This window comes from Chromatium okenii (genome assembly GCF_016583745.1).
GTDB lineage: Bacteria > Pseudomonadota > Gammaproteobacteria > Chromatiales > Chromatiaceae > Chromatium > Chromatium okenii.
In genome coordinates, this window is sequence record NZ_NRRQ01000007.1 from 1 (window position 1) to 57,671 (window position 57,671).

Here is a 57,671-nt window from a genome sequence, read left to right on the forward strand (position 1 = left end):
CTTCTTTGCTAAAAATTCTACTTGTGCAAAAGAAAATTGTTTCATACTGGCATCATATGTAAATTACGGCTGTGTATATTTTATCATTTAAGCCGCAACGATGCTGGCTATTTAATCAGCGTTTCCTAAACGCTCGTCAACCAAATTCCACTCGCTAATCGTCCTGTCATACCATCGCGGCGATAAGAAAAAAATTGCTCCGGCTGCGTAAAGGTGCAATTGCCACCACCAAAAATGTGCTCAATACCCAGCCGTTGCAACCGTCGCCGCGCCAGCACAAATAAATCCGCCTGCCAGCGCCGCTGCGTGATCGTGCTCGCGGCGCTTGGCACAAAAGCAACACTCGTCGCCGCATCCTCGCGCCAAAATCGCTCGCGCACCTCGTCACCCACTTCAAATGCCGTTGCGCCAATTGCCGGGCCCAGCCACGCCAGCACCCGTTCTGGCGGCAGCGCCAGCGCCGTCACTGCCGCTTCAATCACACCATCCGCCAAGCCGCGCCAGCCGGCGTGAACTGCGGCAACTGCGGTGCCTTGGTCATCGCACAGCAGCAGCGGTAAACAATCCGCCGTCAACACCACGCACACCGCGCCCGCTTCCCGACTCAGCGCCCCGTCTGCTTCACTGCCGCGAGTTGCCGCGCTTGCCGTCACGATCTGGCAACCGTGAACTTGCCGCAGCCAGCATGGTTCAGTCGGCACATCGAGCTGGGCACACAGCCGCGCCCGATTCGTCGCCACCGCTGCGGGCGCATCGCCAACGTGGTCGCCCAAATTCAAACTGGCGAACGCACCGCTGCTCACGCCGCCGCTGCGCGTGGTGGTAAATGCCCGCACCGTCGGCGGCGCTGGCCAATCTGGTGTGATTAATTTCATTCTAATCCACTGATAAAACTCAATTTAACCGCCAACTGCCAACTCATTCGCCCGCCTGAAAGAGCGCCAGCACCGCCGCCATGTCCGCTGCGAGCGGAATCTCCCACTGCATCGCCGCGCCCGTCGTCGGATGCGTCAATCCCAGCCGCAGCGCGTGCAATGCCTGACGCGGAAAGGTTTGCAGCGCCGTGATCAATTCCGGCGTCGCGCCGCGGGGCGGACACGGGCGGCTGCCGTAAACATGATCGCCAACCAGCGGCCAATGACGGTGCGTCAAGTGAACGCGAATTTGATGGGTGCGACCGGTCTCCAATTCCACCGCCAGCAGCGTGTGACCGCTAAAGCGTTCCAACACGCGGTAATGCGTCACCGCCGGGCGTCCGTGCGCCACAACTGCCATGCGCAGGCGCTGCGTGGGATGGCGACCGATGGGCGCATCAATCCGTCCGCCCGCCACCACCTCGCCGCGCACCAGCGCCCGATATTCACGATGCACCGTTCGCGCCTGCAATTGTTCAATCAGCGAACAATGCGCCTCCAGCGTTTTCGCAATCACCAGCAGCCCGCTGGTGTCTTTATCCAAACGATGCACGATGCCCGCTCGCGGCACGCTCGCCAGAGCTGGCGCGTAGTGCAGCAGCGCATTTTGCAACGTGCCATCGGGATTGCCCGCCGCCGGATGCACCACCAACCCCGCCGGTTTATTGATGACCAGCACCTGCGCATCTTCATAAACGATGTCCAGCGCGATGTTCTGCGCCAGACAGGTGCTATCGGTCGTCACCTGCGCTGCGAGCCGGATCGCGTCACCGCTCCACACCTTGTCACGGCAGCGGCGCGGCGCGTTATTCACCAGCACTTGACCGGCATCAATCCACTGCTGGAGGCGACTGCGGGAAAACTCCGGCACCAACACCGCCAACGCCTGATCAAGGCGGACACCAGCCAGCGCGGCGTCAACCACCACCTCACGCTGCACAAGCTCAACCGGGCTGGCGCTCATCGCCACCCCGCACGGAAATGAAAGCCTTTGGTTATACTGTGCGTCATTTCAAACAGGTGCCTTTGGTATTTATGCCACAAATGTTCACACGACTGCTCGTGCTGTTGTTGAGTGTTGCGCTCACCGGCTGCGGGATATTTGGCAAGGAGATTGATCCGACGGAAGGTTGGAGCGCCGCCAAACTGTACGCCGAAGCGGCAGCAGAACTCGACTCCAGCAATTACGCCAAGGCAATTGAACTTTATGAAAAACTGGAATCACGTTATCCCTTTGGGCGTTATGCCATGCAAGCGCAACTCGATGTTGCGTATGCGCATTATCGCGCTGAAGAGCCAGAAGAAGCGATTGCTGCTGCGGAACGGTTTATTAAACTTTATCCGCAAAATCCCTTTGTTGACTATGCCTATTATTTGAAAGGAATCGTCAATTATAATCGCAGCGTCGGCTTTTTAGATCGCTATATTCCGATGGATGCCTCACAACGCGATCCGGGATCAGCATTAGATGCGTTTACTGATTTCTCCGTGTTAGTGGAACGCTTTCCTGACAGTAAATACGCCGAAGATGCGCGGCAACGAATGCTGTATTTACGCAATAATTTAGCGCGGCATGAAGTCAATGTCGCCCAGTATTATATGCGGCGCGGCGCGTATTTAGCCGCCGCCAATCGTGCCAATTATGTGATTGAACGCTTTCAACGCACCAGCGCCGTGACTGATGCGCTCATGGTGTTAATTGACGCCTATCGCGCTTTAGAAAAACCCGAATTAGCTGCCGATGCGCAGCGCGTATTGGATTTGAATCGACAAGCGGGACGTTTAATTACCGAAGAAGCGCAACCACCAAAAGGCGATGTCGCCCGCAAATTGTGGAAATACTTCAAACTGGATGAGAATTAACTGGCGTGGACGCGACGCACCGTCGTCGCCCATCGCCATCAATTCCGCTTAAATCGCCGCCTCATCTTCTTCACCGGTACGAATGCGCACCACGCGAATCACCTCAGAAACGAAAATTTTGCCATCACCAATTTTACCGGTACGCGCAGCCGCAGTAATCGCGCTGATACATTCCTCAACTTGATCGTCCGCCAACACCAATTCAATCTTCACTTTCGGCAAAAAATCCACCACATATTCTGCACCGCGATACAGTTCCGTATGACCTTTTTGCCGCCCAAACCCCTTCACTTCAATCGCAGTCATGCCAGTAATTCCCGCAGCGGAAAGCGCCTCGCGGACATCGTCCAATTTGAACGGTTTAATGATTGCTTCGACTTTTTTCATAACAACTCCAGTATTGGTTGCAGCAACTCAAAGTAGCGTGATTGAACCAGATTGTGAAGAATGGCGCAGCACTAAAAACCGCTGGTCATCGGATAGCGCCGATCGCGCCCAAAAGCGCGAGTTGAAATACGCACCCCGGGCGGGGCTTGTCGCCGTTTATATTCATTGCGATCCACTAATCGCGTCACTCGCCGCACCATGTCTTCGGGATAACCGCGCTTCACAATTGCGGCAACGCTGTGATCGTCTTCAATATACAGTTGTAAAATCACATCCAGTATTTCATACGGCGGCAGACTATCTTGATCGGTTTGATCGGGGCGCAATTCTGCTGACGGCGGGCGCGTCAATACCCGCTCTGGAATGATCGCCGCTTGCGTATTGCGATAATGCGCCAGCCGATATACTAACAATTTTGGCACATCTTTCAATGGCGCAAAACCACCCGCCATATCGCCGTATAACGTAGCGTATCCAACCGCCATTTCACTTTTATTGCCCGTCGTTAATAAAATACGCCCGCTTTTATTACTGAGCGCCATTAAAATCACTCCGCGACAACGGGCTTGGATATTTTCCTCAGTCACATCACTTGCGCAATTGGCAAAACTCGGTGCCAACATCGTTAAAAACGTCTGAAAAGCTGGCTCAATTGGAATGATTTGGGTTGCCACTCCCAATAATTGCGCCTGTTCTAACGCATCAGTATTGCTCATTGCAGCGGTATAGCGCGACGGCATTAACACGGCTTCCACTTGTTTTGCGCCCAACGCATCGACGGCAATTGCCAAAGTTAGCGCCGAATCAACGCCGCCAGATAATCCCAGCACCGCACCTTGAAAACCATTTTTGCGCACATAATCGCGCACGCCGAGCACCAATGCGGCATAAATCGTAGGTAGTTCAAATCCCCCCAACCCCCCTTTTTCAAAGGGGGGCTTGATGGAGTCTTTTTCAAAGGCTGGATTGATCGAATCTTTTTCACAAGAGCTTTCAATTAACCCGTTGGCGGCAATTTCAATCATCAGGGTTGTTTCAATAAAACCCGCAGCGCGAGCAACAACGTCACCAGCGTGATTGACAACAAAAGAAGCGCCATCAAATACTAATTCATCTTGTCCGCCCACTAAATTGGCATAACAAATCGCAATTCCGTGATCGCGGGCGCGACGACCGACAATTGCTTCCCGCTCGGCGCTTTTGCCCGCATGAAATGGCGAGGCATTCAAATTGAGCAACACTTGCGCTCCGGCTGCAACCGCTTGGCGCGTTGGTTCATCTTGCCAAATATCTTCACAGATACTTAATCCAAACTGAATACCGTCGTGCATAAATACCGTTGCGGTGGTGCCCGCTTGAAAATAGCGTTTTTCATCAAAGACGCTATAATTGGGCAATTGCTGTTTGGCGTATTCAGCAAGCACTGCGCCATCGCGCAGCACTCCAGCAACATTAAATACTCCGCCCACCGTTTGCAACGGATAACCCAGCACGATGGTGATGCCGGTGATTTCAGTGCGAATCTGCGTTAATGCCGTTTCAACGCGCTGGAGAAATTCGGGGCGCAATAACAAATCTTCTGGCGGATAACCGGTGAGCGTTAATTCTGGAAACAGTACAATTTGCGCCCCCGCCGCACGCGCTTGTTGCGCCGCAGTCATAATGCGCACGGCGTTGCCAGCAACGTCGCCAACGATAGGATTGATTTGAGCAATTTGAATACGGCAACTCACGCAGGTGCTCCAATGATTCAATAAGGTTGTTAAACTTCAGTGCCATTGTTCATATCATCTTGAGCCGCGTTTTTTGCGGTAAAAGAAGAGAGCGCAATGGCTTGTCATCCGCACATTGTCAATTGAAAGCGCCACCATGAGTGATTTATTTTTGAACATCCCGCACCCCACTGAAGCACATTTAGAATGCCGTCCGCTCCAAGAATTTACCGAGCAGGCGTATTTGGATTATTCAATGGCGGTCATTTTAGACCGCGCTTTGCCGCATGTCGGCGACGGTCTCAAGCCGGTGCAGCGCCGTATTTTATATGCCATGTCGGAGTTGGGGCTGGCGGCGACGGCAAAATTCAAAAAGTCAGCCCGCACCGTCGGCGACGTGCTCGGCAAGTTTCATCCGCATGGCGACAGCGCGTGCTATGAGGCGATGGTGTTGATGGCGCAGCCCTTCAGTTATCGCTATCCGTTGATTGACGGTCAGGGCAATTGGGGTTCGCCAGATGATCCCAAATCATTCGCGGCGATGCGCTACACCGAGTCGCGCTTGACCGCGTATGCCGCGCTGCTGTTGGCGGAGGTCGATCAAGATACCGTCGCGTGGCAAGCCAATTTTGATGGCACCTTGCAAGAGCCGTGTCTGTTGCCCGCGCAGTTGCCCAATCTGTTGCTCAATGGCAGCACCGGTATCGCAGTTGGCATGGCGACGGACATCTTGCCGCACAATTTGCGCGAGGTCGCGGCTGCCTGCTTGCATTTACTTGATGATCCCGCCGCCAGCGTCGCTGATCTCGTGTGTCATGTACCCGCGCCTGATTTCCCCACTGCCGCTGAAATCGTCACCGCGCCCGCTGATCTGCTCAGAATGTACCAAACCGGCGGCGGCAGCGTGCGCCAACGCGCCCGTTATCACCTCGAACGCGGCGAGATTGTCATCACCGCGCTGCCGTATCAGGTCTCCGGCAATCGCGTGTTGGAGCAGATCGCGGCGCAATTCAACGCCAAAAAGCTGCCGATGCTCGAAGATTTTCGTGATGAATCCGATCACGAATATCCCACGCGGCTGGTGCTCGTGCCGCGCTCAAATCGCGTCGACATCGAGCGGCTGATGCTGCACCTGTTTGCGACCACCGATTTGGAGCGCAGCTATCGCGTCAATATGAACGTGATCGGGCGCAACGGTCGCCCGCGAGTGATGACGCTGCACGACATTCTCAGCGAGTGGCTACAGTTTCGCCGTGAGACGGTGCGACGGCGGCTGGCGCAGCGGCTGGCGCAGGTGCAAACGCGCTTACATCTGCTGGCGGGCTGGCGCATCGCGCTCTCCCAGCTCGACGCGGTGATTGCCATCGTGCGCGATGCCGATAACCCTAAAGCGTTGTTAATCGACACGTTGGCGCTGACGGAGGTGCAGGCGGAAGCGGCGCTCAATCTGCGCCTGCGCCAGCTCGCACGTTTGGAAACGACGGCGCTGCAAACGGAACAAACCGCGCTGATCACTGAGCAGGAGGCGTTGCAGCGGCTGCTTGATGAGCGCGAGGCGTTGAATCAATTGCTCCGCACTGAAATCAGCACGGCAGCGGCGCAGATGGGTGATGCGCGGCGCTCGCCGCTGGTGGTGCGGGAAGCGGCGACGGCATTGGATGAGACCGAATTGGTGCCGAGTGAGGCGGTGACGGTGGTGCTGTCGGCAAAAGGTTGGGTCCGCGCTGCCAAAGGGCATGAGGTTGATGCTGCGGGTTTGAGTTATCGCGCCGGTGATGCGCTGTTGGCAACGGCGCGGTTGCGCAGTCATCAGCAAGCGGTGTTTCTGGATTCCACTGGGCGCAGTTATTCGTTATTGGTCAATAGCTTGCCGTCAGCGCGGGGGCAAGGCGAGCCGCTCACCGGTCGCTTTGATCCGCCAGCGGAGGCGCAGTTTATCGCCGTGTTGGAAGCGCCAGCAGCGGCGCGTTATCTGCTGGCGGCGGATACGGGCTATGGCTTTATTGTGCGGCTGGAGGATTTGATCGCCAAGCCGAGGGCGGGAAAGACGGTGCTCAATGTGACTGCCGGAGCGCAGGTGTTGCCGCCGGTGTTGCTGCCGCCGGAGCAGTTGGCGCTGATTCGCGTGGCGGTGGTGAGCAGTGCGGGTTATTTGCTGGTGTTTGCGGCGACGGAATTGCCAGAGCTGGCGCGAGGCAAAGGCAATCGGTTGATGGGTATTCCGGCGCTGAAATTGAGCACGCGGGAGGAAATTGTGCTGGCGCTGACGGCGATTCCGGCGGGTGGCAATTTGACGGTGGTGGCGGGGCAGCGGACGTTGACGCTGAAACCGACCGATTTGGCGGCGTATCACAGCGAGCGCGGGCGGCGCGGGCGGTTGTTGCCACGCGGCTTTCAGCGCGTTGAGGCGCTGCGGGCGGGCGAGTAGCGGGTGGACGCCTGTTTTGGCATTCAATCTGCTAACAGGCGCTCCATCCGATCAATGACAAGCTGAGAGATGTCGCGTGGAACCACAAATAAGCAATGACGTTGTTTTTATTTTAATTGGTGCGGTCATGGTATTGGCGATGCACGCTGGCTTTGCGTTTTTAGAACTCGGCACCGTCCGCGCTAAAAATCAAGTCAATGCGCTCGTTAAAATTATGAGTGATTTTGCAATTTCAACCATCGCCTATTTTTTCGTTGGCTACAGTTTGGCGTATGGGATTGATTTCTTCACTGGCGCAGAAATCCTCAAAGAAAACAACGGTTATGCGTTGGTTAAATTCTTTTTTCTCTTGACTTTTGCGGCAGCGATTCCCGCCATCATTTCAGGTGGAATTGCAGAACGCGCTCGCTTTTATCCACAATTATTTGCCTCATTTTTAATTGTGGGTTTGCTGTATCCATTCTTTGAAGGATTGGTATGGAATGGCAATTTTGGATTGCAAACGTTAATTGAAACGACCTTCGGCGCACCCTTTCACGATTTCGCTGGCTCCGTCGTGGTACACGCCGTTGGCGGCTGGATCGCATTGGCGGCGGTGCTGCTGCTCGGCTCGCGCAGCGGGCGCTATCGTCACGACGGCAGCATGACCGCGCATCCGCCATCGTCGATCCCATTTCTCGCGCTGGGCGCGTGGACGCTGACGGTAGGCTGGTTTGGATTCAATGTGATGTCAGCGCAAACTGTCAACGCAGTCAGTGGCTTAGTCGCCATCAATTCGTTAATGGCGATGGTCGGCGGCATCTTGGCGGCGCTGGTCGTGGGCAAAAACGACCCCGGCTTTTTACACAACGGCCCGCTGGCAGGATTGGTCGCTGTCTGTGCGGGTTCCGATTTAATGCACCCTTTAGGTGCGCTCGTCACCGGAGCCATCGCCGGCGCGTTATTCGTGTACGCCTTCACCCTCACCCAAAACAAATGGAAAATCGACGACGTGCTCGGCGTGTGGCCATTGCATGGACTGTGCGGTTTATGGGGCGGACTGGCGGCAGGCATTTTTGGATTGCCGCTGCTCGGCGGCGTGGGTGGCGTCACTTTTGCCGCGCAAGCAGTCGGCACCTTGGCGGGAGTATTGATTGCGCTGAGTGGCGGTTTTGCGATTTACGGCCTGATTAAAGTCACGCTTGGAATGCGTTTAAGTGAAGAAGAAGAATATCTCGGTGCCGATCTCAGTATTCATCGCATTACCGCGCAACCTGATTATAATCGCGGCGAGGTGTAACGCACCTCATTGCCAATTCACACGATTGAGGAATGGAATAATGCACCAGTCATCATTGCAATTCGCAGCGCGGATTACCCTGTTATCGACTGCTTTGTTTACTGTTGGCGCTTGGCATTCTGCGAATGCAGCGTCGGCCTGCAAAGGTTTAGATGAAACCGCGTGCGCGGCGAATACGGAGTGTCGTTGGCAAGCGGGTTATGCCCGCAAAGATGGGGCGCAAATTGCTGCGCATTGCCGCGCCGTGCCGAAGAAAAAGGAACCGGCAGCGACTCCCGCGCCAGCCGCAGCGCCCACTCCAGCGGATGCGGCTCCGGTCGCACCAGCAGCGGTGGTGCCGAAAACTGCTGTTACTGCGCCGCCGGTCGCAACTCCGGCAGCGCCAGCGCCCAAAACCACGCCATAAGCGCAACCTGAGTTTTTTGCGTGATCTGCCGGTTATTTGAATTAACCGGCATTTTTTTGTCTCGCGTACCACTTGCAGCGCATGAGATGCCACTTATCTTGATTGTGGTGTAGTCTCAAAACCCGGCGCTTGCCGCCCCGCAAGTGCTGTTTCCTGTTTTTTTCAACCTGACGGAACCCACACGATGAGTAATACCGGACGCCCTCACAGCGCACATTCGCTTGACAATCATGGCCTGTACAACCTCAACACGGTGCATTGGAATTTGCCCACTCCGGCGCTGTATGAACAGGCGCTGCGGGCACACGAAGGCGTGTTGTCGCACATGGGACCGCTGGTCGTGCGCACTGGTCATCACACTGGACGCTCGGCCAACGATAAATTCGTCGTCGAAGAGGCGACCAGTAAAGACCATATTTGGTGGGGCGAAATCAATCGCCCGATTGATGAAGAACATTTCGATTTATTGCATCACCGGCTGGCGTCTTATTTACAGATGAAAGACGTGTATGTGCAGGATTGTTTTATTGGCGCAGACCCGAATTATCGGATGCCGGTGCGTATTGTGTCGGAATATGCGTGGCACAGTTTATTTGCACGGAATCTCTGCATTCAACCCAGCCACGATGAATTAACGCAGATCATTCCTGAATTCACCGTGATTGATGTGCCGCGTTTTCATGCCATTCCGTCGGTAGACAATACCCGCAGCGAAACATTCATCATGGTGAATTTCGCTAAAAAATTGGTGTTAATTGGCGGCACCAGTTATGCGGGCGAGATTAAAAAATCACTGTTTACCGTGATGAATTACATGATGCCATTCCGCGATGTATTGCCAATGCACTGCTCGGCGAATATCGGCCCGAATGGTAAAACCGCGCTGTTTTTTGGTTTAAGCGGCACCGGCAAAACCACGCTATCTGCAGATGCAGCCCGCACGTTAATTGGTGACGATGAGCACGGCTGGAGTAATGAAGGCGTTTTCAATTTTGAAGGCGGCTGTTATGCCAAGATGATTCGGTTATCGCCCACTGCCGAGCCAGAAATTTATGCCACCACGATGCGGTTTGGCACCGTGTTGGAGAATGTCACGGTTGAAGCAGAAGATCGCCGTTTGAATTTAGATGATGAATCGCTGACTGAAAATACTCGCGGCGGTTATCACATCAGCGCCATTCCCAATGCAAGTGAGAGCGGAATGGGCGGTCATCCCGACGCTATTTTGTTTTTAACCTGCGATGCGTTTGGTGTTTTACCACCGGTAGCGCGATTAACTCCAGAACAGGCGATGTACCATTTTATTTCTGGTTATACCGCTCGCGTTGCTGGCACTGAAAAAGGCGTTACCGAACCAGCGCCAGTATTTAGCGCCTGTTACGGTGCGCCATTTATGCCGCTGCATCCGCAAAAATATGCCGAATTATTAGGCAAACGTTTGACGGAACACGGCACCAAGGTGTGGCTGATTAACACTGGCTGGAGCGGCGGCGCGTATGGCGTCGGGCAACGGATGCAGATTCCGCACACGCGGGCGATGGTCAACGCGGTATTGGATGGCAAGCTCGACGACGTACCGACGCGCTTGGATCCGATTTTCGGGCTGCAAATCCCCGAAACTTGCCCCGGCGTGCCGGCCGAAGTGCTTGATCCGCGCCAAACGTGGCCGGATGGAGCGGCGTATGACACGCAGGCACGCAAATTGGCAGGAATGTTCCAAAAGAACTTCACCAAATTTGCCGATCAGGTTGATGAACGCATTACCGCCGCCGGGCCGAAAGCAGATTGAACGTTGCGCAAGACTGCTGGTGAAGTGCTAAAACTGTTTAGAGCGTAAGGAGAGGAAACACTGATTAACGTCAGTGTTTCCTAAAACGGCTGAATTGGCAATGTGTACAATAGGATAACCATCAAGTGATTCAGTTGATTATGCGACCGCTGCTAACTCAAAAGGGCATTATTAATATCGTTATATCTTGTTTATGTGTTGCGCTGCCCGCTTGGGCAGTGAGCGCCACGCCGCAATTAGATTCTGTGACATTGCAGCTTAAATGGAAGCATCAATTTCAATTTGCCGGGTATTATGCAGCGCAAGAAAAAGGCTTTTATCGTGACGCTGGTTTAGATGTCACAATTATTGAAGCAGCGCCGGGTATTGATTCAACGCAAGAAGTCGTCGCGGGTCGCGCCCAGTTTGGCGTTGGAACCAGCGAACTTATTTTGAATCGCTATCGCGGCGATCCGGTGATTGTATTAGGCGTGATTTTTCAACATTCTCCGCTCAGTTTGGTGACGCTCGGTGATTCGGGAATTGATCACGTTCACAAGCTCGTCGGTCAGAAAGTGATGATAGAACCAAGTTCAGCAGAATTGATTGCTTATTTGTATCAAGAAGGTTTCACACAAAAAGCATTTGTGATGGAGCATCACAGTTTTGATTTAAGTGATTTGCTCAATGGCAATACCGCTGCCATGTCGGTTTATGCTACAGATGAATTATATGAACTCCAACAATTGGGACGCACCTATAATCAATTTAGCCCACGCATGAGTGGCATTGATTTTTACGGCGACAATTTTTTTACTGTCAACAGCCAGCTAGAACAACATCCTCAGCGAGTTAAAGCCTTTCGAGAAGCAACCCTGCGGGGATGGCGTTATGCCATGCAACACTCGGATGAAATTGTGCAGTTAATTTATCAAAAGTATTCGCAGCGCCACAGTATGGCGCATTTGCAATTTGAAGCAAAAGCGATGCTGGATTTAATGCGCCCAGATTTAATTGATCCCGGTTATATGAATGTCGGACGTTGGCAACACATTGCGCAAACCTATCATTATTTAGGCATATTGCCTGAGCACTTCGACGTCACAAAACTGCTGTATATTCCCAATCCAGATTTAGATTTAGAAAAATTAAGAGTGACGCTTTACTATGCCGCAGCAATTTTGCTGGTGTTTGCGTTAGTTATTTTAGTACTGTTTTATTTTTATCGCCGCGTAACGATCAGCGAAGCAAAATTGAATACGATGTTTCATCATGCGCCGCTAGTATTGATTATCCTAAATGATAAAAATCACATCCTCAACTGGAACTTTGAAGCTGAGAAAACTTTTTTATGGACAGCGGTTGAGGTGATTGGTAAAAATGTATCACTTATTGTTCCCGCCAGCGAACGTGAGTCAGTACAAAACGTCTTTGCGACGGTGCATAGAGAACAGCAAGTGGTGCATCACGAAAACTTCAATGTGAAGAAAGATGGACAAGAGATTTTGTGTGAGTGGATTAACGCCCCGTTCAAAAGTCAGAGCGAGAAATCTAACTTTATTATTTGCATGGCACGTGATGTTACAGAAAAAAGGGCATTAGAAAAAAACCTAGAACAAGCCGCACACTACGATCATTTAACCGGTTTACCCAATCGCGCTTTAATTTTGGAGCAACTGAAAAAAGCACTTGCTTTAGCAGAACGGCATCAGACCAAACTAGCACTGCTGTTTTTTGATTTAGATGGTTTTAAGAAAGTGAATGATATTTTAGGACACAAAGCGGGAGATTTATTGCTCCAGTTTGTTGCCAAGCGGTTATTGCAATCAATTCGAGAAATGGATTATGTGGGGCGATTGGGTGGCGATGAATTTTTGATTATTTTGCAGGATATAGGCTCTTTAGAAAATGCTCAAGAAGTCGGCAATAAGTTATGTCAGTATATTGCGCGACCATGTCAACTCAATGATGAAGAAATCGACGTACATGCCAGCGTGGGCATTGGGATTTATCCCGATGATGCTATTGATTTCGATGCGTTAATTCACCACGCGGATCAGAAAATGTATCAAACTAAACTTCGGAATAAAGTTGTATAACCTGATACGCTCAGATACAACTGTTTAACCCTTTTTGAACAAAGGGAATCGAAACCGCCGCTTTTCCCATTCGGGAACGAGCGGTTTTTTTATGACTGCACTGCGAGTTTTTTATAATGAATCAAATCAATTGCCTCACGATTACCCGTCCCGATGATTGGCATGTTCATCTGCGCGACGGTGCGGCACTGGCGGCGGTCGTCGGTCACACCGCCCGTCAATTCGCCCGCGCCATCATCATGCCCAATCTCAAGCCGCCTGTGGTCACAACGCAACAGGCGCTGGCATATCGAGCGCGGATTCTGGCAGCACTGCCCGCTAACAGTGACTTTCAACCACTAATGACACTGTATCTTACTGACCACACTTCGCCTGCCGACATCGTCACCGCTCACGCCAGCGGCGCGGTATTCGCCTGCAAACTGTATCCAGCCGGCGCGACCACCAATTCTGACAGCGGCGTCACGGCGTTGTCGCATATTTATCCGGCATTGGCGGCGATGCAACAGGTGGGGCTGCCGCTGTTGGTACACGGCGAGGTGACGGCGGCGGAAGTCGATATTTTCGACCGTGAACAACGCTTTATGGAGGAACAACTCGCGCCGCTGGTGCGGGATTTTCCCGCGCTCAAGATCGTGTTTGAGCACGTCACGACCGCTGAGGCGATGGATTTTGTGCGCGAAGGCGCGGACACCTTGGCTGCAACCATTACGCCACATCATTTGTTGCTCAACCGCAACGCGCTGTTGGTGGGCGGCATTCATCCGCATCTGTATTGCCTGCCGGTGTTGAAACGAGAACGGCATCGGCAGGCGCTGCTGACGGCCGCAACCAGCGGACATCCGCGCTTTTTTCTCGGCACTGACAGCGCCCCGCACGCGATGAGCGCCAAAGAAACCAGTTGCGGCTGCGCCGGAATTTACAGCGCCCACGCCGCGCTGGAGGTGTACGCAACGGCATTTGCGCAAGCGGGCGCGTTGGAACGTTTAGAGGGATTTGCCAGCCATTTCGGCGCAGATTTTTACGGTTTGCCGCGCAATACCGGCACGATCACGCTGTGGCAGGAAACGTGGCAGGTGCCAACGCAATATGCGTTTGGTGATGATGCAATTGTGCCACTCAATGCGGGGCTGCCGTTGCAATGGCGGATGAATGAATGACTATAGAAATGACGCAGTTGCATTTGTAGCCACCTGATTTTTTGCATTTATTCTGCATAACACTGAGCGTTATTTTGATAATAAATCAGGTGGCTATCTGCTAATTCAATCTATAACCAACGACCAGCTATACTTCAATGACATCTCGTCCATCATGCGGAAAATTGCCAATGTTTAATCGTTATCAGCTCCTTCGGTCACTAACACGCTGGGCAGGAATTGCTGCCTTACTGTTGACCATTCCAACTCACGCTGCCGGTCTCAACGACACTGGCATTATCACTTGCTCGAATGCCGATATTAACGGCTTTCCGTGTCCGGTCGCCGGTTTTCCCGGTCAAGATGCTGAATTCGGCACCAACACATTTGATTTCACCAAATTGGATGCAGCGGGTAATGATTTGCCAGCAACCGCCACCAATCACACCTGCGTCCGCGATAACGTCACTGGGTTAATTTGGGAAGTGAAAACAAATGATGGCGGTTTGCGCGATCAAAATAAAATCTACACTTTTGACCAAGCCGAGAATTACGTTAAAGACGTCAACGCTACTCATGTATGCGGATTTAAGGATTGGCGAATGCCAGATGTGAAAGAACTGCTCGGGATTACCGATCAAAGTCACACTCATCCTGCAATTGATTTCAACTATTTTTTGAATACGCCAAATAACGGTTTTTGGTCAGTTTCTCCCTATGTCAACGACTTGGACTATCTGTGGAACGTGGATTTTAACGATAGCAGCGCCAGCGTCAGCAATCTGAGCAACGCCAGCCACGTTCGCCTCGTCCGCGGTGGTCAGTTTTTAGACACCTTTGTTGATAATGGTAATGGCACCGTAACTCAAATGAATACTGGGTTAATGTGGGCGAAGTGTAGCGAAGGTCAAACGGACAGCGATTGCACAGGCACGGCAACGGAAATGAATTGGAGCGCCGCTTTAACTGCCGCGAATGAATCCCTTCTAGGCGGCTACAGCGATTGGCGGTTGCCTAATTTGAAAGAGCTACAAACTCTGGTTGATTACAGCCGTTACAGTCCCGCAATTGATAGCAGCTACTTTCCAAATACGCCGGGTGCGTGGTTTTGGTCTGGCTCGCCCTATGCCGACAACTCGGGTGACGCATGGATTGTGGATTTCTACGGTGGATACGCTAAAAACAGCAGCCGGATTAGTGCGCTGTCCGTTCGACTCGTTCGTAGTATTTTTTATTTAACTGTTAATAAAATCGGCAACGGCACGGGAACGGTGACGAGCAGCGATGGCAATATCAAATGTGGAGCCACCTGCATTGCCAGTTTTAATAGCGGCAACAGTGTGATCCTCACCGCCATCGCTGCGAGCGGTTCGATATTCAGTGGCTGGAGCTGCGCATGTACCAATAAAACTGGTGATTGCACGGTGAACATGAACGCAGCGCAAACTGTCGCTGCTAATTTCAGTACTGCGCCAATTCTTAAAAAACTATCCATTAACAAATCTGGCAATGGCACGATCACCAGTTCGCCAGCAGGAATCAGTTGTGGAGCTACCTGTAATAAAGAATTTGCCATCGGAACTGTTGTCACGCTCACTGCAAAACCGGATACTGGTGCGACGTTTATCGACTGGAACAACTGCTCCCCCCTTGATAAAAAACCGCTGCAATGCACGGTCAAACTCGCTACCAATAAAAACGTGACCGCAACGTTTGGAAAAAATGGAGTTGCAGATATTAAAATCACTGAGATCAAACTCACGCCAACGTCACCCGATGCGAATGGCATTTTTAGTGCCACCATCAGCGTTACCAATCAAGGTTCCGCATCTGTCAGCGGTGGTTATTTGGATATATGGGCAAATCAACCAACCGAGCAAAAGTGCGGCGCATTTGGTGAAGAATGGATTGACATTGGTGTATTAGCTGCCGGAGCAACGAAAACCTTTACATTGAACTTGCGTTCAAATGGCGCTGGTGCTAAAAAGCTCCGTGCTTTTGCTGATAGCTGGTGTCAAGCGCCAGAATCAAATGAAGACAACAATCAACTGACTAAAAAATATACGGTAAAATAATCGCCATTGCTGTTTTTAGTGTCACCGCTCTCTTTTTATGAAAGAGAGCTTTTTATCTTGAGGAGTATCCTGATGTCGATTCCAGATGCTATCGTAGCAATCACACATGATGAATATTTAACTGGCGAACAACTGAGTCAGATTCGGCATGAGTATGTCGCCGGACAGGTGTTCGCAATGGCAGGGGCGAGTGAAAAGCACAACCGGATCACGCTTAATCTTGCCTTTCATTTACGCGCCGCAGCTCGCGGCACACCCTGCGGCGTGTTTATGAATGATATGAAGGTGCACATCGCCACGCGGGATATTTTTTATTATCCTGATGTGGTATTGACGTGTGATACCGACGACCGCGAACCATTTTATAAAACCACGCCCTGCTTGATTGCCGAAGTGTTATCACCTTCGACAGAATTAACGGATCGGCGGGAAAAGCTGGTGAATTACCGGACGTTGCCATCATTGCGTTATTATTTACTACTTTCCCAAGATCAGCGGATGGTTGAGTTATATCAGCGCAATGAGAATAAAGCGGGGGAATGGTATTATTTTTGTTATGACGACACGGGCGAATTGTGCTTAAACTGCCCGCCGTTAAAGTTACAATTCACGGTGGCTGATTTATATGAAGATGTCGTTATGCTCTAAACGGCATTTTTTACGCAAAACAGCGATCATTGCCCGCGCAATGTTTGCCTAAATCACAAAAAAACCGCCGCACTTGATGATTAAAGTGCGGCGGTTCTTTGTGTAAAAGCGAACTGGTTTAAGTCGTTACTTCACCGTATAGTTTTTAACCAGTTGGTTGTTGGTTTCATTCGATTCAATGAACGTGCATTCGCTATCCATAAAAGCGCGTAATTTTTTGGCACCAGCACTGCGCACTTCCAAAATGAACGCAATGGTTTTAGATTCACCCGGTTCTAATGGGTCAATTTTTTTCCAATTGTCGCTCTTTGCGTTACAGGTTTGCAGCGTTGCTTGATCCGCCCAAACATCAAGATAACCGTTATTACTTTTAATGTCGCCAGTATTCTCAACCGTAATTACAGCAACAAAATTGCTATTTGCAGTGGGCGATACCGGATTAATGACAATACTCATCACGCGCACATCAGCGGCGGTTGCTGCCGTATCTTTTGTACCAAACGTTGCGGTCACGGTTTTGTTATTGCTCATGGTGACGCTACAAACCAGCGGATTGGTAGTGAATGCCAGGCAACCAGACCAACTCACAAAGGTTGCGCCAGCATCTGGTTTAGCAGTGAGCGTAACGACTTCGTTGCTGGCAAATTTCACCGCACAAGCGGAGACAGTACCGCATGTAATGCCAACTGGATTGCTGGTCACGCTGCCATTGCCGGCTTTACTGATTGAAAGGCTGTATGAAGTCACGGGTGCAACAATAGGTGGAGTAATAAATGTTGCTTTAATCGTTTGCGCCGCGCTCATAGTCACCGAGCAGATGCCAGTGCCCGAACAACTGCCGTCACTCCAGCCGTTAAAGGTATAGCCAGTTGCGGGTTTGGCAGTGAGTTTAACCAGCGTTCCACTATTAAAAGTTCCGGTGCAGATGGTGCTATTGCTATTGCAGGTCATTCCAGTCGGATTGCTAGTGATGGTGCCGTCACCAACTTTGTTAATTAAAAGACTAAAGGTTGATGCAGTCACAAAGGCATCTGTGCCTTCAACTGCGCCGATGTCAACCGTGCTGTATTCAATACGCGGAGCGCCGCGTTGATCGGTAGTGGTGTCTGCTGGGATTAAACTATTGCTGCCAGCATCCAAGGCTTGGCTACGCGCAACGAGAAGATGTGTGTGCGTTAGACCGCCGTTATCGGCTAATGGAGCAATCGCAGTTGTAATGTCACCAACAAGAATAATGTCGTCGTCTGCGGGCGTAGCATTAACCAATCCTGAACTACGGTTTTGACCGAATAAGTTGTAACCCAAAGATGAAAAATTACCTTTCAAACTCATATAAATTTCTGCACCAGAAAGTACGCCATTTCCAACAACCAAACTATTGCCAATTGACACTTTATTACCAGAATAAATCCCGCCATTGTATAATGAGATATTACCGGAAATTGTACTGCTGCTAATTTTTAAACTGCCGGATTTGTTGTAAATTCCACCACCATAAGCAGCGGTTATAGTATTACCGGAAATTGTGCTGTTACTAATTGTTAAAATTCCGGATTCATTGTAAATTCCACCACCATTTTTAGATGATTTATTGTCGGATATCGTGCTGCTATTGATTTCTACGCTACCTGAAACGTTGAAAATCCCTCTATCGTTGTTGTCGGAAATAGTGCTGCCATTAACGATTAAACTTTTTCCATTGCTATAAATACCAGATTTTACATTAGCAGAGATCGTGCAATCGTTGATAGTGAGTTTTCCTTGGTTTTCGATGCTATATAAACTGTTGGCTATTTTCAGGTTAGAAATCGTTACAGTTACAGCTTCGCCAACTTGAAAAACCGTATTTACAATACTGCTAGAAATAGTCATCTGGTCAGCGCCGGGACCAATCAGTTCAAGGTCATCCGTTATTTTTATGGTGTTCACAATTAGCAAACTGCCAGTGACGCCAGACGCAAACTCAATCTTGTTGTCAGCGTCCGGTTGCGCGTTCGCGTCAATAACAGCTTGGCGCAGTGAACCGGGGCCTCTGTCGTCCAGATTGGTGACAATGAAGGTTGCAGCGCCAGCTGAGACGCTGAAAAGGCTGGTCAGCAGGGCGATAATTCCCGCCCGGCGTAGATAGGAACGTGGAAAACGCAGTGAGTCACACATGAAATGCTCCTGAAGAGATGAATTGACATGCAGGGAAAGTATAAACCCATAACGCAAGCGTGTTATTGCGTAAACTCAATTTATTATAAACAGATAACACCATACAAGGTTATGTCGCGCTGTGTGACTGATATGCCGCGTTTTTCTATTCAAAGCGCACAGCCTCCCCCTCTCGCTTGCTAAACTCAACACGACTGCTGACTCAACTTTTCCCAACACAGCTATACTAAGCGCCCGCATTTATTAATTCTGATTGCCGCTGCGCAAGCTGCACCGCTGGAGTTTCCTCAATGAAATTAACGTTTTTATTCAGGCTGGCGGTGAGCGCCACCGTTGCCTTGTGGCTGCTCGGCTGCGAGCAACTGCCCGGCGGAGCCAAACCCGCTGCCGCGCCGCCGCCCATGCCCACGCCCGAAGTCTCCGTCATCACCGCCACCACGCAGACCGCGCCGTTGACGCGGGAATTGGTCGGACGCTTGGCAGCAACACGCATCGCGCAGGTGCGGGCGCGAGTGGCAGGCATCGTGTTGGAACGGGTGTACACCGAGGGCACCGATGTCAGTGCGGGCGCGATCTTGTTCAAAATTGATCCGGCGCAGTTGCAGGCCAAGCTGCGAGCCGAGGAAGCTGCGCTCGCCAAAGCGGAAGCCGATGCCACCAATGCCGCGTTGACGGCGCGGCGTTATAACGAATTGCGCGAAAAAAAAACCATTTCTCAACAAGATGTCGATACCGCGTTGGCGACTGAACGCACGACGGCTGCCGCAGTGATGCAGGCGCGGGCGAATCTCGAAAGCGTCCGCCTTGATCTGAGTTACGCCACCGTCCGCGCTCCCATTGCCGGTCGTGCGGGGCGGGCGTTGGTGACGGAAGGCGCACTGGTGGGGCAGGGCGAGGCGACGTTGATGACGAGCGTCGAACAAATCGACCCGATTTACGTCAACTTCAGCCAATCGGTGCGCGAGCTGGCGGAATTGCAGCACAGCGGCAAATCGACCGCGAAACCGAAAATCGAAGTCGTGCTGGCTGATGGCACGACCTACGCCGCCACCGGCACCCTTGATTTTTCTGATCTCGCCGTTGATCCGGGCACCGGCGCAGTGTCGCTGCGCACCACGCTGGCCAATCCCCAACACGCGCTCTTGCCGGGCATGTTTGTCACGCTGCGCCTGACTACCGGACATTTGCCCAATGCGTTTGTCTTACCGCAAGCCGCCGTGCTGCGCGATGCCAAAGGTGCGGCAGTGCTGGTGTTGGGTGCGGATGGTCTCGTCGCACAGCGGCGGGTGGAGACGCACGGCATGACCCGCAGCGAGTGGATTGTCACTGGTGAACTGCGCGACGGTGAACAGGTGATTATCAGCGGGCTGCAAAAGGTCAAACCCGGCGCTCCCGCCAAACTCGCTGCGCCCAAATCTGCGCCAGCCAACCCCGCGCCAGCGAAAAGTTAGGAGCTTCCGCCATGCCCCGTTTTTTCATTGACCGCCCGATTTTCGCGTGGGTGATTGCGATCCTCATCACCCTCGCTGGCAGCATTTCAATCTTCCTGTTGCCGGTGTCCGCCTATCCGCCGATAGCCCCGCCGCAAGTCAGCATCAACGCCAACTATCCCGGTGCGAGCGCCGAAGTGCTCGAAAAAACCGTCACTTCCGTGATTGAGCAGCAACTCACCGGCGTTGATAACCTGCTGTATTTTGATTCCAGCTCGCGCTCCAACGGCTCGGTGCAAATCACCCTGACTTTTGAGACCGGCACCGATCCCGACATCGCGCAGGTGCAGGTGCAAAACCGCTTGAGCGTGGCGGAGTCGCGCTTGCCAGAAGAGGTGGTGCGCAACGGCATCACCGTCGCCAAAGCCAACGGCGATTTTTTGATGGTCGTCGCGCTCAAATCGAGCGATCCCGCCATCGACAGCAACGCGCTTGATAACCTGATTGCCGCGCAGATTCTTGATCCGATTCGACGCTTGCCCGGCGTCGGCGGCGCAACCCAATTCGGCTCAGGTTATGCGATGCGGATCTGGCTCGATCCCGACAAATTGCGCGGCTACGGTTTAAGCGCCGCGTCCGTCCTCGACGCGGTGCGAGCGCAAAATATCCAAGTCGCAGCCGGTTCAATTGGCGCGGAACCGGCGCTGCCCGGACAAGGCTTCACCGCGTCAGTGAGCGCCGCCAGCCGCTTCACAACGGTGGAGGAATTCGGCGACATCATCCTGCGGGCGAATGCCGACGGCAGCCATGTGCAATTGAAAGATGTGGCGCGGATTGGGCTGGGCGCAGAATCGTTCGGGCGCGAGGTGCATTTGGCGGGTGATCCGGTCGCCGGTTTTGCGATTCAGCTCGCGCCCGAAGCCAACGCGCTGGATGTCGCCAAAGCGGTGAGCGCCAAGATGGACGCATTGGTGCGCTATCTGCCGGACGGCGTCGGCTGGGTGATTCCGTATGACAGCACGCAATTTGTGGAGATTTCGATCCGCGAGGTGGTGAAAACGCTGGCGGAAGCGGTGGTGCTGGTCTTTTTGGTGATGCTGCTGTTTTTGCAGAATTTTCGCGCCACGCTGATTCCGACCTTGGTTGTGCCGGTGGCGATCACCGGCGCATTTGCCGGCATGTACGCGGTCGGTTTTTCCATCAACGTGCTGAGTTTATTCGGATTAGTGCTGGCGATTGGCTTGGTGGTCGATGACGCGATTGTGGTGGTCGAAAACGTTGAGCGGCTGATGCGCGAGGAAAAGCTCTCGCCGCTAGAAGCGTCGCGCAAAGCGATGGATCAAATCACCGGCGCGGTGATTGCGATGACGCTGGTGCTCGCAGCGGTGTTTCTGCCGATGGCGCTGGTCGGCGGCAGCGTGGGCATCATTTATCGCCAATTTGCGCTCACGATTGCGATTTCGATGGGCATTTCGGCGCTGATGGCGCTGAGTTTCACCCCGGCGCTGTGCGCGACGCTGCTGCGCTCCAACCACGACCGCCCGAATTGGTTTCTGCGCGGGTTTAACAGCGGCTACGGCTGGATCGCCAAGACGTATCTCAAGCGCGTCGGCGCGGCGCTGCGCCATGTGCCACGCTGGATGGTGGCGTTTATCGCGCTGGTCACGCTCGCCGGTTATCTGTACGTCAATTTGCCGACCAGTTTTTTGCCAGAAGAAGATCAGGGTTACGCCTTCGCCATCGTGCAATTGCCGCCCGGTGCCAGCAAACAGCGCACTGGTGCGGTGCTGCGCAAAATGGAGGGCATTTTGAAACAACATCCCGCAGTGGATCGCGTCTTACACGTTGCCGGATTTAGTTTTATTGGACAGGGTGAAAACGTCGGAATGGGCTTTATTCGTTTGAAAAAATGGGAACAGCGCATCACTCCCGCCGAACAAATTAAAGCGTTTATTCCCGCTGCCAATGGCATGTTGCAGTCAATTCAAGAAGCCCGCATTTTTGTTGTGAATATGCCGACGGTGCGCGGATTGGGACGTTTTGGCGGTTTTGATTTCCGTTTAGAAGATCGCGCCGGTTTAGGTCATGCGCAATTGAGTCAAGCGCAAAATGTATTACTCGGCGCAGCGGCGCAACAACCGGCATTAGCGGGAGTGCGCCCGAATCAATTAGAAGATGCGCCCGAAGTGCAATTCACCGTTGACCGATTACAAGCGCAATCAATGGGGCTGGCGCTGGGCGATATTTATGGCGCAATTCAATTGATGCTCGCGCCGGTTTACGCCAACGACTTCAATTATCAAGGGCGTGTCTTAAAAGTGTTATTACAAGCAGATGCCGCATTTCGCAGCCGTCCCGAAGACCTTAATCGCTATTACATTCCGAGCAGCAACGGCGGTTTAGATGACATGGTGCCATTAAGTAGCGTCGTCACCGCCACTTGGCACACTGCGCCGCCAGCAATTGATCATTACAACGGCTACGGCGCAATTCAAATCAATGGCGGCGCATCGCCCGGTCACAGTTCAGGGCAAGCAATGGCGGCAATGGCAGGAATTGTCGAAAATGAATTGCCCGCTGGAATTGGTTATGAATGGTCGGGCGCATCATTACAAGAAATCATCTCAGGTAAACAAGCGCCGATTTTATTTGGGCTTTCATTGCTGGTAATTTTCCTAGCATTGGCGGCGTTATATGAAAGTTGGTCAATTCCAGCAGCGGTGTTGTTAGTGGTGCCGCTCGGCGTGTTGGGCGCATTGAGTTTTACTTGGCTGCGCGGATTAGAAAATGACGTGTATTTTAATGTTGGCTTGATTGCGGTGATTGGGTTATCGGCAAAAAACGCGATTTTAATTATTGAATTCGCCAACACGCTGCGCCAAGCAGGACACAGCTTATTAGCCGCAACCTTGGAAGCCAGTCGGCTGCGTTTTCGCCCGATTTTAATGACCTCAATTGCCTTTATTTTGGGTGTTTTACCGCTGGTGATTTCTACTGGTGCAGGCGCAAATAGTCGTCATGCCATTGGCACCGGAGTGATGGGCGGTATGATTGGCGCAACGCTGTTGGGCGTGTTATTTGTGCCCGTTTTTTATGTCATGGTGCGGCGATTATTAGGTGATAAATTAGAATGAACACTGCGCTCAAATTTGCCCAACATTGGAATACGCCATGAGCACAAAGCCAGTGCCGTTGACCGTATTAGCATCCTTTTCTGGCAGCGGTGGCGTTGAACGGATGTTAATCAATTTAATTCATGGTTTTGTCGCTGCCGGACACGCCGTTGATTTGGTATTAATTCGCGCCAATAGCCCGCATTTAACGCAATTGCCCGCCGCAGTGCGTGTCATTCATTTGCATACGCGCCACACCATGACGGCAATTCCTGCTTTAGCGCATTATTTATTCACGCAGCGCCCGCCGGTGCTATTCGCTGTCAAAGAACGCGCCGGTCAAGCGGCGGTGCTGGCGCGAGCGTTGGCGCGGACGGACACGCGGCTGGTGTTGCGGCTGGGCACCAATTTATCGGCCGCGCTGGCGACGCGGACTGCACCGGAACGGTGGCTGCGTTATGCGCCGTTGCGCCTGCTGTATCCGCAACTCCATCATATTATTGCAGTTTCTGAAGGCGTCGCCGCCGACACTGCGCACCTTGCCCGCCTGCCCCGCGACCGCCTCAGCGTGATTCGCAATCCGGTGATCACGCCAGAATTGGCGACGCAGGCCGCCGCGCCCTGTCCGCATCCTTGGCTGGAACCCGGGCAGCCGCCGGTGATCATGGGCGCGGGGCGGCTGCAACGACAAAAGGATTTTCCGACCTTGCTCCGCGCTTTTGCGCAATTGCGGCGCGAGCGCGACTGTCGGCTGATCATTCTCGGCGACGGCGGCGGACGCGCACAATTAACTGAATTGATTGCAGAATTAGGCTTAACTGCCAGCGTCGCGCTGCCCGGTTTTCACGCCAATCCGTATTGTTGGCTGGCGCGAGCGCGGGTGTTTGCGCTGTCTTCCGCGTGGGAAGGTTCGCCGAATGTGTTGACCGAAGCATTGGCGCTCGGCGTGCCAGCGGTGGCGACGAATTGCCCCAGCGGGCCGGCAGAAATTCTCAATCACGGGCAATACGGGCGTTTGGTGGCGGTGGGCGCGGCGGATGAATTGGCGGCGGCGTTGGCGGCAACGTTAATTGCACCGTTACCGGCGGCGGTATTAAAAGCGGCGGTCAGTGAATACGAACAAAGTAATAGCGCGGCACAATATCTGCGCATTTTAACCGCATAAAAAAACCCGCAACCTTGCGGTGCGGGTTGATAAAACATTGCAGCGATTTAATACACAAAAGGGATAAACTTACGCACCCGCTGCGCATATTCAGTATATTGCGGATGGCGCTCAGTGAGCCACACCTCTTCTTTTCGCGCTTTATAATCAAAAAACATAAAGCCAATCACAAATAGCAATAAATGCGACACGCTGAAACTATACAGCACCCAACCGCCAGCAATAATTAACTGGCTGGCATATAACGGATGACGCACCCAGCGATAAATGCCATGCTGCACGAATTGATTGTGATCAACGGGATACGGTAATGGCGTGAGATTGTCGCGTAAACTGATCATGCCCGAACCGACAAATGCGATTGAAATCAATCCCGCAACAAACCAGATGATTTTGCGTGGTATGGCTAAAACATCTAACCATTCTTGCAGCGGAAATGGATGCCAGATGGGAGTGGCAATAAACGCAAATAGCAATACAAATTGCAGCGCGACCAGATATTCGCCGCGTTGACCCTGCAAAAACGAAAAGCGTGACATCAAAATTCTCCCACTTGAATGAAATAAAACGGCAATCCTGTACTCATTCTGCACTGGTTATATCGGTGCTATTGCATTCGGAAACCACCAGCCATTGATCGAGCCAATCTTGTACTGCTTCCACGCCTTGGCGTTCTAATGCCGAAAACAATTGCACAGTGATGCGTCCATCGCTATGTGCTGCGCCGGCGTCACGCTCTACTGCGAGCTTGGTTGCCATGGTTGCGCCGCGTTTTAATTTATCGGCTTTCGTTAATAACAGCAAAATTGCCAATTCAGCGCGTTGTCCCCACGCGAGTAGCTGCCGATCAAATTCAGTTAATGGATGGCGAATATCCATCACAATCACCAAACCCACTAATGATTGACGCTTTTCTAAATAGTGCGCGAGATGCTGTTGCCATTGCAATTTAATGCTCTCAGAAACTTTGGCATAACCATAGCCGGGCAAATCGACTAACCGGCGCTCGGCATCCAATTCAAAAAAGATCAATTGCTGCGTGCGTCCGGGCGTTTTACTGGTACGCGCCAAGGCTTTTTGATGACAGAGCGCGTTAATGGCGCTGGATTTACCCGCATTAGAACGACCCGCAAATGCAATTTCACGTCCGCTATCGTCTGGCGTTTGATGTAATTGCGTGGCCGCAGTGAGAAAATGAGCGCGTTGATAAAAAGAGTTCATTATAATGATGACATCACAGATGGTGAATTGCGGAGCCAATGCCCTGATTGACCGCCACTCTTTTCTAATAGGCGGACGTTGGTGATGGTCATGCCGCGATCAACGGCTTTACACATATCATAAACCGTTAAAAGACTGATTTGCACCGCACATAATGCTTCAATTTCTATTCCGGTTTGTCCAATGGTGGCGACGGTTGCGCGGCAATACACCGCTGCCGCTTCTTTTTGCGTTTCAAAGTCAATTTCAACCTTGCTTAACGCTAATAAATGACACAAAGGAATTAATTCAGAAGTGCGTTTAGCGGCCATAATACCGGCAATTCGCGCCACACCAAGTACATCGCCTTTCGTGTGATTACCATTGGCAATTAACGCGAGCGTCGCAGGTGCCATCGTGATCCAACCTTCGGCGACGGCAAGACGCGCCGTCGCCGGTTTGCCGCCCACGTTCACCATCTGCGCTGCGCCACTAGCAGTGAAGTGGGTGAGGTGTGACATCAGAATGCCGGTTTTTCTGGTGCGTTTTCAAACATTTCGACACTGGCGAGAATTTCCTGACAGGCTTCTTCACGTCCCGACCAGCCGACCACGCGCACCCATTTTCCTTCGTCTAAGTCCTTGTAATGCTCGAAGAAATGCGCGATCTGATCGAGCAAATGTGCCGGCATATCGCGGAAGCTCTCAACGTTGCGATAGCCCTTAAACAGCTTGTCAATCGGCAACGCGAGAATTTTGGCGTCGTCGCCAGATTCGTCGGTCATTTTGAGCACGCCGATGGGACGACATTTGATCACCGAGCCGGAAATCAGCGGATAAGGCGTCACCACAATCACATCCACCGGATCGCCATCAGGCGACAACGTGTGCGGAACGTAGCCATAATTGCAGGGATAGTGCATCGCAGTGGACATAAACCGGTCAACGAACATCGCGCCGGTGGTCTTGTCCATTTCATACTTCACCGGCTCGGCGTGCGAGGGGATTTCGATGATGACATTGATGACATGTGGCACGTTATCGCCGCGAGAAACCTTTGATAAATTCATGAAAAAATCTCAAGATTGGAAATGATGACGCCGAACAGCACCGCATAATTGACGGCTGCTCGGCGTGGGGTTGTGGCGCTAGTGTAAGCGATAAAAAGTGTTAATCATAGATCATTCAAACTGCGACCAGCGATGCCGCTACAATAGCCCATCAATTTTGCCCAATAACCGCGATACTCATGGATATTATTTCACTATTTGCTGGCGCTGGTGGTTTAGATTTCGGTTTTCAACAAGCCGGATGGCGTATTGCGTGGGCAAATGAATATGATCGTCACATCTGGCAAACGTATGAATATAATCACCCCCACACGCTATTAGATCGCCGCAGCATCACTGCGATTGCTGATGCTGAGATTCCCGCCGCGATGGGCTTAATTGGCGGGCCACCGTGTCAAAGCTGGAGCGCGGCTGGTGCATTGCGCGGCATTCACGATCAACGCGGACAATTGTTTTTTGAATTCATTCGGATTTTAAGAGCCAAGCAACCGTTATTCTTTTTAGCAGAAAATGTCGCCGGAATGCTATTGCCGCGTCATCACACTGCGCTACAAAACATCAAATCCCTTTTTGCTGACAGTGGTTATCACCTTGCATTCAAACGCTTAAATGCTGCTGATTATGGCGTACCACAAGAGCGCGAGCGCGTCTTTTTTATCGGTTATCGCCACGATTTAAACCTATCGTTTCATTTCCCAGAACCCAGCACGGCGGCGCGTGATAATACGCTAAAACATGCAATTGCTGATCTCCAAAATAATGCTTTACCGGCATTGTCGCATCAATACAGCAACGGCGATTGTTGCGCCGTTCCAAATCACGAATATCTTACTGGTGGTTTTTCCAGCATTTATTTATCGCGCAATCGGGTGCGAGCATGGGATGAATTGTCGTTTACGATTCAAGCCAGCGGACGTCATGCGCCGCTGCATCCGCAAGCGCCCAAAATGGAATTGATTGCACCAGATGTGCGGCGTTTTGTGCCCGGCAGTGAACAATTATATCGGCGGTTGAGTGTGCGTGAATGCGCCCGTATTCAAACCTTTCCCGATACCTTTATTTTTCATTATCAAAATCTCGCAGCCGGGTATAAGATGGTTGGCAATGCAGTTCCACCGTTGCTGGCATATCATCTCGCTTGCGCTATTCTGGCACAACTCAAACCGTATTTAACGGCGCACGCAAACAGCCCCATTTCTGTATTAAACACCGGAGTCGCCGATGTATCAGCAATTCACAGTAATCATTGAACGCGAAGGTGATGGTTACGTTTCTCTTTGCCCGCAACTTGATGTCGCCAGTCAAGGCTTTTCTATTCAAGAAGCCCGCGATAATTTACGCGAAGCAATCGAGTTATTTTTGGCAACAGCAGCACCAACGGAAATCAATGAACGGCTCAAACAGGAGTTTTATGTGACACAATTAGAGGTTGCGGTTAAGTAGTTTGTTTATGATTCCGGTCTTGCAAGAACTTTATTTGAATCTTAACTCTTAATTAAAATCACCATTTACTCATGCCCACCATTTTACTCATTCGTTTAAGTGCCATTGGTGACATTGTATTTGCCTCACCATTGATCGCTGCATTGCGCCGTACCTATCCACAGGCGCGAATTGTGTGGTTGGTACAAGCAGAATATCGCAGCTTGCTCGATCAACATCCTGATCTTGATGAAGTGATTGCGTGTCCATTACGGCATTGGCAGCATTTATGGCATCAGCGACGTTGGGGCGAATTGATGCGCGGCATTTGGGCGCTGCGTGGTCTATTGCGCAGTTATCAATTTGATTTAGCAATTGACTTGCAAGGTCTATTAAAAAGTGGGCTATTGACGTGGTTTTCTGCTGCGCGTGAGCGTATTGGTTTGGGTTCACGCGAGGGCAGCCAATGGTTAATGACGCGCCGCGTGGAGCGCGGCGGGGTGGCGACGCAGATTGGTTCTGAATATCGCTATCTTGCTGAAATCCTTGGCTTATCAACTGAGCATTGGGCAATGGCGGTGCATTATGGCGCGAGTGAAGCAGAATATGTCGCTGATTTCATGCGTGAAAAACAGTTGCAACACGGTTATGCCGTGCTCTGTCCGTTTACCACGCGCCCGCAAAAACATTGGTTTGACGACCGCTGGCGCACGCTTGCCGAGCGGTTGCAGCGTGATTTGGGCGTGAGTGTGCTGGTGCTCGGTGGTCTTGCCGAACGTCCGGCAGCGCGGAAGTTGCTGGCTGCGAATGATGCGCAACTGATTGATCTGGTGGGAAAAACCAGTTTAACGGAGGCGACGGCGCTGCTTGACCACGCCGCGCTGGTGATTGCGGTGGATACCGGTTTGGGACATATCGGCGTCGCTCTCAACACGCCAACGGTGTTGCTGTTTGGTTCGACGCGCCCGTATCTCGATCCCGGCTGCGCCAGCGCCCAAGTGCTGTATCAGGCGCTGCCGTGCTCGCCGTGCAAACGGCATCCCAGTTGTGAGGGGCGGTTTGATTGCCTGCGGGCGATCAGCGTGGAGGCGGTGCTCGCAACAGCGAAACAGTTGATTAGCAATGAAAATTTTGCACGTTGAGGCGGGGCGACATCTGTACGGCGGCGCGTTGCAAGTGCTGTATTTGCTGCGCGGGCTGGCGGCGCGTGGTCACACCAATCTGCTGGCATGTCCGCGCAATTGTGATCTTGCCCGCGCTGCCGCAGCGGTGGCGGAAGTGCATGAGCTGGCGCTGCACGGCGACGCCGATGTGCTGATGATTGGACGGTTATGGCGCTTGATTCGGGCGACGCGACCAGATTTGGTGCATATCCACAGTCGGCGCGGGGCGGACGTGTTTGGGGGTATGGCGGCGCGATTGGCGGGAGTGCCGGTGGTGTTGACGCGGCGCGTGGATAATCCCGAATCGCGCTGGCAAGTCGCTGTTAAATATCAACTATTTCAGCGCGTGATTGCGATTTCTGACGGCATCGCCGAAGTGTTGCGTACCGAAGGATTGCGGCCGGAGACATTGCGGATGGTGCGCAGCGCCGTTGCTGCGCCCGCTACACCGCAACCGCTTGATCGTGCAGCACTTCGAGCGCGGTTGGGCGTGAGCGCCGACGCGCTGGTGCTTGGCGTGATCGCGCAATTGATCCCACGCAAAGGGCATCGGTTTTTACTCGCCGCGCTGCCGAGCATTCGCGCCGCACATCCCAACGTGCAGGTACGATTTTTTGGACAGGGCGCGTTGGCGACTGAATTGCAGCAGCAAATTGATCGCGCTGGCTGGCGCGACTGCGTGCAATTGATGGGTTTTCGTGATGATTTAATTGCGCTTTTACCGGCGCTGGATGTGGTGGTGCATCCGGTATTGATGGAAGGTTTGGGCGTGTCGCTGCTGCAAGCTGCCAGCGCCGGAGTGCCAACTGTGGCGAGTCGCGTGGGCGGAATTCCCGAAGCGGTGCGCGATGGCGAGACTGGCTTGCTGGTGCCGCCCGGCGATGTTGCGGCATTAAGTACGGCAATTAACGCGCTATTGGTGAATAATGAACTGCGGCAGCGGTTAGGTGCTAATGGTCGAATACGAATGCAGCGGGAATTTGGAATTGATGCGATGGTTGAGGGCAATCTAGCGGTGTATCAAGAAGTGCTGAGTAATAATTGATTATCGACAGTTACGGTGACGTTTGCGCCATGCAACAAACGTCACCATAATCGACGTTATGCAGATGTTGTTAATAACCGCGTTCTGAAGCCAACCATGCCCGCTGCCAATAATAAAAGCGTACCGGGTAGCGGTACATTGCCAGTTAATGTGAACTTATAAGTACTTTTGTTGCCATCAATCACCGCTACTGGACTTTCTGGCAAAATCATCGACAGAACACCGCCATTAGAAAAGGTCACGCTGAATACTGAGTTTGGCGCACTGCCGTTATTGAAGAGAACAGTATTAAATGTATCCCATTGGTCATAGACCGCATCAGAATCAATATCAACTGAAAACAAGTATGATTCTGTGCGATTAAATCCGTTGAATGACAAACTAATGTTGTCAACTCGGTCAGTACTTCCACTGTTCCGCGTTACAGTATAATTGCCGCTAGTTGGATAAACGCTATCTTCGTTATCAAAATGTCGAGTAGTATCCCCAATCGTGAAATCAAAACCAACAATATCAAGACTGGAGCTGGCTAAATTGGATAATGTCCAGCCAGAAACATTTAAAGTGTGACCATAACTACCAACAACAGAGCTACCAGTAATCTCCAGTTGTGCGCCTACCGGATACGCCTGCGCAGTGCCGAAAACTGCAACAGTTAATCCCAATCCAAGCAACGATTTCGTGATGTTATTGAGCATTTGATACCTCATTGAAGTGATGAGCCAAGATGAATAATGAAAGCAAGCGCGAAACTCTAAGCAAAAATAGTTCCAAAGTCGTTTTTAGTATTGAGATCAAAGTGATATAGTTTTAACTATTTGCAACTTCCACAGCACACGCGCTTAGTTGTAAAAAAAGCTGACAGTAATTGTGGTGTTTTTGAGGATATTGCAGGGTTTTTCTATCATTGCACTGTAAAAAAAGCTGACAGCAGCCCTTATCACGTTATTTATGCGGACAATTGTAGTGCCACAAACAGAGTTTATTTCACCGCGCATCGGCTTTATCAGCCTTGGTTGCCCAAAAGCAACCGTTGATTCTGAACACATTTTGACGCAGCTCCACGCCGAAGGGTACGCGCTGCAAGCGACGTATGACGACGCCGAATTGGTGATTATCAACACTTGCGCGTTTATTGAGACGGCAGTAGAGGAATCGTTGGCGGTCATCGCCGAGGCGCTCACCGCCAACGGTCAGGTCATCGTCACTGGCTGCCTCGGTGCCCGCGCCGAGCTGGTGCGCCAGCGGTTTCCAGAAGTATTGGCCGTCACCGGGCCGCACGCGCTCGCCGAGGTGATGACTGCCGTTCACGACTATTTGCCCGCGCCGCACGATCCCTTTCTCAGTTTGCTGCCGCCACAGGGCATCAAGCTCACGCCAGATCATTACGCCTATCTCAAAATTTCCGAAGGCTGCGATCATCGCTGTCAGTTTTGCATCATTCCGCAACTGCGCGGCGGTCTGGTCAGTCGTCCGCTCGGCGCAGTGCTGGATGAAGCGACGCGCTTGGTGGACAGCGGCGTGCGGGAATTGTTGGTGATCGCGCAGGACACCAGCGCCTATGGCGTTGATGTGCGGCATCGCACTGAGATTTGGCAAGGACGCGCCCTGCGCACCGATCTGACCACGCTGGCGCGGACGCTCGGCGAATTACCGGCGTGGATTCGGCTGCATTACGTTTATCCGTATCCGCACGTCGATGAGCTGATTCCGCTGATGCGCGACGGCGTGATCCTGCCGTATTTGGATTTGCCGTTGCAGCACGGCAGTGAGCGGGTGCTGCGGGCGATGCGGCGACCGGCAGCGACGGAACAGATGCTGGCGCGACTGGAGCGTTGGCGCGAGCAATGCCCGGAGTTGGTGGTACGCAGCACATTTATCGTCGGTTTTCCCGGCGAGACCGAGGCAGAATTTACGCAATTGCTGGAGTTTTTACGCGCCGCGCAATTGGATCGCGTCGGCTGTTTTCCTTATTCACCAGTCGCCGGTGCGACCGCCAACGCGCTGCCCGATCCGGTGCCGGAGCCGGTTAAACAGGAGCGGCTGGAGCGATTTATGGCGCTGCAAGCGGACATCAGCCGCGAGAAATTGACGCGGCGCATTGGGCAACGGTTGACGGTGTTGGTGGACGCGGTGGAGGAGGACGCGATCATTGCTCGCAGCTACGGCGACGCGCCGGAAATTGATGGCGAAGTGATTATTCCGGGCGCGTGGGACATCGACGTTGGTGATTTTATTGAAGTTGAGATTACTGACAGCGATGCGCATGATCTGTGGGCGGTGCCGGTGGATGAAGCGCCGTGAGCGTTGGCAACAGCGAATCCGGTTAGGGATCAAAGTGCAATCCGTTTTACAATGTTGTTTTAATGCTTTTAATCGTTCTCTCACTCAAATAGCGCCTGTTTATCATGTCTGATTCTGAAAACTTTGAAGACCTCCTCAAGCAATTCGATCAAGCCCATCCGCAAACGCGTAAAGGTGCGCCCACGATTGGCGACCGCGTGCGCGGCACCATCGTGGTGATTGGCGACACTCATGCGTTTGTCGATCTCGGCGCGAAATCAGAAGGGCGTCTGGAACTGGCGGCCATCACTGATGCGGAAGGACAACTCACGCACGCGCTCGGCGACGTGATCGAAACCAACATCACCGGCAAGGATGAAGAGAGCGGAATGCTGCTGCTCGGCACCCAGCACGGGCAGCGGTTTCACGGGCTGGATGAAGTGGAAAACGCTTATCGGCAAGGGCTGCCAGTTGCCGGTCAGGTTAGCGCCGCCGTCAAAGGTGGCGTCGAAGTGCAGATCGCCGGGTTACGCGCTTTCTGCCCCGCCTCGCAGATGGATGTTCGCTTTGTTGAAGACATGACGGAATTTGTCGGGCAACGCTTCGATTTCCGCATCACCAAATTTGAAGGCGGCCGCCGTCCCAACTTGGTCGTTTCGCGGCGGGCGCTGGTGGAAGAACAGCAGCGGACGCAAGCGGCACAACTCCGAGCGCAACTCACTGAAGGCGCAGTGCTTACCGGCACCGTCACCTCGCTGAAGGATTACGGCGCATTTGTCGATCTCGGCGGTTTGGAAGGCATGATTCACGTCAGCCAGCTTGCGTTTGGGCATATCAAACATCCCAAAGAAGTGCTGCAAATCGGGCAACAGGTGGAAGTCAGCGTGTTGCGGATTGAGCCGCCGAGCGAGAAAAACAAACGTGAAAAGATCGCGCTGTCGATTCGCGCCCTCACCCGCGATCCGTGGCAGGACGCCGTCGCGCAGTTTCCAGTCGGGATGCACGTCACCGGCACCGTTTCGCGTCTGCAACCCTTTGGCGTCTTTATCGAACTCGCGCCGGGCATCGACGGGCTGGCGCACATCAGCGAGCTGGGCGCACCGCGTCGCATCAGTCATCCCAGCGAAGTCGTCACGCTCGGTCAACAAGTGGAAGCCGTCGTGCGCGGAGTGGATTTAGAACGCCGTCGCATCAGCCTGTCACTCAACACCAAGGCGCAGCTCACGGAATCGGCACCGGCTGCTCGCGCCGTCGCGCCAGAAACGCCCGCGCCAGCACCGGAAAAAACCATCGGCAGCTTCGGCGCGTTGCTGCAAGCCACCCTTAATAAAAATCGCTAATTGGCGACTCCAGCTTTGGCGAGCGCCGTTCTGCCGCCGCTCGCGCTGTACATTCATCTGCCGTGGTGTGTCCGCAAGTGCCCGTATTGCGACTTCAATTCTCACGCTCATCCCGCCCCGCCGCTGGAGCGTTATATCCAGCACCTGTTGGCGGATTTGGATGTGGAATTGCAACAGCCCGTCATCACCTCGCGCCAGCTCATCTCCATTTTCATCGGCGGCGGGACGCCAAGCCTGTGTGCGGGCGCGACCATGCAAACGCTGCTTGACGGGATTCGGGCGCGGATGACGCTGGTGCCAGAAGTGGAGATCACGCTTGAAGCCAATCCCGGTGCTGCGGATGCCCGGCGTTTTGCTGCGTATCGCGCCGCCGGTGTCAATCGCCTGTCAATTGGCGTGCAGAGTCTGTCAGCACCGCAGTTGCGGCGCTTGGGGCGCATTCACGATCCCGCCCAAGCGCGTGCCGCAGTTGCTGCGGCTCGTAGCGCCGGGTTCGATAATCTCAATCTTGATCTGATGTTTGCGCTGCCGGAGCAAACGCTGGCAGAGGCGGCTGCTGATATTGAAGCAGTGCTGGCGCTGGAGACCGAGCATGTGTCGTATTACCAGTTGACGCTGGAGCCAGACACGGCATTTGCCACCCGTCCGCCGCTGCTGCCAGATGCGGATGTAGCGGCGGAGATGGCGCAGCACGGGCGGGAATTGCTGGCGCTGGCGGGTTTGGCGCAATACGAAGTCTCTGCGTTTGCGCGTCCGCAGCGGCAGTGTCGCCATAACTGCAATTATTGGCGGTTTGGCGATTATCTCGGTCTGGGCGCTGGCGCTCACGGCAAGGTGACGGAAATCACGGCGAGCGGTTGGCGCAGTTGGCGGACGCTGAAACAGCCGCTGCCGGAGGCATATCTCGCCGCTGCGCCACCTGCGTTGACGGTCAGCCGCAGCGCGTTGAGTGCGGACGAATGCCGGTGCGAATTTGCCTTAAATGCGCTGCGTTTAACGGATGGTTTTGACGCCGCGCTGTTTGCGCAAACAACCGGGCTGCCATTGGCGCTGCTGACGGCGACGGTGACGGAGGCGGTGCGCGATGGACTGCTGACGTGGCATGACAACTGGATTGCGCCGACTGCGCATGGGCGCGATTTTCTTGATGATCTGGTGTGTCGCTTTGCGTGAAATAAGGCGGCAACACCTTGAACCGAAACGCAGCAATTGTGCGCAAGTTAGCGCAAAGTTGCAGCACTTTGAGCGCAATGATAGCCTTGCGCGTTTCCCTACAATTACAACGCCCACTCGTGGCAAGGATTGAATCTCATGAAAACCACCATTCACCCCGAATACGCCGAAGTTAAAGTGATTTGCAGTTGTGGCAATGAGTTTGTCACCCGTTCCACCAAGCGCAAAGATTTGCATATTGAAGTGTGCTCGGCCTGTCATCCGTTTTATACCGGCAAGCAGAAGGTATTGGATACTGCGGGACGGGTGGATAAATTCCGCCGCAAATACGCCCGCTAAATTGCATTGCAGCGCGGAATGTTTTTAGAAAACTTCCGCGTTTTTATTGCGCCATTTCCACGCCCTTTTACCTCGCCGCAGTTTCATCGTTTTATCATCTGCGTTTTTTAGAATTGCTCCCGGTTGATTGCTGGCAAATGCCACAATTCATCGCGGATGATCCGCACTGCGTTGATAACGCAAACTCCCAATTAAAAAGGCAAAGTCTCGTGAAAAAAATCACCATTGTTGGTGCCGGTCGCGTCGGTGAAACGACGGCGCAAATTCTGGCAGAAACTGAATTATGTCGTGAAATCGCACTATTTGATGTGCGCGAAGATGTTCCCGAAGGTGTGGCGCTGGATATTTTGCAAAGCGCACCTTTTTTTAAGTTTGATGGCGTCATTCACGGCAGCAATGATCCGCGCATTTTGCAAGATTCTGATTTAGTGATTATCACCGCCGGTTTTCCGCGCCAACCGGGCATGTCTCGCGCTGACGTGTTGGAAAGCAACGTGCGCATCATTGATCAAGTGACCGATCACATGCTGGCGTATGCCCCCAACGCGCTGGTGCTGGTGGTTTCCAATCCGGTCGATACGCTGACGTATCGCGTCGCGCAGCGCACTGGCTGGGGACGAGCGCGGGTATTTGGTCAAGCTGGCGTGTTGGATGCGTCGCGGATGGCGAGTTTTATCGCGCAGGAAACTGGTTTTTCGACCCGCGACATCACCACGCTGGTGCTCGGCGGACACGGCGACACGATGGTGCCAGTGACGCGCTTTTGTACGATCAATGGCGTACCGATTGCGCACTTTTTATCGGAAGAGCGGATCGCCGCCATCGTCGAACGCACCCGCAAAGGCGGCGCAGAAATTCTCGCTTTGCGTAAAAATTCAAGTGCTTATGACGCTCCCGGCGCGGCAGTGGCCACGATGGTTGACGCCATCGTCAATTATCGCCGCCGCGTGCTGCCCTGCGTCGCCCTGCTCGACGGCGAATACGGCGAGCGCGATTTAGCGATGGGCGTGCCGTGCATTTTAAGCGCACACGGCATTGAATCCATTGTGGAATTAGAGCTGAATGCCGCCGAACACGCCGACTTCGCCCAATCAGCGCAGGCAGTGCGAGCCGACATCGAACGGCTGCGCGACCTGAGTTAATCCAACTGGCGCGGCAGACCACCTTGCCGCGCTTCAGCTCGCAATCCTTTGAAATACAATCGTTTTTTGCAGCGCGGCATCATGTTGTCGCGCCAATTCCCCCGCATTTCAGTTCAAGCAACCTAGCGAAATCACTCAAATTTGTTATCTTTGAGCCACATGCTTGGCGACAACTTTTGACGGCGCTGTCACCGTCTCAGCGAGAACACCATGTTTGGATTTGGGCGCAAAAATAATCCCCTTCTCGGCATCGACATCAGCTCCACCGCAATTAAAGTTATTGAACTTTCTTATAAACCGAATAAAGCCAATTCAACGGCGAGTCAATATCGTTTAGAACATTTTGCGATTGAACCCTTGCCGTTTAATGCGGTTGCTGAAAAAAAGATTGTTGATCCTGAAATTGTCGGGCAATGCGTGCGCAAAGCCGTGATTCAATCTGGCACCAAAACCAAACGTGTCGCCATTGCCGTCACCGGCACCACCGTGATTACTAAAGTCATTTCCCTTTCTGCGAATTTGACCGATGCTGAAATGGAAAGTCAAATTCAAATTGAAGCCGATCAATATATTCCGCACCCGCTTGAAGAAGTCAATTTAGATTTTGATGTCATTGGGCCAACGCCAAATAATCCGGCGCTAGTCGATGTGTTATTAGCAGCCTCGCGCCGTGAAAATGTCGATGATCGGGTGGCGGTGTTAGAAATTGCGGGTTTATTGGCAACGGTTGTTGATATTGAAGCCTACGCGATGGAAAATGCCTGTTCTTTGCTGATTGAGCAAGGTGATCGCGCTATTGTCGCAGTCGTTGATATTGGTGCCGCCAATACCATGCTATATGTCATCAATCAGGGACAGATTATTTATACGCGGGAGCAAAACTTTGGCGGACAGAATTTGAAAGATGATTTACAACGCCGTTTAGGAATTTCGCGTGAAGACGCCACGCAAAAAATTCTGGATGGTGATTTGACGGAACCGCTCGAAAAAGAAGCCTTAGATGCTTTCAAAGAATCACTCTCGCAACAAATTGGTCGCGCTCTCCAATTCTTTTATTCGGGTACCACGTTTAATCATGTTGACCGCGTGATCTTAGCGGGAGGATCAGCGAGTTTGCCGCGAATTGATGTGTTTATGGAAGAACGCTTAAAACTTCCCACCAGTATTGCCAATCCTTTTGCGCAAATGCCATTAGCACCACAGATCAATGCCAAAGAATTATTATTTGAAGCACCCTGTCTGGTAGTTGCTGTTGGTTTAGCATTACGCAGCTTTGATCCACCGCGAGGATAACAGCAAGTGGCACGCATTAATCTTCTTCCTTGGCGTGAAGCGGCGCGACAACAACGCCAGCAAGAGTTTTTAATTGCTGGTGGGATCGCGCTGGGAATCAGTTTAGTTATTGCGCTATTTGTGCATCTATTTATTGAAGGACAAATCAGTAATCAATTGGGGCTGAACGATTATCTCACTGCTGAAATCGCCAAGCTGGATATCCAAATCAAAGAAATTAAAGATTTAGAAAAAACGAAAGAAGACCTCACCTCGCGGATGGAGGTGATTCAGCAACGGCAAAAAAGTCGCCCGGAAATTGTACGGTTGTTTGATGAATTAGTCACCGCACTGCCAGAAGGCGTGTATCTCACGTTATTGCAGCAAACTGGTTATAGTGTGCGCTTAGAAGGACGCGCCCAATCAAATGCGAGGGTGTCAGCGTTTATGCGTAAAATTGAAACGTCACAAGCGATTGGCAAACCGCGCTTATTGTTAATTGAAAACAAAGATAAAACGGACACGGGATTGAGCCATTTTAGCTTAACTTTTAGTCAAATCACTTCCGCCGATGAAGAAGAGAATAAAAAGACTAAAAAGCCTGCTGCTAAAGCCGCTGCAAAATAACGTTACATTCACCATTATTATGGCGTCTCGTCATGGATTTGAATGACATTGATTTTAACGATCTTGATCTCAGCGGTTTTGGTGAGTGGCCAATTCCGGTAAAGGCAGTCACCATTTTGATTGCCTGCATCGCGCTGGGTGGTTTGGCGTACTATTTTGACAGCCAAGAACAACTGCTGCGTTTAGAACAAGCGCAAGAAAAAGAAACGGAATTGCGCTCGCAATTTGAAGCCAAACAAAGCAAAGCTGCCAATCTGGATGCGTATCGCCAACAGCTTGCAGAAATGCAGGAATCTTTTGGGGCGATGTTGCGGCAATTACCTGATAAAACTGAAGTTGCCTCGCTGTTAGTTGATGTCTCACAAACTGGATTGGCAAATGGCTTGAAATTTGAACTCTTTCAGCCGCGTGACGAATTAGTGAAAGAGTTTTATGCCGAATTGCCAATTGATATTCGCGTGACCGGCAATTATCACGATTTTGGGCGGTTTATTAGCGGGTTGGCAGCATTGCCGCGTATTGTCACCGTCCATGACGTTAAAATTATTGCGGCGGCGGTAAAATCGGCCACTGAAGCCAAAAAAACGCCGAATCCTATTCCCCAATTAACCCTTGAGGCGACAGTCAAGACGTATCGTTATCTTGAGGAGAGTGGCAAATGATGCGCCGTTGTCTATGGTTAGGGTCGATTGTGGCATTCTGTGTCATACCACTGTTTGGTTGTAGTAATAGTGATATGACGACATTAGAAAGCTATACGCAGGAAGTGAAACAGCGCAAACCACGACCGATTGCGCCCTTGCCAGAAATTAAACCCATTGAGACCTTTGTGTATACGCCGGGTGAGCGGCGCGATCCCTTTGTTCCAGACGCGCAGGCAATGCCAGTTGAAGAAGAAAAACCCATTGAAAGCGAATTGGCACCTGATCCAAATCGTCGCAAAGAAGAATTAGAAAATGTGCCGCTAGATTCATTACAGATGGTTGGAACTCTTAGCCTTGAAAGTAACAACATAATTTTGGGAATTATCCGAACAAAGTGCGGAACCGTTCACACTGTAAAAGTGAATAACTACTTGGGATTGAATAACGGTCAAATTATCAGCATCACTGAGACTGAGATACAAATAAGGGAAATCGTTGCTGACATACCAGGTCAATGGCAAGAACGAGCTGCTGCTCTTTCATTAAGCGAATCAATTGAGGATAAAAAAAGTGGTTCATGTAACTAAATATCACCGTTGGCTCGTTTTACTTATTTTTTCACTTTATTCATTTGCTTCAGCACAAGCAAATGAATTAATTAGCGTGCAACCATCGGCGTTACAGGGCAATCAAGTACAAATTCAACTGACTTTTTCTGCGCCAGTTGCAATGCCTAAAAATTTTTCTATTCAAACGCCAGCGCGAATTATGCTTGATTTCACTGATGTCACCAGTAAACTTGAGCGGAAATCAATGCCGATTGGTGTTGGTGCAGTGCATAGTTTAGTGGCAGTTACTGCGGTAGAGAATGGGAGTGAACGAACGCGAGTTGTCTTAAATCTCACTGATTCCTTGCCTTATAAAGTCAGTGCCGCAGGAAATCAGGTGACAGTATTGGTGAATGCACAAAATACACCTGCACCGGTGGTAATGGATACACCACCAGCACCTAATTCAATTCCAGCAAATCAAGCACCTCCTCGTGCAACGACTGCGGCGAATGGCGCAGCAGTGCGGGATATTAATTTTCGGCGCGGCAATAATGGCGAAGGGAGCGTGGTAATTCGGTTGCCGAATGCAAATACTCGCGTTGCTGTGCGTGAAGAAGGTACTCGTGTATTGGTTGATTTGTATGACACAACATTACCGAAAAAGCTATTTCGCCGTTTAGATGTGACTGATTTTGCCACGCCAGTGACTGCGGTTGAAACACGCGCTAATGGTCGCAACGTATTGGTTGAGATTCAAACCAGTGGCGATTTTGATCACATGGCGTATCAAACGGATGATGTTTTTACACTAGCCGTTCGCCAACTAACACAATCTGAAAAAGATGACAATGAAAGTAAAAACAAGGTTTATGGTGGAGAACGCGTAACTTTTGAGTTCCAAAACATTGAAGTACGTCGTGCTTTGTATTTATTATCAGAAGTTATGAAAAGAAATATGATCGTCACAGATACAGTTGTGGGCGAGATAACGTTAAAACTTAGTCAAGTTCCTAGTGAAGAAGCATTAGATATTCTTTTACGGGTTAAAAATCTTTCAATGCGCGATACTGGCAGTGTAATTTTGGTGGCTCCAGCAGCAGAATTAGCAGCGCAAGAACAAATGCAAGCTGAATCAACGCAAAAAATTGAAGAACTTGCTCCCTTAAAAACAGAGTATATTCAAATTAACTACGCTAAGGCAGCAGATATTTCAGCGTTTTTAACTGGCGGCGCAATTCATAAAGAATCAAAATCAACGACTAGCGATTCAACTACCAGTGCTGGAATGAACAAAAAAGCGAGAAATAGAAGCGGCACAGAAAATATGTCTTCTATGGAAAGCGATTTATACAAAGGCTCAATTTTAACGCCCGGTCGTGGTAGCGCCACTTTTGATGAACGTACCAACACTTTAGTCATCATGGATACAGCAGTGCGAATCAATGAAGTTAAAAAAATTGTGGCGCGATTAGATGTTCCAGTGCGCCAAGTTCTCATTGAATCGCGGGTGGTAATTGCAAATAATGATTTCGCCCGCGATTTGGGAGTGCGTTTTGGCGTTTCCGGTTCGATGGGTTCAGTTGGTAATAATGAGTTGATGGTAGCAGGCGGACAAAATGGGAGTCTTGCCGTTAGTGGTTTTGATAAAGGTCCATTTGGTCTCAATCTTGATACTGGAACCCCGTATAATTCAGGGCTCATTGATGCGAATGGCAACCAAACATTGGTGAGCAATCTTCCCGTTAGTGACCCATCTGGAGCGGTCAATTTTTTGCTTGGTAAAGTGGGCTCTTATTTATTGCAACTCGAATTATCAGCCATGCAACGCGAAGGACGCGGTGAAATTGTGTCTAGCCCGCGTGTCATCACTTCAGATCAAAGCCAAGCAAGCATTAAAGTTGGACAAGAAATTCCCTATAAAACTGTGTCTGATGAAGGAACTAAAGTTGAGTTTAAGCCAGCAGTTTTGCAGCTTGATGTGACTCCACATATCACGCCCGATGATCGTGTTATTATGGATTTATTAGTGAGTAAAGATTCCGCAGATTATGCTAATCAAACGACTGACGGCGTGCCAATTAACACGCGCTCGGTAAAAACTTCTGTATTAGTTAGCAATGGTGAAACGGTTGTTTTAGGCGGCGTCTTTGAACGGCAAAAGTCGTTTCAGAAAGAGCAGGTGCCTTGGTTGGGTGATGTGCCGGTATTAGGGCGTTTATTCAAAAGTGAAGCGCGTTTAGATAATAATAACGAACTCCTCATTTTTGTAACGCCGAAGATTTTGAAAGGCGATATGGCGAAAACTGGCAAGCAATAAATCAAATGGACTTTCAGTTAATTCAACAAGACGGTTTAGCGCGGCGCGGGCAATTGCATTTCGAGCGCGGCACGGTCGCAACGCCCGCGTTTATGCCCGTCGGCACCTACGGCACCGTCAAAGCGATGACGCCAGAGGAATTGCGCGATGTCGGCGCGGAAATCATCCTCGGCAACACCTTTCATCTCATGCTGCGCCCGGGCACCGAGGTTATTCGCGCCAGCGGCGATCTCCACACATTCATGCACTGGGAGCGCCCCATCCTCACCGATTCCGGCGGTTTTCAAGTATTTAGCCTCGGCGCGTTGCGCAAAATCACCGAGGCCGGCGTCCACTTCAAATCGCCCATCAACGGCAGTCCAGTCTTTCTCAGCCCCGAGGTGTCGATGCAGGTACAGCGCGAGCTGGGCGCAGACATCGTGATGATTTTTGACGAATGCACGCCTTATCCGGCGACTGCGGCGCAGGCGCGAGCGTCAATGGAGCTGTCATTGCGCTGGGCGGCGCGGTCGCGGGCAGCGCACGGCGATAACCCAGCGGCGTTATTCGGGATCGTGCAGGGCGGCATGTATCCGCAGCTCCGCGCTGAATCGCTCGCGGGCTTGATGCAGATCGGTTTTGATGGCTACGCGATTGGCGGGCTGTCGGTCGGTGAACCGGAAGCGGAACGCTTGCAAGTGCTTGATTTTCTCGCAGATAAATTGCCGACTGAGCGCCCACGTTATTTGATGGGCGTTGGGACGCCTGAAGACCTCGTGGCGGCGGTGCAGCGCGGGATTGATATGTTTGATTGCGTGATGCCGACGCGCAACGCTCGCAACGGTCATCTGTTCACGCAGCACGGCACGGTCAAAATTCGCAACGCCGTCCATCGCACCGCGACTGCGCCGCTCGATCCGTTGTGCGAATGCTACACCTGCCGCCATTACAGCCGCGCTTATCTGCATCATCTTGATAAATGTAAAGAAATTCTCGGCGCTCGGCTGGCAACCATTCACAACCTGCATTATTACCAAACCCTGATGCGCGGGCTGCGCAACGCGATTGCTGCCGGGCAACTTGCCGCTTTTGTGCAGGAATTCAAACGCTTGCGCCAGACGCCGGTTGATGCGGACTAACGCGCCAGCCGCTTTTTCATTCTGTCATTCTGACTTGTTCCGATGCCTCAAATCACTCTGTACACCACCTTGATTTGCCCATATTGCCACCGCGCTAAACGGCTGCTGAAACGCAAAGGCGTTGTTTTTCAAGAGATTGCGGTTGATCGTGATCCGGCGCAATTTGACATCATGGTCAACCGCAGCCGCCGTTACACCGTGCCGCAGATTTTCATTGATGATCGCGCCATCGGCGGTTATGACGATCTGGCGCTGCTCGACGAACGCGGCGAACTCGACGCACTGCTGGAGCTGACGCGATGAACGCAGCGAGTGAATTAACCGAATTGCGTTTAGATAAATGGCTGTGGGCGGCGCGGTTTTTCAAAACGCGCCCGCTGGCGGTGGAGGCGATTAACGGCGGCAAAATTCAGGTCAACGGGCAGCGTGCGAAACCGAGCCACAGCGTGCGAGCGGGACAACAGTTGACAATTCATAAAGATAGCTTGATTTGGGACATCGAGGTGCTGGCGCTCAATCGTCAGCGGCGACCGGCGAGCGAGGCGGCGTTGTTGTATCGGGAAGAGGAGGCGAGTCGGGAACGGCGAGCGGCGGCGATGCAGGAACGGCGTGATCTAGGCAGCGGTGACGCGACTAAACCGAATAAACGCGAGCGGCGCTTAATTCAACAATTTACGGGACGCGGTGAGACGAATTGACGGCAATGGTGACCATGAACGGTAAAACTGCGTTGATTACTGGCGCAAATTCGGGTTTAGGCAAGGCGTTGGCGCTGGCGTTGGCGCACGAGGGCTGGCGCGTCGGGCTGGTTGCGCGGAACGCGGAACGCGGCGCGGCGGCAATGGCGGAGATCGCGGCTGCCACCGGCAATCAGGAGTTGCATTTATTCGTCGCAGATTTGGTGGAGCAGACGGAGATTCACCGCTTGGCTGCCGAGGTCAACGCGCAGTTTGCGCAGTTACATCTACTTATTAACAACGCGGCAACTGCGTATCCGACGCGCCAGCTCAGTTCTGATGGGATTGAATGCGCATTGGCGGTGAATCATTTAGCGCCATTTTTATTAACGCATTTATTATTGGAACGCCTCAAAGCCAGTGCGCCAGCGCGAATTGTGACGGTTGGCACGCGAATGAATACGGCGCTGGAATTCAATGATTTGCAGTGGGAGCGGCGGCGCTATCGGCAACAGCAGGCGTATGGGCAATCGAAGCTCGGCAATCTGCATTTCACGTTCGAGCTGGCGCGACGATTGGACGGCAGCGGAGTGACGGCAAATTGCGTGTTTCCGGGTGTATTTCGCTCAAATCTCGGCGGCACCGATGGAGCGCAGGGTTGGTTTTGGACGTTGGTTGCAGCGGTGTTGGGCTGGGCGCTACCAACGCCAGAGCAGGCGGCGCTGCGGGTGTTGTTTGTGGCCACTCATCCGCTGGTGGGCGGAATCAGTGGCACTTATTTTGGGAATCGCAAACCGTTGCGAGCACCGGCGCAGGCACTGGATGTGCGTGCCAATCGGCAATTATGGCGAGCCAGTGAAATGCTGACCGGCATCTTGCCGTTGGCACCCGGTCCTCTGCGCCAGCTCAGGCCATGACGGACAGCCCGGTTTGATAAGTAGAGGAAATGCCGGCGCGAGACTGTTGTTGCGCCGGTTGTGTCTGCCCATACGCATCCATCAATTGCATGATGCGCTGTTGCAACGCATCCCCAGTGCTTTTACTGCTACCAGTTGTTGTCGCAGCGGTGGTCGCGGTCGTCGTGACAGTTGTTGCTTCATCAGTCGCAGCGGTTGCTGTCGTTGTGGACTCGGTTTGGCTGGTTTGCAAAATCGCTGCTAACGATTCTGCCGCACTGACGACGCCATCACCATTGGTATCGCTTGGATCAAGCAACGTTGCTGCCGTCGTGGTATCCGCTGACTCAGCAGGAGGTGGCGGCGGGGGTGGGCCACCGGGACCGCCCGGTCCGCCTGGACCACCCGGTCCGGCACCACCCGGACCGCCCATGCCCTGAGCATATTGAGCGCCATCCGCCAAATTTTGCAGAGCGCCCGCAATTTCCTCGGCAGTTGCTTGCCCATCCTTGTTGCCATCAAAGGCAGAAAACACTTCCTCCGCATTCTGCACCGCCGACGTGCTATCGGTTGCAGTTTGCGCAAAAGCAGCTTGCAAATCAGTTACTTCAAGATAACCCTTCTTTTGAGTATCCAGATTTGCCACGAGGGTTTCGGCTGCTTTCAACGGGTCTGGGCGTTGTATTCGCGCCAGATTAGGCATCATTGATGCGCCACTAATTGCATTAACCATTACAACCTCCGTATTCACATAAATAAAACTGAGCGCAATTTTCGCTCATACCAACAGTGTATTCCTCAGTATAGAACACACTCCCATTTTACGCTTCACAAGGTGGACGATAATTCGGGTCTTTGGGATTAAGAAAAATGAAATGAAATTGCCCCGGTTCAATTTCCACATAATCCATCGTCGCTTGATCGAGTAATGGCACCTGCTCCGGCGTCATCACCACCGCAATCCCTTCACAAGTCAAGCGAATATCATCCTCAGTGTATTCATCAAAGCCCATACGATACACAATTTCTCCATCTGGCTGCTGGGCTGCTGCCAACCGCAATGACATTCCCTCAGTGCCGCCCTGATGTGCCGCTTTCAATACCTGCGCGGCAGCAGTTGCTGTGAGCTTAAACATTGCAAACCCTTATCTGTTGATGATCAAGTGACGAGAAATTATGCCACGCTTTGTGCAGTACTTGCGCTAAACGCCAGCATCTGCGCCCGGCAGTTTCAACTGACAACTTGTTGGCGGTCGAAAGCACTATCAAGGTAAGAGTTGACGATCTTGGTAACAACCTAGATACTCGCTGACGCAAGAGAATGATAAAAATACGGTTTAGTATCACCAACGAGGGGGTTTTATTGATGATTCGGCGCACATTCACTTCCAGCGTATTGCTATTCGCGTTTCTATTGAGTCCCAGCGTATTCGCGGCTGGGTTTTCACCGTTTATTCAAATCGCAACCGTGCCAGCCGTATGGAAAAACGGCAAGGTAGATGCGGCTGCAACCTATAAACGAGCGGCTGATATTGCATTCACGATTGCTGCTTTTGTGGTTAAAAAAGATGAAGCAGTATTAGGCTTATCAGAGAGCAATTGGGTATTAGGTGGCGTGGCAGAAAGTGCAACCATTAAAGATGCTGACATTAAAGCAGCTATTTTAGATGTCCCCACCACTCTACCCATCAATCCCAATCTTGCCGTTTCAGCAACCAATACCAAAAAGATCAACATTCTCGAAGTCTGCAATCAGGTGTTTGCGAGTAAAGCATTGGGCGTCACTCCGGTAGTTGGCACCACTCATGTCGCCAATGGTCATTTACATGCCACCGCTTTACCTTGTGAAATTGCAATCTACGCAGATGAATACGATATTAAAATTGAAATGCTGAATGCCGAAGCAATTTTCAGTTTATTCTTTACTGATGTGTTATTCAGTAAACAGATGCAAAACCAAGCCTTCGCAACAGAACTGCAAAAGTTGCCAGCGCAAGTCAACGCCGAATTGCCAGCCATTGTTTATCGGGCGCTCACCGATGCAAAAATTGCCTATTTAGCGGATGATTGGTCTAAAGGACCTTGGTTTAGTGATGAATGGGATATGGTACGCGCTTTGTTATCAACGCCCATGAATTCACCTTATGTGCATTTCACTTATACCAAAGCGGATGGCAAGGTCTTTTCAGATGATGACGTGCTGACGATTGCAAAAACAATTATTGCCACCTTAACTGTGAACGGTACTGCCAGCGCGGGCATTCATGATGTTGCATTAGAGGCGCAATTGAGCACTGGTTCACAATGGCGGTCAGCGCGTCCTGCTCCATTATCATTACCCGGTGGAATTAAACTGATTGAAGGTTGTTCACCACTGTATGCAAAACAGGCGCTGACCACTGGTTTTTATCATGCCACCGCTTTGCCGTGTGAATTGGCAGTAATGAAAACTGCGGATAGCAAGCAGCTTTTAATTAGCTTCCTTGATCCGCATTTTATGTTTAACGCTTTGTTTTCAGATGCTTTTGCGCGGATGACGGAAGAGCAATTGACCGCCTTTGCAACGCTGCCAGATGTGGTTTTAGCTGATTTGCAGACTATTGTAGATTATGCGTTAAACGAGAAATTGCCAGCCAAAGGAATTGAATTAACAGCGCCAGTATCCTTCTATTACGACATGCTGCCGTTCTGACCGTCGCGCAAAATTTTGCCAATAAAAAACACGCTGCGGCGTGTTTTTTTTCTCCAGAGAGCGGGGCAGTTGCTTGAAATTAAAGCAGATCAAACAACGACATCTTGTTCATTTCGATGTAGGTTTTTTGTGCAGCTTCTAACACCACTTCTTGCAATTTGAACCGGCTGATTGCTTCCGCATAATCAAGATCGCGCACCTCAGAACGGGTATTGGATAAATCCAAAATGCGCTCCGCATTCAATTCTGTTTGCGTGTCTAAAGTTGCTAAACGCACGCCAACAGTGGTGCGAATTTCACTGAATTGCGCCAGACCAGAATCAACATTGCGCAAGGCAATACTGCTGGCTTTTGACAGCATTTCCCGATCTTTTTCAGGCGATAGCGATTGTTCAAATGCGCTGGCAATATCTTCTAATGTTTGAAAAATACTAACCTGAGTGACGGGACGCGAAATCACTTCATCGCCATTCGCGGGCGCACCTTCAATCGTGATTTGACGACCAGCAAATTCAATGGGTTGATTGGCGGGAGTTGGTGGCATAAATACCCCGCCCGCGTCGGTGCTGCCGTAGGTGCCGCTAATTAACGCACCGTTGTTATCGCGCACGGCGTGACCATCCATATCCAACACGTTATATTCCACCGCGCCCGGATGCGTTGCCGGATAGCTGAATTTAATTCGCAGCGTCTGATCGGCGCTATTGAGCGCGTCCTCTAAATTGGCACTTGCCACCGATGCGACCTCCATCGTGCCGGTATTGGTCGCCTTCGGGACGGCTTCTGTTAATAACCCGCTGCGTTCGGGAATCGCCATAAATACGGCTTCACCGGTATCACCGCCGCGAATTTGACGGTTATTGGTGATGTCGATGGTGCGCACAGAACCCGCGCCAGCAGCACCAACATACGACACCACACCTGTATCGCTGACGATAAATGGCTCCGTATGGGAACGGGTGCCCGCAAATAGATATTCACCATTTGCTTCTTTGAAATTCGCAATACCAATTAAATCTTCGCGCAATTCACGGATTTCTCGCGCCATAATGGAGCGATTTTCATAAATGTAGGTGTCATTACTGCCTGCTACCACTAATTCGCGTACGCGCTGCAAAATGTTTTGACTGGCTTCAATTTGCGTTTCTTCTTGTTCTAATTGCGGGCGCACTAAATCGTTATTGCGTTGATACTGTTCTGTAGTTTTAATAGCGACATCTAATTGCACTGTTTGCGCAGCGGCATTCGGATCATCAGCAGGAGTTAAGAATGTGCGTCCACTCGATAACTGTAAATTTGTTTGATTCAATTTAGATTGAGCGCGTTGCATGGTCGCCAAATTGGAATTGAAAATTTGAGGAGTTGAAATACGCATGGATGACTCCGTTAACCGCGAACCGCGTTGAGCAGGGTATCGAATATCGTGCTGCTGGTGCTAATCACCTGTGCTGCGGCTTGATAGGCTTGTTGAAAGCGAATTAAATTGGCGGCTTCTTCATCGAGATTGACACCAGATACTGCCTGATATTGGGCTTGCGCGGCGCTTAATAGGGTTTCATTGGCTTCATGCGCAATTTGCATGTGATACGTTTCAGAACCAACGTTAGATAACAAGCTGTTATAGCTGCCGTGAAAAGTTTCTTTACCGCGCACCAAAAACGTATCTTGCAGCGCCGTCATCGCCAGCATGTTGCGGTTATCACCGTTGCGCCCCGCGCTGAGATCAAGCGTGAACGCATCGTAAGCGTCTGGTTCGCCTTGGATATCCAGCTCCCAACCGTCACCAACCACCGTCGTGGTTTGGGGTTCTTCCGTTTCCAGCGCCGTTTCCGTGACTGCGACCGTGAACACCTCGCCATTTTCCGGGGTGCCGCGAATCCGCATTTCCCAACCTTGGGTCGCAATCGTGGTCACGCCCGAAGGATCAAGCGTGAAGCGTTCGCCGCCGACGCTAAATTGCTGTTTAGTGGCATCAAAACTCACCAAGGTGCTGGGATTTAAGCCGATTTGTTCGGGATCGGTGACGCGGAAACTCTCCACCGTTGCCCCGCCCACTTCGGCACCATCGCTGATGCTGATCAAATTCACTGCGTCAGCGTCTTGATTGACCACGATGGCGGCGGGTTTGGCGCTCGCGGCACTGGCATCAGTGATGCGCAGATCAATCAGTTTGGCGCTGCCCGTGTTGTCAGCAGCCACTAACGCGCCGGAAGCCGCTGCGATCAACTCTGGATCGTCAATGACGACCTCCAATTGACTGGACGCCGTGCGGGTCGGTTGAATCAACCAGGTATCACCATCTTCGGGAGCGCCAGCCAGAATGGCGGCAGGATCAATTTGCAGTCCGTCGCCAATCAATACATCCGGCTGCGTGGGATCAGGAGTCAAGGTGACGACTGCATTGGACGGCTGGCGCGTCAGATAAAAATTTCCGCTGTGATATTGCAGGCGGTAATCGCTGGCGCTGAGAGCGGCAACATCGACAACCGTCACCGTTGGTACCGCGATCTCGGCGTTCGTGGGTTTGGGATACACCTCAACTGCGGGCAGCGTGAACAAATCGCCGCCAACATCACCGTTTAAGTCCAGTCCCAGCTTGTTTTGCTCATTAAAGCGCGTCGTCAACGTCAGCCCGATCAAGCCCAGCGTGTTTTGGGCAACATCAATGACATTGGTACGACTGTCGATCAAGCCACCGAGTCTGCCGCCGCTGAGTTGGCGAGTGACATTTGCGGGCGCACCGTTGGCGTTGACTTGCAGACCAATATCCACGTTGACCGGATCGCCGCTGAGATGATCGGTCAACAATTTGCGAGCATTGTTGCCCATCACCAGCGTTTGCCCGTTGCCCGCAAACACGTTGACCGCGCCGTCGTCTTCCATCGTGATGCTGATGTCAACCCTTTCTGCCATCTGGTTGAGCAATAAATCACGTTGATCGAGCAGATCATTCGGCGGTCCGCTGGTGCCCATAAATCCGCCGCTAATGCGACTGTTGAGATCGGCCACCTTTTGCGCAAACTGGTTGAGTTCTCCCACCGTTGCTTCAATTTGCCCGTTAATCAAACTGCGCTGTTCATTGAGTTGCTGATTCACGGTGTTGAGACGTCCGGTGAACGATTCCGCCGCTGCCAGCAAGGTGATGCGAGCGGGAAGCGAGGTGGGATCATCGGCAACATCTTGGAGCGCGGCGGAATAACTGTTTAATACCGGCGTCAAGCCCGTTGTTTCATCGGCAAGCAAATTATCGACGCGCTGCGCAAACTCCAAGCGGACGCTGGTATTGGTGTTGATAGTGAGGGTGTTACGCAGTTGGGTATTGATGAGATTGTCGCTGATCCGCTGCACACTGGTGAGCCGGACACCTTGACCGATGTAATGACCGACACGTTTTTGCGGTGTCTGCTGCGTCAATTCCACCCGCTGGCGGCTGTAGCCTTCGGTGGTCGCGTTAGCAATGTTATGGCTGGTGGTGGCTAGGGCACTTTGGGAAGCCATGACCCCAGAAACGCCCGTGCTGAGAATACTCATCGCAATAACCTTAAATTTGATTGACGCACAGCACTCTGTCCGTCAGCCCAGCAAGCGCATCTCGCGGCACATCATTAACCCCCCGCAAGGACTGAAACATTAACTCTCAGTGGTTTTATCGGCGCGAACGCTTGAGACTTGAGAAGTCGCTACCACTTCAGATGCGCTCAGGCTGCCAAATCGGTCACGAATTCCCAACACCTTGGCAGCATAACGCGGATCGGTCGCATAACCCGCTTGCTGCAAACCGCGAATAAAATCCGCGCCGTTGGTGCTCGCCAACGCTTTCCCATAACGCGGATTGCGGCGCAGAAATGCCACATAATCCACAAACGCATCCGCCGGACTCTCATAAGCACGAAATTTTGCCCGCTCGCGTTGCGCCACGCCGTTGCGATATTCCAGCGTCCCCACCGCGACCGAAGCGCCTTCCCAGCGCGAATCAGCCTTGATTCCAAACAAATTAAAACTGCTGCTGCCATCAGCGCGGCGCGGAATATGTTTACCCCAGCCAGTTTCTAACGCGCTCTGCGCCAGCAACACATCCGTATCCATTCCCAACGTCTGCGCCGCCTGCTGCGCAAACGGCTTGAGATACGCCACAAACTCCGCCGGCGTGCGCGGCGGCCACTGCGCTTGACCTTGAAAAGTGGTCAACGGCTTCACCTGATTTGACGAAACGCTGGCAGTTGTGGGCGCAGCGGCTGGCGCAGCAGCGTCAACACTTTGGCGGTGCAGCGGTTTCAGCGCCTGATTGCGCTCTGGCAAGCGCAAGGTCTTCGGATCACGCTCACCGCTCACCGTCGTCGCGCCAGCACTGACTCCGGTGGGAGAAAGCTGGCGCATCAACAATTTGCGCAAGCCCAGCCCTTCACCTTGGCTCAACGCCGCTGCAATCTGTTGATCGTGCAGCTCTTGATACATTTTGCTTTGTTCAGAATCAAAGATGCCACCGCCGGACGAGGCAGCACGCATCTGTTTGAGCATTTGCCCAGTCAACAGCCCTTCAAAGGCACGCGCCGTGGCTTCTAACGCCGCGGGATCGCCGTTGCGGGCAGAGGTTGCTAACGGCTGCAAGCTCTTCGGATCGCTCACCAGCCCGCCGCTCGCGCCAGTCGGCGCGGCAGCGCTGGTCATCAGCCGGGTTCCAAAAGGTGCGGTGGCGGACAACATGACGGCTTAAATCACAATCAGCTCGGCGCGTAACGCCCCGACTTCGCGCAACGCATCGAGAATGGCGACCAAATCACCGGGCGCTGCCCCGACTGCGTTAATCGCCTGCACGATGTCACCCAGCGCGGTGCCGGGCGCAAACAGAAACATGCGATTTTTCTCTTGTTTCGCACCCACCTGACTATCGCTGGCAGTGGCGGTGCGCCCGCCGGAGCGTCCATTGGGCTGCGACGCCACTGGCGTTTCTTCAATCGTGAGAGTGAGATTGCCGTGCGTGATGGCGGCAGGTGTGACCTTGACATCCGCGCCAATCACCAGCGTGCCGGTGCGGGAATTGATGACCACACGAGCCGCTGGTGCGCCGGTGGCGACGTTGAGATTTTCCAGCGCCGACATAAACGCCACCCGTTGCCCGCGTTTGGTGGGAGCGCGGACCTGCACTGAAGAACCATCTAGCGCCTCGGCCACGTCCTTGCCAAAGCTGCGATTGATCGCCTCCACCATTTGCGTGGCGGTGGTGAAATCCGGTCGCCGTAAATTGAGCACCAGCGCGTTGCCATCGCCAAAAGTATTGGGCACCTCACGCTCCACCGTCGCGCCGTTGGGAATCCGCCCCACGCTGGGAACGTTGACCGTGATGCTGCTGCCGTCTTTACCTTCCACGCCAAAACCGCTGACGATGAGATTGCCCTGCGCCATCGCGTAGACCTCGCCGTCGATGCCTTTTAATGGCGTCATCAGCAAGGTGCCACCGCGCAAACTTTTCGAGTTACCGAGAGAGGAAATGGTGATGTCGAGCCGCTGTCCGGGTTTGGCGAACGGCGGCAAGTCGGTCGTAATCATCACGGCAGCGACGTTTTTAAGCTGCGGATTGACGTTGGGCGGGATGGTGACGCCGAGCTGACCGAGCATGTTTTTCAGACTTTGCACGGTGAACGGCGCTTGCGTGGTTTGATCGCCGGTGCCGGTGAGACCGACCACTAAACCGTAACCAATCAATTGGTTATCGCGGACGCCAGCGATGGTGGCGAGGTCTTTGATGCGTTCGGGAGTGCCAAAATCGTTGGGATTAAACGATTCATTGCCGGCGGAGAGCTGGGTCATGCCGCAACACAGCCCAATCAAGCACAGGTGGCGGAGGAAGTGGCTGAATTGACGCATGGCGAACCTCGCTGTGGGGGTGTCGCCGCTGCTGGTTTAGAACGGCCACACCGGATGATTGAAGAACCGTGATAACCAGCCGGGGGTGTTGCTGTCTTGAAGGGCACCGGTGCCGCCGTAATAGAGTTGCGCATTGGCGACTTGAATCGACTGCACGGTGTTGGTGGCGCTGATGTCAACCGGACGAATGATGCCGCGTAACCGCACGAATTCATTGCCTTGATTGATGCCGAGCCATTTTTCGCCCTGCACGACCAGATTGCCGTTTGGCAACACTTCGGCGACGGTGACGGTGATTTCGCCGCTGAGTTGATTGCTCTGGCTGGAATCACCAGCGCCATCAAAACTGCCGTCGTTGGCGCTGCTGGCGCTCAAAATCGGCAATCCGCCTGGGATCACATCCCGTCCAGCAATATTAAGACCACCAATGCTCATATCGTTTGATGAGCTTTTTGTCGTCGTGGTCGCTGTCGATTTTTTGGCGTTCGTGCGTTCTGCCAACTGCACCCGCACCAGATCGCCGACGCGACGCGCTTTGTAATCTTCAAATAACCCTTGACTGCGGGTGGTTTGATAAATCGCGCCATGATTGGCGGCAGACGGCAGCGGCGGTTGTGGCGGGATCGGACGATAGTCTTGTGAATCGCCGGGTTTCGTTGACGTGAGCGCAGCGCAGCCGCTCAATCCGAGCGCGATGAGCAGGAGTGTGGAGCGCGTGAGCTGGCGCATGGCAAGCAGAAGTTGGGATTAGCGAGCGAGGTTGTTATTGACGAATTGGAGCATCGAATCGGCGGCAGCGACGGCTTTGGAATTGACCTCATAAGCGCGTTGGGTTTCGATCATGTTCACCAATTCTTCCGCCATGTTGACGTTGCTGGTTTCCAAAGTGCCCTGCACGACGGTACCGATGCCATTTTGACCCGGATTTGCGGACTGCGCGGTGCCAGAAGCGCCGGTTTCGATGTAGATATTTTCGCCCATCGCCTGCAAACCGGCGGGATTGACGAAATCAGCGAGCTGGATCGTGCCGATCTCTTGTCCGGCTGCCTCGCCGGGAATCTGCGCGGAGACGGTGCCATCTTTGCCAATCGTCACTGACAGCGCGTTGGCGGGAACCGTCAAGCCCGGCTGCAACGGATAGCCGTTCGACATGACGATCTCGCCGTCAGCATTGAGCTGAAAAGTGCCGTCGCGGGTGTAACCCATCTCGCCGCTAGGCAGCAGCACTTGAAAAAACCCGCGCCCTTCGATGGTCATATCGAGCGCGTTTTCGGTTTGCACCATGCCGCCTTGTGTGAACAGCTTTTCAGTAGCGACGGTGCGCGAACCCATGCCGAGCATCAATCCTGATGGAAGCTGTGCCTGTTGCGTTGCCTGCGCGCCGGGCTGGCGGATGGTTTGATAAATCAAGTCTTCAAACACCGCCCGACTCTTTTTGAAGCCGTTGGTGTTGACGTTCGCCAAATTATTGGCGACCACCGCCATGCGCGTTTGCTGCGCGTCGAGCCCGGTTTTAGCGATCCAAAGTGATTGATTCATAAAAATTCCTCGCAGTTAGGCGTGGCGCTAACTGCCGCTAATTCCCAGCAGGCGATTGTGATTTTGTTCGACGTTGTTGGCAGCATCCATCATCTTGATTTGCAACTCAAAATTGCGTGACAGATCAATCATCTCCGCCAGCGCCGACACCGTATTGACGTTGCTGCTTTCCAACGCGCCACCGATCACGCGCATCGTGGCATCGGCTGGCAGCGCCTGCCCATTCCGCGCCCGAATCAAGCCATCTTCACCGCGAAACAACGCCTTGAGATCAGGATTCACCAGCCGAATGCGATCAATGGCGGTCAGCGCGTTGGCACCAGAACCGCCGGGGCGCACTGTGATCGTGCCGTCGGTGCCAATTGAAAAGGCTTCATTTGGCGGCACGGCAATCGGTCCGCCGCCGCCGAGCACTGCTAAACCGCGCTCGGTGCGCAAAATGCCAGTGGAATCAACGTGAAAATTGCCAGAACGGGTGTAGGTTTCGGTGCCATCGGGCGCTTGCACCGCGATAAAACCGGGACCATCGAGGGCGATGTCCTGCTCGCGTCCGGTGCTTTGCTGCGCCCCGAGCGAAAAATCAATTGCCTCATCGCGCACCTGCACATAATCACGGGAATCAAATACGGGGCCACGAATTGGCACGGTATAGGCGTCACCCAAGGCTTGGCGAAAACCATGCGTATTGGCATTTGCCAAATTTTGGTGATTGATTGCCTGCGCATAGAGGTTTTCTTTTGCGCCCGACATTGCGAGATAGAGAAAACGATCCATGATTCAATTGCTCCGGCAATCAATGTTGTATTCAAATGACTATTGCAGATTCAGAATAGTTTGCACCATCTGATCGGCAGTAGAAACGGTTTTTGCATTCGCCTGATAATTGCGCTGCGCAGTGATGAGATTCACCAATTCTTCGGCAACATCAACATTAGAGGCTTCGAGGGCACCAGATTGTACCGAACCGAGTTCACCATTACCGGGCGCGTCATAGGTATGTTCACCAGACTCAGCAGTTTCAATCCAAGCGTTATTTCCGATCACCTGCAATCCTTGCGGGTTATTGAAATTCGCCAGCGCCACCTGTCCTAGTGCTTTTGATTGACCGTTCGTATAGCGAGAAAACACAATGCCATTCGCATCAACTTCGAGACCACTCAATCTTCCCACTGCATTGCCATTCTGGCTCAATTCATTCACCGTGTATTGCGTTCCAAACTGCGTCATACCAGTGAAATTGACAAAAACCGTTGTATCTACTAATGGTGGCACAACATCTGGGTTTTGCACGGTACCAATTTGAGCACCGTTATCAGGTTTATACAACGCTAAATCTGGAAATGGAAATGCTTGCAACTCATCTACAGCGGGCGTCACCAAATTGCCAGTGGTGTCAAAGGTCAACGATATTGGTGTAAGCGTATTAGGACTTGCGGGATCAGCCCAATCACCTAAATCTGCATACACATTCCATGTCAATGGTGTTTCTGTTTTTTGGAAATAGAACGTCATATTACGCGGCAACCCCAACGTATCGTATACCGTTGCCGAGGTTGAGTAGTTGTAAGTATCTGGATCGTTTTGATTGAACGTCACCAAGGTGCCGTTAATATCACGGATTGCCTCAGCATCAGAACGCAGGTTGATTTTAGAAACGACCTTACCAGTTGATGTTGGCGGGAAATTTTCTAACGGCAACTGCAAACTTTGTAGGTTGCCAACATCAAACTCTGGATCATTTAATTCTGGTACAAATACGCCCTCAGTCACGGCATAAAGATTGTCATCTTTGCGCGGATAAGTCTGTAACTGTTGTCCTTGGCTGTTTACAACATAGCCATCTTGATCCACCTGAAACGCACCAGCGCGGGTGTAAGATTTACTGCCGTTTTCGTCCATGATAAAGAAGCCTTGCCCACTAATTGCCAAATCCATGACATTGTCACTGTAATCTAGTGAGCCTTGGGTGAATTGCTGTGGCGTTGCTGCCAGCCGCGCTCCAGAACCAATTGCCGTTTTACTAATGCTGCCGTAAGACTGAACGAATAAATTAGCAAACTCAGCGCGAGATTCCTTAAATCCCACCGTGCCAGAATTTGCAATGTTGTTGCCAGTCACCTTGAGGTCTGCTGACGCGGCATTTAATCCCGTCAACCCGATATTAAAAGACATGTGATATTCTCCTGTTTCATTCAAAAGCAGTGGCTAAAAAACAAACTAACCAATACGATAAACATCGGCAAAACTGATATTACCAAGCCCTTTAACATTGAGCTTCAAACCGCCGCTTGTGCTGTCGTAGGCTACATTCTTTATCTGACCATTCAACAACGTTTCAAACGCTTCTGTTTTACCATCAACTTGACCAGTAATCTGAAACGTATAAGCGCCAGCCGGTGCCGGTTTGCCACTATTATTCAGTCCATCCCAGCTAAATTCTTGTAATCCAGCACTTAAACGACCGAGATCAACATTACGAATCAATTGTCCACTGGCGTCGGTGACGCTCACGGTCACTCCTTGTGTTGATGAAGGCAAATCCACCGCACCATTTATCCCTTCCCCTTCAGACAAGGTCGCGGATTGCGCGGGTGCAAGCACATTTTTACTTACTAACACTGCCGCTTGCAGCGCCTGACTTTGATTTAATGATAAAGACAGGGCGCTAAATTCTTTGGTTAATGATTCAATTCCCGTAACGGTTGAAAATTGCG

At 52.1% G+C, this 57,671-nt stretch carries 52 protein-coding genes (1 of these 52 running past the window's edge); 31 read left to right on the forward strand and 21 right to left on the reverse strand.

Annotated elements, in window-relative coordinates; translation table 11 throughout:
- Nucleotides 1-125 precede the first annotated feature (125 nt).
- Together pgeF and rluD are read right to left on the reverse strand one after the other, a co-directional pair.
- On the reverse strand, nucleotides 126-875 hold the full coding sequence (pgeF, locus tag CKO12_RS03825; protein ID WP_200153413.1) for a peptidoglycan editing factor PgeF: 750 nt from the start codon (nucleotides 873-875) through the stop codon (nucleotides 126-128).
- A gap of 43 nt (nucleotides 876-918) precedes the next feature.
- Nucleotides 919-1,878, reverse strand: coding sequence for a 23S rRNA pseudouridine(1911/1915/1917) synthase RluD (gene rluD, locus CKO12_RS03830; RefSeq protein ID WP_200153414.1), 960 nt, complete (start codon nucleotides 1,876-1,878; stop codon nucleotides 919-921).
- A gap of 71 nt (nucleotides 1,879-1,949) precedes the next feature.
- On the opposite strand from rluD, the gene CKO12_RS03835 reads away from it, so the two are divergent.
- Entirely contained in the window at nucleotides 1,950-2,777 is an 828-nt protein-coding gene (locus CKO12_RS03835) for an outer membrane protein assembly factor BamD (RefSeq protein ID WP_200153415.1), read from the forward strand.
- Between the two features lie 48 nt (nucleotides 2,778-2,825).
- On the opposite strand, the gene CKO12_RS03840 is transcribed toward CKO12_RS03835, so the two are convergent.
- Both CKO12_RS03840 and CKO12_RS03845 read right to left on the reverse strand, forming a co-directional pair.
- Nucleotides 2,826-3,164, reverse strand: a complete 339-nt coding sequence (locus CKO12_RS03840; RefSeq protein ID WP_200153416.1) for a P-II family nitrogen regulator — start codon at nucleotides 3,162-3,164, stop codon at nucleotides 2,826-2,828.
- A gap of 71 nt (nucleotides 3,165-3,235) precedes the next feature.
- Complete coding sequence (locus CKO12_RS03845) at nucleotides 3,236-4,897, reverse strand: NAD+ synthase (RefSeq protein ID WP_200153417.1); 1,662 nt, start codon at nucleotides 4,895-4,897, stop codon at nucleotides 3,236-3,238.
- Between the two features lie 136 nt (nucleotides 4,898-5,033).
- Here CKO12_RS03845 and parC point away from each other — a divergent pair, with 136 nt between their 5' ends.
- From parC to CKO12_RS03885, 8 genes are all read left to right on the forward strand, one after another.
- Nucleotides 5,034-7,304 (forward strand): DNA topoisomerase IV subunit A, encoded by a 2,271-nt coding sequence (gene parC, locus CKO12_RS03850; RefSeq protein ID WP_200153418.1) that lies wholly within the window; start codon nucleotides 5,034-5,036, stop codon nucleotides 7,302-7,304.
- A gap of 76 nt (nucleotides 7,305-7,380) precedes the next feature.
- Complete coding sequence (locus CKO12_RS03855) at nucleotides 7,381-8,583, forward strand: ammonium transporter (RefSeq protein WP_200153419.1); 1,203 nt, start codon at nucleotides 7,381-7,383, stop codon at nucleotides 8,581-8,583.
- A 40-nt stretch (nucleotides 8,584-8,623) separates the two neighbouring features.
- Nucleotides 8,624-8,989, forward strand: coding sequence for a hypothetical protein (locus tag CKO12_RS03860; protein ID WP_200153420.1), 366 nt, complete (start codon nucleotides 8,624-8,626; stop codon nucleotides 8,987-8,989).
- A 184-nt stretch (nucleotides 8,990-9,173) separates the two neighbouring features.
- On the forward strand, nucleotides 9,174-10,778 hold the full coding sequence (locus CKO12_RS03865; RefSeq protein WP_200153421.1) for a phosphoenolpyruvate carboxykinase: 1,605 nt from the start codon (nucleotides 9,174-9,176) through the stop codon (nucleotides 10,776-10,778).
- A gap of 125 nt (nucleotides 10,779-10,903) precedes the next feature.
- Entirely contained in the window at nucleotides 10,904-12,856 is a 1,953-nt protein-coding gene (locus CKO12_RS03870; RefSeq protein ID WP_200153422.1) for a diguanylate cyclase domain-containing protein, read from the forward strand.
- A gap of 116 nt (nucleotides 12,857-12,972) precedes the next feature.
- Nucleotides 12,973-14,016 (forward strand): dihydroorotase, encoded by a 1,044-nt coding sequence (gene pyrC, locus CKO12_RS03875; protein ID WP_200153423.1) that lies wholly within the window; start codon nucleotides 12,973-12,975, stop codon nucleotides 14,014-14,016.
- Nucleotides 14,017-14,186: 170 nt separating this feature from the next.
- Nucleotides 14,187-16,070, forward strand: coding sequence for an Lcl domain-containing protein (locus CKO12_RS03880; protein WP_200153424.1), 1,884 nt, complete (start codon nucleotides 14,187-14,189; stop codon nucleotides 16,068-16,070).
- A 72-nt stretch (nucleotides 16,071-16,142) separates the two neighbouring features.
- Nucleotides 16,143-16,718, forward strand: a complete 576-nt coding sequence (locus CKO12_RS03885; protein ID WP_200153425.1) for a Uma2 family endonuclease — start codon at nucleotides 16,143-16,145, stop codon at nucleotides 16,716-16,718.
- A 126-nt stretch (nucleotides 16,719-16,844) separates the two neighbouring features.
- Here the strand turns inward: CKO12_RS03885 and CKO12_RS03890 are convergent, their stop codons facing one another.
- Complete coding sequence (locus CKO12_RS03890) at nucleotides 16,845-18,875, reverse strand: InlB B-repeat-containing protein (RefSeq protein WP_200153426.1); 2,031 nt, start codon at nucleotides 18,873-18,875, stop codon at nucleotides 16,845-16,847.
- A gap of 290 nt (nucleotides 18,876-19,165) precedes the next feature.
- Here CKO12_RS03890 and CKO12_RS03895 point away from each other — a divergent pair, with 290 nt between their 5' ends.
- The 3 genes from CKO12_RS03895 to CKO12_RS03905 are packed head-to-tail and all read left to right on the forward strand — an operon-like array spanning nucleotide 19,166 to nucleotide 24,583.
- The gene (locus tag CKO12_RS03895; protein WP_200153427.1) at nucleotides 19,166-20,326 is read left to right on the forward strand and encodes an efflux RND transporter periplasmic adaptor subunit; all 1,161 of its coding nucleotides are present in this window, start codon (nucleotides 19,166-19,168) and stop codon (nucleotides 20,324-20,326) included.
- Nucleotides 20,327-20,337: 11 nt separating this feature from the next.
- On the forward strand, nucleotides 20,338-23,439 hold the full coding sequence (locus CKO12_RS03900; protein WP_200153428.1) for a multidrug efflux RND transporter permease subunit: 3,102 nt from the start codon (nucleotides 20,338-20,340) through the stop codon (nucleotides 23,437-23,439).
- A gap of 37 nt (nucleotides 23,440-23,476) precedes the next feature.
- Nucleotides 23,477-24,583: a glycosyltransferase gene (locus CKO12_RS03905; protein WP_200153429.1), complete on the forward strand. Its 1,107-nt coding sequence runs from the start codon at nucleotides 23,477-23,479 to the stop codon at nucleotides 24,581-24,583.
- Nucleotides 24,584-24,630: 47 nt separating this feature from the next.
- Here the strand turns inward: CKO12_RS03905 and CKO12_RS03910 are convergent, their stop codons facing one another.
- The 4 genes from CKO12_RS03910 to ppa are packed head-to-tail and all read right to left on the reverse strand — an operon-like array spanning nucleotide 24,631 to nucleotide 26,852.
- Nucleotides 24,631-25,122: a methyltransferase family protein gene (locus tag CKO12_RS03910; protein ID WP_200153430.1), complete on the reverse strand. Its 492-nt coding sequence runs from the start codon at nucleotides 25,120-25,122 to the stop codon at nucleotides 24,631-24,633.
- A 43-nt stretch (nucleotides 25,123-25,165) separates the two neighbouring features.
- Nucleotides 25,166-25,804, reverse strand: a complete 639-nt coding sequence (gene yihA, locus CKO12_RS03915) for a ribosome biogenesis GTP-binding protein YihA/YsxC (RefSeq protein WP_200153431.1) — start codon at nucleotides 25,802-25,804, stop codon at nucleotides 25,166-25,168.
- Nucleotides 25,804-26,304 (reverse strand): cyclic pyranopterin monophosphate synthase MoaC, encoded by a 501-nt coding sequence (gene moaC, locus CKO12_RS03920; protein ID WP_200153432.1) that lies wholly within the window; start codon nucleotides 26,302-26,304, stop codon nucleotides 25,804-25,806. The genes yihA and moaC overlap by 1 nt, the downstream gene beginning before the upstream one ends.
- Nucleotides 26,304-26,852, reverse strand: coding sequence for an inorganic diphosphatase (gene ppa / locus CKO12_RS03925; protein ID WP_200153433.1), 549 nt, complete (start codon nucleotides 26,850-26,852; stop codon nucleotides 26,304-26,306). The genes moaC and ppa overlap by 1 nt, the downstream gene beginning before the upstream one ends.
- Before the next feature lie 179 nt (nucleotides 26,853-27,031).
- Between ppa and CKO12_RS03930 the strand changes: the two genes are divergently transcribed.
- The 4 genes from CKO12_RS03930 to CKO12_RS03945 all read left to right on the forward strand — a co-directional run bounded on the left by CKO12_RS03930 (nucleotide 27,032) and on the right by CKO12_RS03945 (nucleotide 30,482).
- On the forward strand, nucleotides 27,032-28,102 hold the full coding sequence (locus CKO12_RS03930; RefSeq protein WP_200153434.1) for a DNA cytosine methyltransferase: 1,071 nt from the start codon (nucleotides 27,032-27,034) through the stop codon (nucleotides 28,100-28,102).
- The gene (locus CKO12_RS03935) at nucleotides 28,074-28,295 is read left to right on the forward strand and encodes a type II toxin-antitoxin system HicB family antitoxin (protein ID WP_200153435.1); all 222 of its coding nucleotides are present in this window, start codon (nucleotides 28,074-28,076) and stop codon (nucleotides 28,293-28,295) included. Before CKO12_RS03930 ends, CKO12_RS03935 begins: the two co-directional genes overlap by 29 nt.
- A gap of 71 nt (nucleotides 28,296-28,366) precedes the next feature.
- Nucleotides 28,367-29,416, forward strand: a complete 1,050-nt coding sequence (locus tag CKO12_RS03940; RefSeq protein WP_200153436.1) for a glycosyltransferase family 9 protein — start codon at nucleotides 28,367-28,369, stop codon at nucleotides 29,414-29,416.
- Nucleotides 29,397-30,482: a glycosyltransferase family 4 protein gene (locus tag CKO12_RS03945; protein ID WP_200153437.1), complete on the forward strand. Its 1,086-nt coding sequence runs from the start codon at nucleotides 29,397-29,399 to the stop codon at nucleotides 30,480-30,482. Before CKO12_RS03940 ends, CKO12_RS03945 begins: the two co-directional genes overlap by 20 nt.
- Before the next feature lie 56 nt (nucleotides 30,483-30,538).
- On the opposite strand, the gene CKO12_RS03950 is transcribed toward CKO12_RS03945, so the two are convergent.
- Nucleotides 30,539-31,180 (reverse strand): PEP-CTERM sorting domain-containing protein, encoded by a 642-nt coding sequence (locus tag CKO12_RS03950; RefSeq protein WP_200153438.1) that lies wholly within the window; start codon nucleotides 31,178-31,180, stop codon nucleotides 30,539-30,541.
- A 268-nt stretch (nucleotides 31,181-31,448) separates the two neighbouring features.
- On the opposite strand from CKO12_RS03950, the gene rimO reads away from it, so the two are divergent.
- From rimO to CKO12_RS04020, 14 genes are all read left to right on the forward strand, one after another.
- Nucleotides 31,449-32,786, forward strand: coding sequence for a 30S ribosomal protein S12 methylthiotransferase RimO (gene rimO, locus CKO12_RS03955; protein ID WP_338032690.1), 1,338 nt, complete (start codon nucleotides 31,449-31,451; stop codon nucleotides 32,784-32,786).
- A 104-nt stretch (nucleotides 32,787-32,890) separates the two neighbouring features.
- Nucleotides 32,891-34,105, forward strand: coding sequence for a 30S ribosomal protein S1 (locus CKO12_RS03960; RefSeq protein WP_200153440.1), 1,215 nt, complete (start codon nucleotides 32,891-32,893; stop codon nucleotides 34,103-34,105).
- Nucleotides 34,106-35,278, forward strand: a complete 1,173-nt coding sequence (hemW, locus tag CKO12_RS03965; RefSeq protein ID WP_200153441.1) for a radical SAM family heme chaperone HemW — start codon at nucleotides 34,106-34,108, stop codon at nucleotides 35,276-35,278. It begins immediately after the preceding gene.
- A 138-nt stretch (nucleotides 35,279-35,416) separates the two neighbouring features.
- Complete coding sequence (rpmE, locus tag CKO12_RS03970) at nucleotides 35,417-35,617, forward strand: 50S ribosomal protein L31 (protein ID WP_200153442.1); 201 nt, start codon at nucleotides 35,417-35,419, stop codon at nucleotides 35,615-35,617.
- A 209-nt stretch (nucleotides 35,618-35,826) separates the two neighbouring features.
- Nucleotides 35,827-36,759 carry a malate dehydrogenase gene (gene mdh, locus CKO12_RS03975; RefSeq protein WP_200153496.1) on the forward strand — a complete coding sequence of 311 codons (933 nt, stop codon included), beginning with the start codon at nucleotides 35,827-35,829 and terminating at the stop codon, nucleotides 36,757-36,759.
- Between the two features lie 210 nt (nucleotides 36,760-36,969).
- Nucleotides 36,970-38,052, forward strand: coding sequence for a pilus assembly protein PilM (locus CKO12_RS03980; protein ID WP_200153443.1), 1,083 nt, complete (start codon nucleotides 36,970-36,972; stop codon nucleotides 38,050-38,052).
- A 6-nt stretch (nucleotides 38,053-38,058) separates the two neighbouring features.
- The gene (locus tag CKO12_RS03985) at nucleotides 38,059-38,658 is read left to right on the forward strand and encodes a PilN domain-containing protein (RefSeq protein WP_200153444.1); all 600 of its coding nucleotides are present in this window, start codon (nucleotides 38,059-38,061) and stop codon (nucleotides 38,656-38,658) included.
- A gap of 32 nt (nucleotides 38,659-38,690) precedes the next feature.
- Complete coding sequence (locus CKO12_RS03990) at nucleotides 38,691-39,320, forward strand: type IV pilus inner membrane component PilO (RefSeq protein WP_200153445.1); 630 nt, start codon at nucleotides 38,691-38,693, stop codon at nucleotides 39,318-39,320.
- Entirely contained in the window at nucleotides 39,317-39,889 is a 573-nt protein-coding gene (locus tag CKO12_RS03995; protein WP_242466192.1) for a pilus assembly protein PilP, read from the forward strand. The genes CKO12_RS03990 and CKO12_RS03995 overlap by 4 nt, the downstream gene beginning before the upstream one ends.
- Nucleotides 39,873-42,170, forward strand: a complete 2,298-nt coding sequence (locus CKO12_RS04000) for a type IV pilus secretin PilQ (protein WP_338032691.1) — start codon at nucleotides 39,873-39,875, stop codon at nucleotides 42,168-42,170. The genes CKO12_RS03995 and CKO12_RS04000 overlap by 17 nt, the downstream gene beginning before the upstream one ends.
- A 5-nt stretch (nucleotides 42,171-42,175) precedes the next feature.
- Complete coding sequence (tgt, locus tag CKO12_RS04005) at nucleotides 42,176-43,288, forward strand: tRNA guanosine(34) transglycosylase Tgt (RefSeq protein ID WP_200153446.1); 1,113 nt, start codon at nucleotides 42,176-42,178, stop codon at nucleotides 43,286-43,288.
- Nucleotides 43,289-43,330: 42 nt separating this feature from the next.
- The gene (gene grxC / locus CKO12_RS04010) at nucleotides 43,331-43,591 is read left to right on the forward strand and encodes a glutaredoxin 3 (RefSeq protein WP_200153447.1); all 261 of its coding nucleotides are present in this window, start codon (nucleotides 43,331-43,333) and stop codon (nucleotides 43,589-43,591) included.
- On the forward strand, nucleotides 43,588-43,986 hold the full coding sequence (locus CKO12_RS04015; RefSeq protein ID WP_200153448.1) for an RNA-binding S4 domain-containing protein: 399 nt from the start codon (nucleotides 43,588-43,590) through the stop codon (nucleotides 43,984-43,986). Before grxC ends, CKO12_RS04015 begins: the two co-directional genes overlap by 4 nt.
- Before the next feature lie 14 nt (nucleotides 43,987-44,000).
- Nucleotides 44,001-44,882, forward strand: coding sequence for an SDR family NAD(P)-dependent oxidoreductase (locus tag CKO12_RS04020; protein ID WP_242466193.1), 882 nt, complete (start codon nucleotides 44,001-44,003; stop codon nucleotides 44,880-44,882).
- Here the strand turns inward: CKO12_RS04020 and CKO12_RS04025 are convergent.
- Together CKO12_RS04025 and CKO12_RS04030 are read right to left on the reverse strand one after the other, a co-directional pair.
- Nucleotides 44,872-45,594 carry an EF-hand domain-containing protein gene (locus CKO12_RS04025; protein WP_200153450.1) on the reverse strand — a complete coding sequence of 241 codons (723 nt, stop codon included), beginning with the start codon at nucleotides 45,592-45,594 and terminating at the stop codon, nucleotides 44,872-44,874. The two genes, CKO12_RS04020 and CKO12_RS04025, sit on opposite strands and share 11 nt — an antisense overlap.
- Nucleotides 45,595-45,682: 88 nt before the next feature.
- Nucleotides 45,683-45,997, reverse strand: coding sequence for a HesB/IscA family protein (locus CKO12_RS04030; protein WP_200153451.1), 315 nt, complete (start codon nucleotides 45,995-45,997; stop codon nucleotides 45,683-45,685).
- 230 nt (nucleotides 45,998-46,227) lie between these two features.
- Here CKO12_RS04030 and CKO12_RS04035 point away from each other — a divergent pair, with 230 nt between their 5' ends.
- Nucleotides 46,228-47,553, forward strand: coding sequence for a DUF302 domain-containing protein (locus tag CKO12_RS04035; RefSeq protein WP_200153452.1), 1,326 nt, complete (start codon nucleotides 46,228-46,230; stop codon nucleotides 47,551-47,553).
- Nucleotides 47,554-47,632: 79 nt separating this feature from the next.
- On the opposite strand, the gene flgL is transcribed toward CKO12_RS04035, so the two are convergent.
- The 9 genes from flgL to CKO12_RS04080 all read right to left on the reverse strand — a co-directional run.
- Nucleotides 47,633-48,928, reverse strand: a complete 1,296-nt coding sequence (gene flgL, locus CKO12_RS04040; RefSeq protein WP_200153453.1) for a flagellar hook-associated protein FlgL — start codon at nucleotides 48,926-48,928, stop codon at nucleotides 47,633-47,635.
- Between the two features lie 11 nt (nucleotides 48,929-48,939).
- Nucleotides 48,940-51,084, reverse strand: coding sequence for a flagellar hook-associated protein FlgK (gene flgK / locus CKO12_RS04045; RefSeq protein WP_200153454.1), 2,145 nt, complete (start codon nucleotides 51,082-51,084; stop codon nucleotides 48,940-48,942).
- Between the two features lie 99 nt (nucleotides 51,085-51,183).
- Nucleotides 51,184-52,221: a flagellar assembly peptidoglycan hydrolase FlgJ gene (gene flgJ, locus CKO12_RS04050; protein WP_200153455.1), complete on the reverse strand. Its 1,038-nt coding sequence runs from the start codon at nucleotides 52,219-52,221 to the stop codon at nucleotides 51,184-51,186.
- 42 nt (nucleotides 52,222-52,263) lie between these two features.
- Nucleotides 52,264-53,361 carry a flagellar basal body P-ring protein FlgI gene (locus tag CKO12_RS04055; protein ID WP_242466194.1) on the reverse strand — a complete coding sequence of 366 codons (1,098 nt, stop codon included), beginning with the start codon at nucleotides 53,359-53,361 and terminating at the stop codon, nucleotides 52,264-52,266.
- Between the two features lie 93 nt (nucleotides 53,362-53,454).
- Nucleotides 53,455-54,147: a flagellar basal body L-ring protein FlgH gene (gene flgH / locus CKO12_RS04060; RefSeq protein WP_200153457.1), complete on the reverse strand. Its 693-nt coding sequence runs from the start codon at nucleotides 54,145-54,147 to the stop codon at nucleotides 53,455-53,457.
- Nucleotides 54,148-54,165: 18 nt separating this feature from the next.
- A complete protein-coding gene (gene flgG, locus CKO12_RS04065) occupies nucleotides 54,166-54,957 on the reverse strand; it encodes a flagellar basal-body rod protein FlgG (RefSeq protein ID WP_200153458.1) in 792 nt (263 codons plus the stop codon).
- 27 nt (nucleotides 54,958-54,984) lie between these two features.
- A complete protein-coding gene (locus tag CKO12_RS04070; RefSeq protein ID WP_200153459.1) occupies nucleotides 54,985-55,731 on the reverse strand; it encodes a flagellar basal body rod protein FlgF in 747 nt (248 codons plus the stop codon).
- 39 nt (nucleotides 55,732-55,770) lie between these two features.
- Nucleotides 55,771-57,129, reverse strand: coding sequence for a flagellar hook protein FlgE (gene flgE, locus CKO12_RS04075; RefSeq protein WP_200153460.1), 1,359 nt, complete (start codon nucleotides 57,127-57,129; stop codon nucleotides 55,771-55,773).
- Nucleotides 57,130-57,174: 45 nt separating this feature from the next.
- Nucleotides 57,175-57,671, reverse strand: partial view of a flagellar hook capping FlgD N-terminal domain-containing protein gene (locus tag CKO12_RS04080; RefSeq protein WP_200153461.1) — the 3' portion only. 184 nt of this gene lie beyond the right edge of the window; 497 of the gene's 681 nt are visible here — the last part of the coding sequence; its start codon lies off the right edge, out of view; it ends in the stop codon at nucleotides 57,175-57,177.

What these genes read in the sequence shown, in the direction of transcription:
- pgeF (WP_200153413.1), bottom strand. Translation starts at nt 875, where the DNA reads ATGAAATTAATCACACCAGATTGGCCAGCGCCGCCGACGGTGCGGGCA.
- rluD (WP_200153414.1), bottom strand. Translation starts at nt 1,878, where the DNA reads ATGAGCGCCAGCCCGGTTGAGCTTGTGCAGCGTGAGGTGGTGGTTGAC.
- CKO12_RS03835 (WP_200153415.1), top strand. Translation starts at nt 1,950, where the DNA reads ATGCCACAAATGTTCACACGACTGCTCGTGCTGTTGTTGAGTGTTGCG.
- CKO12_RS03840 (WP_200153416.1), bottom strand. Translation starts at nt 3,164, where the DNA reads ATGAAAAAAGTCGAAGCAATCATTAAACCGTTCAAATTGGACGATGTC.
- parC (WP_200153418.1), top strand. Translation starts at nt 5,034, where the DNA reads ATGAGTGATTTATTTTTGAACATCCCGCACCCCACTGAAGCACATTTA.
- CKO12_RS03860 (WP_200153420.1), top strand. Translation starts at nt 8,624, where the DNA reads ATGCACCAGTCATCATTGCAATTCGCAGCGCGGATTACCCTGTTATCG.
- CKO12_RS03865 (WP_200153421.1), top strand. Translation starts at nt 9,174, where the DNA reads ATGAGTAATACCGGACGCCCTCACAGCGCACATTCGCTTGACAATCAT.
- pyrC (WP_200153423.1), top strand. Translation starts at nt 12,973, where the DNA reads ATGAATCAAATCAATTGCCTCACGATTACCCGTCCCGATGATTGGCAT.
- CKO12_RS03880 (WP_200153424.1), top strand. Translation starts at nt 14,187, where the DNA reads ATGTTTAATCGTTATCAGCTCCTTCGGTCACTAACACGCTGGGCAGGA.
- CKO12_RS03885 (WP_200153425.1), top strand. Translation starts at nt 16,143, where the DNA reads ATGTCGATTCCAGATGCTATCGTAGCAATCACACATGATGAATATTTA.
- CKO12_RS03890 (WP_200153426.1), bottom strand. Translation starts at nt 18,875, where the DNA reads ATGTGTGACTCACTGCGTTTTCCACGTTCCTATCTACGCCGGGCGGGA.
- CKO12_RS03895 (WP_200153427.1), top strand. Translation starts at nt 19,166, where the DNA reads ATGAAATTAACGTTTTTATTCAGGCTGGCGGTGAGCGCCACCGTTGCC.
- CKO12_RS03900 (WP_200153428.1), top strand. Translation starts at nt 20,338, where the DNA reads ATGCCCCGTTTTTTCATTGACCGCCCGATTTTCGCGTGGGTGATTGCG.
- CKO12_RS03905 (WP_200153429.1), top strand. Translation starts at nt 23,477, where the DNA reads ATGAGCACAAAGCCAGTGCCGTTGACCGTATTAGCATCCTTTTCTGGC.
- CKO12_RS03910 (WP_200153430.1), bottom strand. Translation starts at nt 25,122, where the DNA reads ATGTCACGCTTTTCGTTTTTGCAGGGTCAACGCGGCGAATATCTGGTC.
- yihA (WP_200153431.1), bottom strand. Translation starts at nt 25,804, where the DNA reads ATGAACTCTTTTTATCAACGCGCTCATTTTCTCACTGCGGCCACGCAA.
- moaC (WP_200153432.1), bottom strand. Translation starts at nt 26,304, where the DNA reads ATGTCACACCTCACCCACTTCACTGCTAGTGGCGCAGCGCAGATGGTG.
- ppa (WP_200153433.1), bottom strand. Translation starts at nt 26,852, where the DNA reads ATGAATTTATCAAAGGTTTCTCGCGGCGATAACGTGCCACATGTCATC.
- CKO12_RS03930 (WP_200153434.1), top strand. Translation starts at nt 27,032, where the DNA reads ATGGATATTATTTCACTATTTGCTGGCGCTGGTGGTTTAGATTTCGGT.
- CKO12_RS03935 (WP_200153435.1), top strand. Translation starts at nt 28,074, where the DNA reads ATGTATCAGCAATTCACAGTAATCATTGAACGCGAAGGTGATGGTTAC.
- CKO12_RS03940 (WP_200153436.1), top strand. Translation starts at nt 28,367, where the DNA reads ATGCCCACCATTTTACTCATTCGTTTAAGTGCCATTGGTGACATTGTA.
- CKO12_RS03945 (WP_200153437.1), top strand. Translation starts at nt 29,397, where the DNA reads ATGAAAATTTTGCACGTTGAGGCGGGGCGACATCTGTACGGCGGCGCG.
- CKO12_RS03950 (WP_200153438.1), bottom strand. Translation starts at nt 31,180, where the DNA reads ATGCTCAATAACATCACGAAATCGTTGCTTGGATTGGGATTAACTGTT.
- CKO12_RS03960 (WP_200153440.1), top strand. Translation starts at nt 32,891, where the DNA reads ATGTCTGATTCTGAAAACTTTGAAGACCTCCTCAAGCAATTCGATCAA.
- rpmE (WP_200153442.1), top strand. Translation starts at nt 35,417, where the DNA reads ATGAAAACCACCATTCACCCCGAATACGCCGAAGTTAAAGTGATTTGC.
- CKO12_RS03980 (WP_200153443.1), top strand. Translation starts at nt 36,970, where the DNA reads ATGTTTGGATTTGGGCGCAAAAATAATCCCCTTCTCGGCATCGACATC.
- CKO12_RS03990 (WP_200153445.1), top strand. Translation starts at nt 38,691, where the DNA reads ATGGATTTGAATGACATTGATTTTAACGATCTTGATCTCAGCGGTTTT.
- CKO12_RS03995 (WP_242466192.1), top strand. Translation starts at nt 39,317, where the DNA reads ATGATGCGCCGTTGTCTATGGTTAGGGTCGATTGTGGCATTCTGTGTC.
- tgt (WP_200153446.1), top strand. Translation starts at nt 42,176, where the DNA reads ATGGACTTTCAGTTAATTCAACAAGACGGTTTAGCGCGGCGCGGGCAA.
- grxC (WP_200153447.1), top strand. Translation starts at nt 43,331, where the DNA reads ATGCCTCAAATCACTCTGTACACCACCTTGATTTGCCCATATTGCCAC.
- CKO12_RS04015 (WP_200153448.1), top strand. Translation starts at nt 43,588, where the DNA reads ATGAACGCAGCGAGTGAATTAACCGAATTGCGTTTAGATAAATGGCTG.
- CKO12_RS04020 (WP_242466193.1), top strand. Translation starts at nt 44,001, where the DNA reads ATGAACGGTAAAACTGCGTTGATTACTGGCGCAAATTCGGGTTTAGGC.
- CKO12_RS04025 (WP_200153450.1), bottom strand. Translation starts at nt 45,594, where the DNA reads ATGGTTAATGCAATTAGTGGCGCATCAATGATGCCTAATCTGGCGCGA.
- CKO12_RS04030 (WP_200153451.1), bottom strand. Translation starts at nt 45,997, where the DNA reads ATGTTTAAGCTCACAGCAACTGCTGCCGCGCAGGTATTGAAAGCGGCA.
- CKO12_RS04035 (WP_200153452.1), top strand. Translation starts at nt 46,228, where the DNA reads ATGATTCGGCGCACATTCACTTCCAGCGTATTGCTATTCGCGTTTCTA.
- flgL (WP_200153453.1), bottom strand. Translation starts at nt 48,928, where the DNA reads ATGCGTATTTCAACTCCTCAAATTTTCAATTCCAATTTGGCGACCATG.
- flgK (WP_200153454.1), bottom strand. Translation starts at nt 51,084, where the DNA reads ATGAGTATTCTCAGCACGGGCGTTTCTGGGGTCATGGCTTCCCAAAGT.
- flgJ (WP_200153455.1), bottom strand. Translation starts at nt 52,221, where the DNA reads ATGACCAGCGCTGCCGCGCCGACTGGCGCGAGCGGCGGGCTGGTGAGC.
- CKO12_RS04055 (WP_242466194.1), bottom strand. Translation starts at nt 53,361, where the DNA reads ATGACCCAGCTCTCCGCCGGCAATGAATCGTTTAATCCCAACGATTTT.
- flgH (WP_200153457.1), bottom strand. Translation starts at nt 54,147, where the DNA reads ATGCGCCAGCTCACGCGCTCCACACTCCTGCTCATCGCGCTCGGATTG.
- flgG (WP_200153458.1), bottom strand. Translation starts at nt 54,957, where the DNA reads ATGAATCAATCACTTTGGATCGCTAAAACCGGGCTCGACGCGCAGCAA.
- CKO12_RS04070 (WP_200153459.1), bottom strand. Translation starts at nt 55,731, where the DNA reads ATGGATCGTTTTCTCTATCTCGCAATGTCGGGCGCAAAAGAAAACCTC.
- flgE (WP_200153460.1), bottom strand. Translation starts at nt 57,129, where the DNA reads ATGTCTTTTAATATCGGGTTGACGGGATTAAATGCCGCGTCAGCAGAC.